This is a genomic window from Methylobacterium sp. WL64, assembly GCF_008039945.1.
GTDB lineage: Bacteria > Pseudomonadota > Alphaproteobacteria > Rhizobiales > Beijerinckiaceae > Methylobacterium.
The window spans coordinates 1-51,093 of record NZ_VRVA01000031.1 but is presented as its reverse complement, the minus strand read 5'-3'; the positions used below and the strand labels follow the sequence as shown (position 1 = coordinate 51,093).

Annotated in this window: 50 protein-coding genes and 2 pseudogenes; 24 read left to right on the top strand and 28 right to left on the bottom strand. The window is 70.2% G+C overall.

The genetic code is table 11. The features are described from left to right. Both FV242_RS15365 and FV242_RS15360 read left to right on the top strand, forming a co-directional pair. The coding region (locus tag FV242_RS15365; protein WP_147909676.1) for a helix-turn-helix domain-containing protein at positions 1-287 on the top strand (287 nt) is incomplete at its 5' end. A gap of 340 nt (positions 288-627) precedes the next feature. Next, positions 628-1,587, top strand: a complete 960-nt coding sequence (locus FV242_RS15360; RefSeq protein WP_147939519.1) for a helix-turn-helix domain-containing protein — start codon at positions 628-630, stop codon at positions 1,585-1,587. A 16-nt stretch (positions 1,588-1,603) separates the two neighbouring features. Here the strand turns inward: FV242_RS15360 and FV242_RS15355 are convergent, their stop codons facing one another. The 5 genes from FV242_RS15355 to FV242_RS15335 all read right to left on the bottom strand — a co-directional run bounded on the left by FV242_RS15355 (position 1,604) and on the right by FV242_RS15335 (position 6,579). Further along, the gene (locus FV242_RS15355; RefSeq protein WP_147909674.1) at positions 1,604-2,926 is read right to left on the bottom strand and encodes an MFS transporter; all 1,323 of its coding nucleotides are present in this window, start codon (positions 2,924-2,926) and stop codon (positions 1,604-1,606) included. Positions 2,927-3,026: 100 nt separating this feature from the next. Then, the gene (locus FV242_RS15350) at positions 3,027-3,950 is read right to left on the bottom strand and encodes a hydroxymethylglutaryl-CoA lyase (RefSeq protein ID WP_147939518.1); all 924 of its coding nucleotides are present in this window, start codon (positions 3,948-3,950) and stop codon (positions 3,027-3,029) included. Then, positions 3,947-5,140: a CaiB/BaiF CoA-transferase family protein gene (locus tag FV242_RS15345; RefSeq protein WP_147939517.1), complete on the bottom strand. Its 1,194-nt coding sequence runs from the start codon at positions 5,138-5,140 to the stop codon at positions 3,947-3,949. Before FV242_RS15345 ends, FV242_RS15350 begins: the two co-directional genes overlap by 4 nt. A gap of 105 nt (positions 5,141-5,245) precedes the next feature. Further along, positions 5,246-6,136 carry a LysR family transcriptional regulator gene (locus FV242_RS15340; protein WP_246692154.1) on the bottom strand — a complete coding sequence of 297 codons (891 nt, stop codon included), beginning with the start codon at positions 6,134-6,136 and terminating at the stop codon, positions 5,246-5,248. Positions 6,137-6,168: 32 nt separating this feature from the next. After that, on the bottom strand, positions 6,169-6,579 hold the full coding sequence (locus FV242_RS15335) for a hypothetical protein (protein ID WP_147939523.1): 411 nt from the start codon (positions 6,577-6,579) through the stop codon (positions 6,169-6,171). 195 nt (positions 6,580-6,774) lie between these two features. Between FV242_RS15335 and FV242_RS15330 the strand changes: the two genes are divergently transcribed. The 3 genes from FV242_RS15330 to FV242_RS15320 are packed head-to-tail and all read left to right on the top strand — an operon-like array spanning position 6,775 to position 8,855. Next, positions 6,775-7,410: a LemA family protein gene (locus FV242_RS15330; RefSeq protein WP_147853989.1), complete on the top strand. Its 636-nt coding sequence runs from the start codon at positions 6,775-6,777 to the stop codon at positions 7,408-7,410. 19 nt (positions 7,411-7,429) lie between these two features. Beyond that, positions 7,430-8,233, top strand: a complete 804-nt coding sequence (locus FV242_RS15325; protein ID WP_147853988.1) for a YgcG family protein — start codon at positions 7,430-7,432, stop codon at positions 8,231-8,233. Further along, the gene (locus FV242_RS15320; protein ID WP_147909669.1) at positions 8,223-8,855 is read left to right on the top strand and encodes a TPM domain-containing protein; all 633 of its coding nucleotides are present in this window, start codon (positions 8,223-8,225) and stop codon (positions 8,853-8,855) included. Before FV242_RS15325 ends, FV242_RS15320 begins: the two co-directional genes overlap by 11 nt. Positions 8,856-9,085: 230 nt before the next feature. On the opposite strand, the gene FV242_RS15315 is transcribed toward FV242_RS15320, so the two are convergent. The 3 genes from FV242_RS15315 to FV242_RS15305 are packed head-to-tail and all read right to left on the bottom strand — an operon-like array spanning position 9,086 to position 11,014. Continuing rightward, complete coding sequence (locus tag FV242_RS15315) at positions 9,086-9,580, bottom strand: hypothetical protein (RefSeq protein ID WP_147939516.1); 495 nt, start codon at positions 9,578-9,580, stop codon at positions 9,086-9,088. Then, entirely contained in the window at positions 9,577-10,467 is an 891-nt protein-coding gene (locus tag FV242_RS15310) for a hypothetical protein (RefSeq protein ID WP_147939515.1), read from the bottom strand. The genes FV242_RS15315 and FV242_RS15310 overlap by 4 nt, the downstream gene beginning before the upstream one ends. A gap of 10 nt (positions 10,468-10,477) precedes the next feature. Further along, the gene (locus tag FV242_RS15305; protein WP_147939514.1) at positions 10,478-11,014 is read right to left on the bottom strand and encodes a hypothetical protein; all 537 of its coding nucleotides are present in this window, start codon (positions 11,012-11,014) and stop codon (positions 10,478-10,480) included. Positions 11,015-11,533: 519 nt separating this feature from the next. On the opposite strand from FV242_RS15305, the gene FV242_RS15300 reads away from it, so the two are divergent. The 4 genes from FV242_RS15300 to FV242_RS15285 are packed head-to-tail and all read left to right on the top strand — an operon-like array spanning position 11,534 to position 15,642. Next, complete coding sequence (locus tag FV242_RS15300) at positions 11,534-12,856, top strand: nucleotide disphospho-sugar-binding domain-containing protein (RefSeq protein WP_147939513.1); 1,323 nt, start codon at positions 11,534-11,536, stop codon at positions 12,854-12,856. Between the two features lie 23 nt (positions 12,857-12,879). Beyond that, positions 12,880-13,092 (top strand): ferredoxin, encoded by a 213-nt coding sequence (locus tag FV242_RS15295; RefSeq protein ID WP_147857393.1) that lies wholly within the window; start codon positions 12,880-12,882, stop codon positions 13,090-13,092. Further along, positions 13,089-14,396, top strand: coding sequence for an NAD(P)/FAD-dependent oxidoreductase (locus tag FV242_RS15290; RefSeq protein WP_147939512.1), 1,308 nt, complete (start codon positions 13,089-13,091; stop codon positions 14,394-14,396). The genes FV242_RS15295 and FV242_RS15290 overlap by 4 nt, the downstream gene beginning before the upstream one ends. Positions 14,397-14,400: 4 nt before the next feature. Next, positions 14,401-15,642, top strand: coding sequence for a cytochrome P450 (locus FV242_RS15285; protein ID WP_147939522.1), 1,242 nt, complete (start codon positions 14,401-14,403; stop codon positions 15,640-15,642). 128 nt (positions 15,643-15,770) lie between these two features. On the opposite strand, the gene FV242_RS15280 is transcribed toward FV242_RS15285, so the two are convergent. After that, positions 15,771-16,883, bottom strand: coding sequence for an alkene reductase (locus FV242_RS15280; protein WP_147939511.1), 1,113 nt, complete (start codon positions 16,881-16,883; stop codon positions 15,771-15,773). Between the two features lie 311 nt (positions 16,884-17,194). Here FV242_RS15280 and FV242_RS15275 point away from each other — a divergent pair, with 311 nt between their 5' ends. The 4 genes and pseudogenes from FV242_RS15275 (at position 17,195) to FV242_RS15260 (ending at position 21,848) form a co-directional block, all read left to right on the top strand. Then, complete coding sequence (locus FV242_RS15275) at positions 17,195-18,370, top strand: zinc-dependent alcohol dehydrogenase (RefSeq protein ID WP_147939510.1); 1,176 nt, start codon at positions 17,195-17,197, stop codon at positions 18,368-18,370. Between the two features lie 92 nt (positions 18,371-18,462). Beyond that, a complete protein-coding gene (locus FV242_RS15270; RefSeq protein ID WP_147939509.1) occupies positions 18,463-19,644 on the top strand; it encodes an SMP-30/gluconolactonase/LRE family protein in 1,182 nt (393 codons plus the stop codon). 443 nt (positions 19,645-20,087) lie between these two features. After that, positions 20,088-20,441: pseudogene (locus FV242_RS35495) on the top strand (PAS domain-containing protein); the annotation flags it as partial. Between the two features lie 732 nt (positions 20,442-21,173). After that, the gene (locus tag FV242_RS15260) at positions 21,174-21,848 is read left to right on the top strand and encodes an SOS response-associated peptidase (RefSeq protein ID WP_147909660.1); all 675 of its coding nucleotides are present in this window, start codon (positions 21,174-21,176) and stop codon (positions 21,846-21,848) included. Positions 21,849-21,869: 21 nt separating this feature from the next. Here the strand turns inward: FV242_RS15260 and FV242_RS15255 are convergent, their stop codons facing one another. From FV242_RS15255 to FV242_RS15240, 4 genes are all read right to left on the bottom strand, one after another. Next, a complete protein-coding gene (locus tag FV242_RS15255) occupies positions 21,870-22,130 on the bottom strand; it encodes a hypothetical protein (protein WP_147939507.1) in 261 nt (86 codons plus the stop codon). Between the two features lie 106 nt (positions 22,131-22,236). Continuing rightward, positions 22,237-22,422 carry a hypothetical protein gene (locus FV242_RS35490; RefSeq protein WP_147909658.1) on the bottom strand — a complete coding sequence of 62 codons (186 nt, stop codon included), beginning with the start codon at positions 22,420-22,422 and terminating at the stop codon, positions 22,237-22,239. Positions 22,423-22,675: 253 nt separating this feature from the next. Then, entirely contained in the window at positions 22,676-23,308 is a 633-nt protein-coding gene (locus FV242_RS15245; RefSeq protein WP_147939505.1) for a pyridoxamine 5'-phosphate oxidase family protein, read from the bottom strand. A gap of 108 nt (positions 23,309-23,416) precedes the next feature. Next, on the bottom strand, positions 23,417-24,571 hold the full coding sequence (locus FV242_RS15240) for a hypothetical protein (protein ID WP_147939504.1): 1,155 nt from the start codon (positions 24,569-24,571) through the stop codon (positions 23,417-23,419). A gap of 214 nt (positions 24,572-24,785) precedes the next feature. Between FV242_RS15240 and FV242_RS15235 the strand changes: the two genes are divergently transcribed. From FV242_RS15235 to der, 3 genes are all read left to right on the top strand, one after another. Next, entirely contained in the window at positions 24,786-25,394 is a 609-nt protein-coding gene (locus FV242_RS15235) for an NnrU family protein (RefSeq protein WP_147939503.1), read from the top strand. 107 nt (positions 25,395-25,501) lie between these two features. Next, positions 25,502-26,212 carry a tetratricopeptide repeat protein gene (locus FV242_RS15230; RefSeq protein ID WP_147909595.1) on the top strand — a complete coding sequence of 237 codons (711 nt, stop codon included), beginning with the start codon at positions 25,502-25,504 and terminating at the stop codon, positions 26,210-26,212. A 31-nt stretch (positions 26,213-26,243) separates the two neighbouring features. Further along, positions 26,244-27,590, top strand: a complete 1,347-nt coding sequence (gene der, locus FV242_RS15225; protein ID WP_147939502.1) for a ribosome biogenesis GTPase Der — start codon at positions 26,244-26,246, stop codon at positions 27,588-27,590. Positions 27,591-27,599: 9 nt separating this feature from the next. Here the strand turns inward: der and FV242_RS15220 are convergent, their stop codons facing one another. The 7 genes from FV242_RS15220 to FV242_RS15190 form a co-directional block, all read right to left on the bottom strand. Next, positions 27,600-28,718, bottom strand: a complete 1,119-nt coding sequence (locus FV242_RS15220; RefSeq protein WP_147939501.1) for a carboxylate-amine ligase — start codon at positions 28,716-28,718, stop codon at positions 27,600-27,602. A gap of 69 nt (positions 28,719-28,787) precedes the next feature. Next, positions 28,788-29,210: a type II toxin-antitoxin system VapC family toxin gene (locus FV242_RS15215; RefSeq protein WP_147939500.1), complete on the bottom strand. Its 423-nt coding sequence runs from the start codon at positions 29,208-29,210 to the stop codon at positions 28,788-28,790. Continuing rightward, positions 29,207-29,455: a type II toxin-antitoxin system Phd/YefM family antitoxin gene (locus tag FV242_RS15210; RefSeq protein WP_147939499.1), complete on the bottom strand. Its 249-nt coding sequence runs from the start codon at positions 29,453-29,455 to the stop codon at positions 29,207-29,209. The genes FV242_RS15215 and FV242_RS15210 overlap by 4 nt, the downstream gene beginning before the upstream one ends. Positions 29,456-29,495: 40 nt before the next feature. Then, positions 29,496-29,906: a dihydrofolate reductase gene (locus FV242_RS15205; protein ID WP_147939498.1), complete on the bottom strand. Its 411-nt coding sequence runs from the start codon at positions 29,904-29,906 to the stop codon at positions 29,496-29,498. A 65-nt stretch (positions 29,907-29,971) separates the two neighbouring features. After that, positions 29,972-30,721, bottom strand: a complete 750-nt coding sequence (locus tag FV242_RS15200) for an SDR family NAD(P)-dependent oxidoreductase (RefSeq protein ID WP_147909599.1) — start codon at positions 30,719-30,721, stop codon at positions 29,972-29,974. Between the two features lie 157 nt (positions 30,722-30,878). Further along, positions 30,879-32,348 (bottom strand): amidophosphoribosyltransferase, encoded by a 1,470-nt coding sequence (gene purF, locus FV242_RS15195; RefSeq protein ID WP_147909600.1) that lies wholly within the window; start codon positions 32,346-32,348, stop codon positions 30,879-30,881. Between the two features lie 132 nt (positions 32,349-32,480). After that, positions 32,481-33,089, bottom strand: a complete 609-nt coding sequence (locus FV242_RS15190) for a CvpA family protein (RefSeq protein WP_147909601.1) — start codon at positions 33,087-33,089, stop codon at positions 32,481-32,483. Between the two features lie 1,300 nt (positions 33,090-34,389). Between FV242_RS15190 and alr the strand changes: the two genes are divergently transcribed. Then, the gene (alr, locus tag FV242_RS15185) at positions 34,390-35,472 is read left to right on the top strand and encodes an alanine racemase (protein WP_147939497.1); all 1,083 of its coding nucleotides are present in this window, start codon (positions 34,390-34,392) and stop codon (positions 35,470-35,472) included. A gap of 46 nt (positions 35,473-35,518) precedes the next feature. Beyond that, entirely contained in the window at positions 35,519-36,955 is a 1,437-nt protein-coding gene (gene radA, locus FV242_RS15180; protein WP_147909603.1) for a DNA repair protein RadA, read from the top strand. A 6-nt stretch (positions 36,956-36,961) separates the two neighbouring features. On the opposite strand, the gene moaA is transcribed toward radA, so the two are convergent. Beyond that, positions 36,962-38,020, bottom strand: coding sequence for a GTP 3',8-cyclase MoaA (moaA, locus tag FV242_RS15175; RefSeq protein ID WP_246692718.1), 1,059 nt, complete (start codon positions 38,018-38,020; stop codon positions 36,962-36,964). Between the two features lie 81 nt (positions 38,021-38,101). On the opposite strand from moaA, the gene FV242_RS15170 reads away from it, so the two are divergent. From FV242_RS15170 to FV242_RS15155, 4 genes are all read left to right on the top strand, one after another. Beyond that, positions 38,102-38,524 (top strand): gamma-butyrobetaine hydroxylase-like domain-containing protein, encoded by a 423-nt coding sequence (locus FV242_RS15170; protein WP_147909604.1) that lies wholly within the window; start codon positions 38,102-38,104, stop codon positions 38,522-38,524. Positions 38,525-38,602: 78 nt separating this feature from the next. Continuing rightward, positions 38,603-38,830, top strand: a complete 228-nt coding sequence (locus FV242_RS15165) for a hypothetical protein (RefSeq protein ID WP_147939496.1) — start codon at positions 38,603-38,605, stop codon at positions 38,828-38,830. Next, positions 38,827-39,120: a type II toxin-antitoxin system RelE/ParE family toxin gene (locus FV242_RS15160; protein WP_281407068.1), complete on the top strand. Its 294-nt coding sequence runs from the start codon at positions 38,827-38,829 to the stop codon at positions 39,118-39,120. The genes FV242_RS15165 and FV242_RS15160 overlap by 4 nt, the downstream gene beginning before the upstream one ends. A gap of 114 nt (positions 39,121-39,234) precedes the next feature. Then, the gene (locus FV242_RS15155; RefSeq protein ID WP_147939495.1) at positions 39,235-39,561 is read left to right on the top strand and encodes a cupin domain-containing protein; all 327 of its coding nucleotides are present in this window, start codon (positions 39,235-39,237) and stop codon (positions 39,559-39,561) included. A gap of 51 nt (positions 39,562-39,612) precedes the next feature. On the opposite strand, the gene FV242_RS15150 is transcribed toward FV242_RS15155, so the two are convergent. Both FV242_RS15150 and mdoH read right to left on the bottom strand, forming a co-directional pair. Next, positions 39,613-40,272, bottom strand: coding sequence for a L,D-transpeptidase (locus FV242_RS15150; RefSeq protein WP_147939494.1), 660 nt, complete (start codon positions 40,270-40,272; stop codon positions 39,613-39,615). 237 nt (positions 40,273-40,509) lie between these two features. Further along, positions 40,510-42,480, bottom strand: a complete 1,971-nt coding sequence (gene mdoH / locus FV242_RS15145; RefSeq protein WP_147939493.1) for a glucans biosynthesis glucosyltransferase MdoH — start codon at positions 42,478-42,480, stop codon at positions 40,510-40,512. A gap of 295 nt (positions 42,481-42,775) precedes the next feature. On the opposite strand from mdoH, the gene FV242_RS15140 reads away from it, so the two are divergent. Continuing rightward, positions 42,776-44,284 carry a glucan biosynthesis protein gene (locus FV242_RS15140; RefSeq protein WP_147939492.1) on the top strand — a complete coding sequence of 503 codons (1,509 nt, stop codon included), beginning with the start codon at positions 42,776-42,778 and terminating at the stop codon, positions 44,282-44,284. A 10-nt stretch (positions 44,285-44,294) separates the two neighbouring features. Here FV242_RS15140 and FV242_RS15135 read toward each other — a convergent pair whose 3' ends face one another. The 5 genes from FV242_RS15135 to dnaK all read right to left on the bottom strand — a co-directional run bounded on the left by FV242_RS15135 (position 44,295) and on the right by dnaK (position 50,520). Beyond that, on the bottom strand, positions 44,295-44,495 hold the full coding sequence (locus tag FV242_RS15135) for a hypothetical protein (RefSeq protein ID WP_147939491.1): 201 nt from the start codon (positions 44,493-44,495) through the stop codon (positions 44,295-44,297). Between the two features lie 121 nt (positions 44,496-44,616). Next, on the bottom strand, positions 44,617-46,089 hold the full coding sequence (gene zwf, locus FV242_RS15130) for a glucose-6-phosphate dehydrogenase (protein WP_147909611.1): 1,473 nt from the start codon (positions 46,087-46,089) through the stop codon (positions 44,617-44,619). A 251-nt stretch (positions 46,090-46,340) separates the two neighbouring features. Beyond that, a complete protein-coding gene (locus FV242_RS15125) occupies positions 46,341-46,979 on the bottom strand; it encodes a class I SAM-dependent methyltransferase (RefSeq protein ID WP_147909612.1) in 639 nt (212 codons plus the stop codon). A 201-nt stretch (positions 46,980-47,180) separates the two neighbouring features. Further along, a complete protein-coding gene (dnaJ, locus tag FV242_RS15120; protein ID WP_147939490.1) occupies positions 47,181-48,323 on the bottom strand; it encodes a molecular chaperone DnaJ in 1,143 nt (380 codons plus the stop codon). Positions 48,324-48,600: 277 nt separating this feature from the next. Next, entirely contained in the window at positions 48,601-50,520 is a 1,920-nt protein-coding gene (gene dnaK, locus FV242_RS15115; protein WP_147909614.1) for a molecular chaperone DnaK, read from the bottom strand. Positions 50,521-50,909: 389 nt separating this feature from the next. Here dnaK and FV242_RS15110 point away from each other — a divergent pair. After that, positions 50,910-51,093, top strand: a pseudogene (locus FV242_RS15110) (hypothetical protein); the annotation flags it as partial.

The following is a 51,093-nucleotide window of genomic DNA, read 5'->3' as shown; positions in this document are numbered from 1 at the left end:
CGACCCTCGACCCGCCCCAGCTCGCGGCGGCGGTGGGCGTGTCGCTGCGCCGGCTGCAGGAGCTGTTCCACGAGCGCGGCCAGCAGATCTCCGACTGGATCTGGCAGCGTCGTCTCGCGGCGGCCGCCAAGCGCCTGGCCGACCCGAGCTGCGCCCACCTGCAGATCGGCGCCGTGGCCTTCGGCTGCGGCTTCGCCAACCAGGCCCATTTCGCCCGCCGGTTCAAGGAATGCCACGGCCTGTCGCCGCGGGAATACCGGATCGCGGCCCTTATCGGCACCCTGTAGCGGCCCACCGGTCCATCGCAACGAAGGCAAGGCTCGCGCGCGATCGCATCGCCGTCGCGACACGCCGTCCTGCTTCTGTTCCAAGCAGCGTGAGACGGATCAGGGATTGTCCCGCCCGCGCGACGTGAATCCGCATCGGCCATGCTGCGCCGTGCTTGCATACGCAATGAAATTTTTTGTATACATTGCCGCAACACATTCCTCGTAGCCTCATAAGTCTGACAAGTATTAAATCTAGCAGGATAAATTTCGGTCATAGATCAAGGCTCGGCTCAAATACTTCGGAGATCCGTGGCGCCGTTGTTCAGCGTGTGTCATCGTCGAGAACGGAATTTTACCTATGAAATTATTGTTTTCGACCGATAATATTCCTATCGATGCGCGTTTCAAACGCTGGCTGGAGACCCTGGAAGAGCAGCGCCTACCCCTTGAACAGCAGCAGCTCGACGCCGCGCCCTTCGAGGCCCGGCTGGAGATCGCCACGCTGGGCCCGCTCACCATGACCCGGGTCTCGGAGGGTCCACTGCGCAGCGAGGCGACACCCGGCAAGATCCGCCGCCTGGGTGACGCGGGCTGCATCAGCGTGGGCCTCACGCTCGCCGGCACCACGACGGTCGAGCAGCGGGATCGGGTCTCGACGCAGCGGCCGGGCGACCTGGTGGTGATCGAGCATCAGCCGACGGTGATGACGACGAGCCCGGGCAATCAATCCTTGTACCTGAAGATGCCGCGCGAAAGGCTGGAGGACGTGCTCGGGCCGGCACACCGCTACGCGGCCCGGACCGTGGGCGCGGACCTGGCCACCGCGAACCTGGCGACGGGCTACTTCGTGGAGTTGAGCCGCATGCATCACCAGCTCGACCCGGTCGCGGCCGCCCGCATGGGGTCGATCGGCGTGGACCTGATCGTCGCGAGCATCGCCGAGCGGATGGCGCTGGACCTGCCGCAGCCGCTGAGCGGCAACGTGCTGGTCCAGCGGGCCAAGGCGCATGTCGAGGCGAACCTCGGCGATCCGACCCTCGACCCGCCGCAGCTGGCGGCCGCGGTCGGCGTGTCGCTGCGCCGGCTCGAGGAACTGTTCCACGAGCGCGGCCAACACGTTTCCGACTGGATCTGGCAACGCCGGCTCGAGGTCGCGGCCGACCGCCTGACCGACCCGGCCTTCACCAACCTGACGATCGCGACCCTGGCCGCCGGTTGCGGCTTCACCAGCCGGGTCTACTTCACGCGCCGCTTCAAGAACCGCTTCGGCCTGACGCCCAGCGATTTCCGCTACGCCGTCGGGCTGAGCCCGGAGTAGCGGCTCGGCAAGCCGTTCAGGGGCCGCGGTCGCTCCGGCGCAGGCTCGCCGGCATGGCGAACAGCAGGAGGCCGGCCGCCACCAGGCAGAGCGACCCGATGACGTAGAGGGCCGGCGTGGTCGATCCGGTCAGGTCCTTGACCCAGCCGACCATCACCGGGCTGACGATGCCGCCGAACTGGCCGAGCGTGTTGATCAGCGCGATGCCGCCGGCCGCGCCGACGCCGGTGACGAGCTTGGCCGGTAGGGTCCAGAAGGTCGGGATCGAGGCGACGATGCCGGATCCGAGCAGCGCCAGCGCGATCATCAGCGGCACGATCTGCCGGTCGAACAGGCCGGCGGTGAAGAACCCGATGGCCGCGGCGATCGCCAGCGCGGCGACGAATTTCGGCCGCTCGCCCGAGGCGTCTGACAGGCGCCCGACCACCACCATGCTGATCGCGCCGCAGATGTACGGGACCGCCGTGAGGAGGCCGACATAGGCGGCGCTGCTGCCGCTGGCGGTCTTGATCAGGTCCGGCCCCCAGAAATTCAGTCCGTATGAGCCGATCTGGAGGAGGAAGTAGACCAGCCCGATCATCAGGAAGCCCGGCTGGCGCAGCGCCCCGAGGAGCGAATGGTCGCCGATCTCGCGGTTGTGGTGGGCGATCCGGGCGGACAGCAGGTCCTTCTCCGGCTGCGACAGCCAGCGCGCATCGGAGATCCGGTCGTCGAGGCGCATCAGCACCAGGGCGCCGAGCACGAGGCAGGGCAGGCCGCCGGCCAGGAACAGCCATTGCCAGCCGGCGAGCCCGGCGACGCCGTTGAGGCCCCCGAGGATCAGGCCGGCCACCGGGGCCCCGAGGATGCCCGAGAACGCCGAGGCCACGAACAGGAACGAGGTGATCCGCCCGCGATGCGAGGCCGGGAACCACAGGGTCAGATAGTACAGGATGCCGGGCGCGAAGCCGGCCTCCATGGCGCCGATGATGAAGCGCAGTGTGTAGAAGTGCCATTCCGTGCGGATGAAGATCATCAGCGCGGTGGCGATCCCCCACGAGATCATGATCCGGGCGATCCAGCGGCGCGCGCCGACTCGGTACAGGAACAGGTTCGACGGCACCTCGAAGATGACGTAGCCGACGACGAACATGCTGGCGCCGAGCCCGTAGGCGACGTTGCTGAAGCCGAGGTCGCTCTGCAGCTGGAACTTGGCGAAGCTGATGTTGATCCGGTCGAAGAACGCGAACAGGTAGCAGACCATGATCAGCGGCATCAGCCGCCACGCCACCTTCCGGACGATGCCGGCCTCGGTCACATCCTCTGGGCGCGCGGGGGCGCCGGTCACCGCGATGGCCATCGTGTTCCTCCCTGGAGAAGTCCGGCCGCCCCGTCGCGGACGAGCCGGATGCGCGGGGCCGCCTTCGGTGAGCGGCTTTTTCGCGCTGTGATCGTCGGTGTCAGGCGGCCCGGGGGACCGGGTGCAGGTCGCAGGGCCGGCCCGCCTGGGCGACCTGGCCGGGCACCGGGTGGCCGACCAGCCGGGGCAGGTCCCGGGACAGGGCGATCAGGGCAGGCAGGTCGAGGCCGGTCGGGATCCCCATCTCGTGGGCCATGCTGACCAGATCCTCGGTGCAGATGTTGCCGGTGGCGCCCGGGGCGAACGGGCAGCCGCCCAGGCCGCCGAGCGCCGCATCGAAGCGGCGCGCGCCCGCCTGCCAGGCCGCCAGCACGTTGGCGAGGCCGACCCCGCGGGTGTTGTGGAAATGCAGCGTCAGATGCTCGGCCGGGACGATCTGCAGGACGCGGGCGACGAGGCGCTCGACCTGGCGCGGGTTGGCCATGCCGGTGGTGTCGGCGAGCGTCACGCCGGTGATGCCGAGCGCACGATAGCGCTCCACCTGCGCGACGACCGCGTCGGCCGGCTGGTCGCCCTCGAACGGGCAGCCGAAGGCCGTGGCGACCGTCGCATTGGTCAGGACGGCCGAGCCCGTCACGGTCGCCATGATGCGGGAGAAGCCCGCGATCGAGTCGTCCGGGCTCATGCCCATGTTGGCGCGGTTGTGGGTCTCGCTCACCGAGGCGACGAGATTGATCTCGCCGACCCCGGCGGCCAGCGCCCGCTCGGCGCCCTTCGGGTTCGGGACGAGCGCCACGTAGACCGTGCCGGGCCGGCGGCGGATCTCGGCGAAGACCTCGGCGGCGTCGCGCAGGGCCGGTACCGCCCTGGGAGAAACGAAGGACGAGACCTCGATGCGGGAGAAGCCCGCATCCGAGAGCGCGTCCACCAGGGCGATCTTGTCGGCGGTCTCGACCCAGGCCGCCTCGATCTGCAGGCCGTCGCGGGGCGCGACCTCCTGGACCAGCATCGTGGCCTCGCTCATTTCACGGCTCCCGCATCGCGCAGCGTCTGGATCGCGACCGCGTCCAGGCCGAGATCGGCCAGGACCGCGTCGGTGTGGGCGCCGAGCGCCGGCCCCGGCCAGCGCACCGCCCCGGGGGTGCCGGACAGCTTCGGCACGATGCCGGGCATCTTCACCTGGGTGCCGCCGGGCAGCTCGGCCTGAAGGATCATGTCGCGGGCCTGGTAGTGCGGGTCGGCGACGATGTCGGCCACCGAGTAGATCCGGCCCGCCGGCACGTCCGCGGCGTCCAGGGCGGCCAGCGCGTCCGCGACGCTCCTTGCCTTCGACCAGTCTCCGATCACGCCGTCGAGCATCGCGGCGTGCTGCGAGCGGCCCTCGTTGGAGCGCATCCGCGGGTCCTCGGCGAGGTCGGGGCGGCCGATGGCCTGCATCAGTCGGCGGAAGATCGGGTCGCTGTTGCCGGCGATCACGACGTAGCCGCCATCCTGGGTCGGGTAGGTGTTGGACGGGGTGATGCCGGGCAGCGCGCCGCCGGTGCGGGTGCGGATCTCGCCGAGCAGGTCGTATTCGGGGACCAAGCTCTCCATGACGTTGAACACGCTCTCGACCAGCGAGACGTCCACCACCTGCCCGGCGCCACCGTTGACCTTGACGTTCAGGATCGACATCAGCGCGCCGATCACGCCGTGGAGCGAGGCCAGGGTGTCGCCGATGCTGACGCCGACCCGGGCCGGCGGGCTGTCCGGGGAACCGGTGGTGTAGCGCAGCCCGCCCATGGCCTCGCCGATTGCGCCGAAGCCCGGCCGGTCACGGTACGGCCCGGTCTGGCCATAGCCGGAGATGCGCACCATCGTGAGCGACGGGTTGAGGGCCGAGAGCACGTCCCAGCCCAGCCCCAGCTTCTCCAGGCCGCCGGGCCGGAAGTTCTCGACCACCACGTCGGCGCTGGTGGCGAGGCGCTTGACGATGTCGAGCCCCTCCGGGGTCTTCAGGTTGACCGCGATCGACTTCTTGTTGCGCGACTGGAGATACCACCACAGCGAGGTGTCGCCGTGCATCTTGCGCCAGGTGCGCAGGGGGTCACCGCCGTCGGGCGCCTCCACCTTGATCACCTCGGCACCGAACTCGGCGAGGAGCTTGGTGGCGAAGGGCGCGGCGATGAGCTGGCCGAGTTCCAGCACACGGATCCCGCTGAGCGGACCTGACACCGTCGTTCTCTCCCTGTCTTTGCCAGGAGGATACGACCGGCTTCCGGGCGATATCCAAACGCCATGCGCGAGGCTGCGTTCTCCGCACGCGAACGGAAGCCCCTCCTATCCCCCGGCCGTGCGCAGGTGATCCAGCAACAGGGCGGCGGCGGGCGGCAGGGCGCCGGGGCGGACCACCAGGGTGAGCGTCCGCGTCGCCCAGGGGTCGGTCAGCGGCACCGCCGCGAGGTTCAGCTGCGGCCCGAGCAGGGCGAAGACCCCCTCGGGGATCGTGCCGAGGCCCATCCCGGCCTGCGCCATCCGGCAGATCCCGTCGAAGCTCGGAACGTGGATCCGCAGGCGCAGGGGCCGCCCGAGGCGCCGGGCCTCGTCCCGCAGGGCGGCGTAGATCGAGCTCTCCACGTGCAGGCCGACATGGTCGTAGTCGAGGGTGTCGGCGAGGGCGACGGCGGCGTGCCCGCTCAGCGGATGGTCGGCCGGCATCACCAGGACCAGGCGGTCGCCGCGATACGGGTAGGCGGTGAGCGAGCGGGTGTCGGTGCCGCCGGCGCAGATCCCGAGATCGGCCGCGCCCTCCTCGACGCCCAGCACCACGCCGCCGCTCGGCCGCTCCGCCAGATCGACGCGGATCTGCTCCTGCGCAGCCAGGAAGGCCTGGAGGTCCTCGGGCAGGAACTGCACGATCGCCGACAGGTTGGCGAGCATCCGGACGAAGCCGCGCACGCCGTGCGCGTGCTCGGCCAGTTCGAGCGCCATCTGCTCGGCGCTCGCCAGCATCCGGCGGGTGTGGTGCAGCAGCGTCTCGCCGGCCGGCGTCGGGCGCATCCCCCGGGGCTCGCGGGTGAGGAGGGCGCAGCCCAGCGCGCGCTCCAGCTCGGCCAGGCGCTTGCTCACCGCCGAGGGGGCGATCGCCGCCCGCCTTGCCGCGCCGTTGAGCGTCCCGGCCTCGCAGATCGCCGCGAACAGGCGCAGCGTCTTGAGGTCGAGGCGGCTCACGGTCGCCGCGGTCGGACGCGTCTCGCGAATGCCTACGGCCTCGTCTTGGCGGCCCCCGGGGGGCCGCGCCAGTCCCGCGCGCCGACCGGCTGGCCGTACACGCCGTGACCGAGCTTCGCGCCCTGCCGGTTGACCACGCCGAAGCGCAGAACCGCCTGCTCCAGGTAGTCGATGGCGTCCACGAGATCGGCGCGGGCGGCCGCGACCGCGTCCTCCCCCTCCTCGCCCGGGGTCTCGGCGAGGTTCACGGCGGCAATCAACACCCGGTCGCGCTCCTCCTCGATCCGCCGGTCGCGCTCGACATGGCCGCGGACCCGGGCGTCGAAGGCCTCGATCACCGACCAGGGCAGCGCGTCCTTGTCCACAGGCGCCCGGAAGGCCAGCGCGTGGCGCCTTGCCGCCGCCGCCGCGGCCCTGACGTGGTCGGCGAGTTCTGCATCCATCCCGGGTCCCCGTGCGGTCTCGCCCATGCTGTCTCGAACGCGTGCCGGTCCCGGCCGTTGCCGAGGCCCTTACCGGGTCGCACCGCCTGTCCTCAAGCGCGAATCCGGCGCGGCCCTTACCTTGACAAGGCGCGGCCTTATCTCTCGGAACTGTGATCGGTGTACCGGGCCTCGCCCGGAAGGGAGTTCCCCGGAATGGTTTCGATGCTGAATGCCGGCGCCCTGCGCCCCTCCTCCGCAGCGGCGCGCCTGCTGAGCGCGCTCACGGTCCTGCTGGTTGCCACCGGCCTCTCGGGCTGCGGCGCGATCAACCGCGTGCCGACCCTGGAGGAGCAGGCGAAGTCGTCCTGGAGCGAGGTGCAGAATCAGTACCAGCGCCGGGCCGACCTGATCCCCAACCTCGTCGAGACCGTAAAGGGCTACGCCCAGCAGGAGAAGGACGTGCTGATCGGCGTGACCGAGGCCCGCGCCAAGGCGTCGAGCGTGAAGGTCGACGCCTCGACGGTGAGCGACCCGCAGAAGTTCAAGGAATTCCAGGACGCGCAGAACCAGCTGTCCGGGGCCCTCGGTCGCCTGCTGGTTACGGTGGAAAAGTACCCCGACCTGAAGTCGAACCAGAACTTCCTGGCTCTGCAATCACAGCTCGAAGGCACCGAGAACCGCATCGCCGTGGCGCGGCGCGACTATATTGGGGCGGTCCAGGCCTACAACACCGAGCTGCGCACCATCCCGGGCCGCTGGATCGCCGCGATCATGTATCCGGAGTCCAAGCCGATGGAGACGTTCTCGGCCACGCCCAACTCCGACCGTCCGCCGAACGTGAAGTTCTAGAGACAGCGCGGATAGATCGATGCGGCTCATGGGCTTGAGCCTCACCACGGTGGTGCGGCTCCTCCTCGCGCTGGTCGTGCTGTTCGGGTGCCTGGCCGTCTACGCGGTCGGCGCGCTGGCAGCCGACCTGACCTTCCCGCCGCTGACCGGCCGCGTGGTCGACGCGGCCGGCATCCTCACGCCGGACCAGCGCGGGACGCTCGAGGCCAAGCTGAAGGCGCACGAGGACAAGACCTCGGACCAGGTCGTGGTGGCGACCGTGCCCAACCTGCAGGGCACGACCGTCGAGGATTACGCCAACCGCCTGTTCCGGGACTGGAAGCTCGGGCAGGCCAAGACCAACAACGGCGCCCTGCTGCTGGTGGCGCCGAGCGAGCGCAAGGTTCGGATCGAGGTCGGGTACGGGCTCGAGGGCGCGCTGACGGACGCGCTGTCCCGGGTGATCATCGCCAGCGCGATCACGCCGCGCTTCAAGACCGGCGACTATTACGGCGGGATCGATGCCGGCGTCGACGGGATCCTGGGGATCCTGTCGGGGGATGCGCAGGAGTGGCAACGCAAGCCGCAGGTCCGCAGCGACGAGGTCGATCCCGGGCAGGTCGCGATCTTCATCGCCCTGTTCCTGATCGTCCTGTTCGTGGCCTGGCGCATGAACCGGGGCGGACGGGCCGGGCGGGGCGGCGGCATCGTGTTCCTGCCCGGCCCGGGCTCGGGCGGATGGAGCGGCGGCTACTCGGACGGCGGTTCGTCCGGCGGCTTCGGCGGCGGATTTTCCGGCGGGGGCGGCTCCTCCGGCGGCGGGGGAGCCTCGGGTGACTGGTAGGATCGCGGACGTTCTCCCCCCGGGGGCGCGCGCACGCCTCGCCCAGGCGGTGTCCCGGGCCGAAGCCGGCACGTCCGGCGAGATCGTCGTGATGGTCGGCCGGCGCGCTGGCGCCTACCGCTCCGTGGTGCTGCTCGCCGCCCTGATCGCCGGGCTGATCCTGCCCTGGCCGCTGATCGCGCTGACCGGCTGGAGTGCGGTCACGATCCTGCTCGCGCAGGCGGCCCTGGTCGCCGCGATCCTGGGCCTGAGCCAGATCGAGCGGCTGCGCCTCGCCCTGGTGCCGCGCCGCCTGCGCAGCGCCCGGGCCCGCGAGGCCGGGCAGCGGGCGTTCTGGTCCCGGGGCCTGAGCCGGACCCGGTCCCGCACCGGCGTGCTGCTCTACCTGTCCCTGGCCGAGCGCCACGCCGAGATCGTCACGGATCTCGGCGTGCTCGGGCGCATCCCGGCGCAAGCCTGGGACGGCATCCTGGCCGAACTCGGCGGGGCGCTGGCGCGCGGCGAGATCGAGGGCGGCTTGACCGTGGCGGTGGAGCGCATCGGCGCCTGCCTGGCGGAGCACCTCCCGGCCGGCCCCCACGATCCGGACGAATTGCCGAACCGAGTAATCGTCGCGGATTAGGGCGTTCCCCTCGCGGATGATGCGCGACCCTTTCCCGGACACCCGGACCGTCAGGGAAGGCGATCCCGGAACAGGCCCGCGCGAGCGGACATGCCGGGCGGCGCATGTCTCCGCCGAAGCCCGGGTCGAGGGCATCGTCCGGAAGGGTTGCGGCCGGCTTTCCAGAAAAAAAGATGATGCGAACCAAGGAGTTCGTGCATCGCACCGGTCCCGACATCCAGTACGATGCGCTAGTCCCGCACCCGCCGCAATGCGGCCATGGCCTCGTCCGGCGCGGTGTCGCATCCCGCCGGCACGACCAGCTTCACGGCCAGCGCGGTCCGCGCCGAGGCCGAACGCATCCGCAGGACGGCGCCGGCCCGGTGCACGACATGCAGGACGCCCAGCGCCATCGCGGCCCGGGGGCCGTCGAGAGCCCAGCCCCGGTAGACGTAGACGACGCGGTCGTTCGGATCGCGCGGCGCGGCGAGGGACGTGTCCGTGCCATGGGGCGAGGGCTCGACGAAGTCGGCCACCACCGGGCGCGGGCACGCGGCGGTCCAGATCACCCGGCGCACGGCCTCGGCCCGGGTCAGGACCACGCCCGCGCCGAGATCGACCGCCGCGACGGCGGCGGCCGGTTCCGGGGTGGGCGCGCCGGTCCCGTAGGCCTGGACCCGCATCGAGACCGACAGGGCGAGCAGCAGGCACAGGGCGCCCAGGCCCGCGCGGTCGGCTCTGGTCAAACGGGACGCGCGACCGGGCACGGCGACCTCTCGACATGGATGATGATCGGCAGCAGCGAGGCCGCCACCGAGACCAGCGCCACGGTCACCGAGCCGGCCCCGTCGTGCCAGTGATGATAGGCCTCGGCCGACGGCAGCATCGCCAGGATCCGGGCGATGTTGATCGCGACGACCAGGATTGCGCTCGACGCCAGGGCTCCCAGCGCCCCGCGGCCGATCGGTCGCCCGGCGATCTTGAGCACGCACAGCCAGATCAGGGACGCCAGCGACAGGTTGTGGAACGCCGAGCAGCCCTCCAGCATCACGATCGACCAGTCCGGGCGGGTGGTGAGATAGACGCCGGTGGCGTGCAGGCCGGGAAACGCGAGGCGCCCGACCCAGGCCATCACGGCCACCTCGAACGGCTCGATGGCGTGGTAGAACAGCTTGAAGACGAGCTTGCTCCACAATTCGCACACCGACAGCGCCAGCCAGATCTGACCGATATCGGCGAGCAGACGGTCTTCCGAGCGCCGGACGAGGAACCACGCCGCGACGAGCGTCATGCCGGCATAGACCGCGTGGGGCTCGGGCAGGAACCACGTGAGCGCACCGGCGACCAGGATGGCGAGGTCGGACCGCGTCAGCGCCGGGCGGACCTCACGGGCGGTGAACAGGAGGACCGCCGTCGCCAGCGCGGCGAACACCTCGCCGAACTTGAGTTCGACGAGGCGCTGAAGGCCCGGATCGGGCTCGAGCAGCAGGCGCTGCAGGGCGGCCGACAGGGAGGTGCCGCAGCCGAAGACCAGCAGGCTCCAGCGCGCGGCGTGGACCGGCGGGCTCGACGGGCGCGCGTGGGCCGTGCCGCCCACGATCGCCGTCCCCCGTCCGGCCAGGATCTCGGCCACGCCGGCGCTCTCAGGCGGCGGCCGGCCCGGACTGCTCGCGGCGTCTGCGACGCAGGAAGGTCACGGTGCCGCCGGCGAGCGCGAGACCCAGGATCGCGTTGATCTCGGGCGAGGGCGCGCCACCGGAAGCGCCACCGGCACCGGCAGCGGCGCTCGATTCGAACAGGCCGGCAAACGCCCCGCCGGCTCCGTAGGGGCTCGCCTGGGCAAACCCACCCGCCGTGTAGGTGCCGGCGCTCAGGTGGATCTGCGCCGAGCTGAAGGCGGGATTCTGCAACGCGTCTAAAGCCGAGCCCGCGTAACTCCCGAGCGCGGGCGTGGATGTGAGCCCTGAGAAGATCGTCACGCCCGTTGATGCTGTCACGTTGATCCGGAACTGATCACCGCTGAGATAGGAATCCACGATCGAGAACGTTCCCGGCCCGGCCAGGCTGAAGGAGAACGTCGGCAGCCCCGAGCCCTGACCGCCGAAATCGAAAGATTGGTACCCCGCACCGAGGGCGAGATCGATCGTTTGCGCCCGCGCCGGCAAGGCCTGCGCCGCCATGGCCATGGCCACCACAGCGACGACACGTGAAAGGCTCTTCCTCATCTGCCGCTCCCCTCAGCTCGCATCAGCCCCGTCGCCTCGCCATCGAAATGAATAACGAACCTTAGGGTATTAACCAATATTTTGTTATATCAGTATTTGAGGATATGACTGGCGCAAACGAGCGCGGTCAAGGGTGGCTATCTACTTATTAAGCCCGCAATAGCCACTACTACTTTCGAGGGCGTGCCTGCGAGCAGTGTCGGCGGATGCGCGGCTTGAACCGGCGCAGGCAATCGCGTGAATAAGACCTTCGCAAGCTCCGCTCGGAGGCAGTGACAGTCTTCGCGAAATTTCACGGTGGCAGGATTTGTGCGTTGCCGCACGAACCCGGATCTGTACCGGTAACTCGGCCCGTCCGTCGACGATTCTCCCTGACAGAGGGAGCGGGCCGAGCCGCGCCTTCGGCGTCCGCATGCGGGACGCCGAGATCGACAGGGCGCGCGGGCATGGCCGGCGTCGCCCGAGGAGGCCGTGATGAAGATCCTGATTGCCGCCACGCCGCTCACCGGCCACGTGAACCCGCTGCTCGCCATCGGCCGCGCCGCCGCCGCCCGGGGCGACACCGTGCGGGTGCTGACCGACCCGGCCTTCCGGGCGAAGGTCGAGGCGGCGGGCCTGGGCTTCGCGCCCTACGCGGACAACGATTCCGCCGGCTTCCTGGAGACGACGCTGCCCCCTGGCCCGGAGCGGTTCCGGAGCGAGTTCCAGCGGCGCTTCATCGATCCCATGCCGGTCCAGACGGCCGCCCTGCGGGCCCAGATCGCCGAGGATGCGCCGGACGTGATCGTGGCCGGCAGCATGTTCCTCGGCGTGCTGCCGCTGCTCCTCGACAGGGCGCCGCGCCCGCCGATCGTCACCGCCAACATCAGTTTCCTGTTCCTCGAGCGGCCCGACCACGCTCCGATCGGCCTGGGCCTGCCGCCCGCCCGCGACCCGTCCGAACTCGCCCGCTACGCCGCCCTGAAGGCGGGCATGGATGCCGCCTTCGCCAACCCGGTCCGGGCCTACGCGGACGCGCAGCTCGCGCGGCTGGGCGCGGCGCCGCTGCCGGCGTCCCTGCCGCACGCGGTGGTGGTCCTGCCCGACCTGTTCCTCCAGCCGACCGTGCCGGGCTTCGAGTACGATTACGGCACGCTGCCGCCGGGCGTCCGCTTCATCGGCCTGCTCCAGCCCCCGGCCCCGCCGGCGCCCCTGCCGGATTGGTGGCCGGAGCTGGAACGGGCCAACGCCGACGGCAAGCCCGTGGTGCTGGTCACCCAGGGCACCCTCGCCAACGCCGATTTCGGCGCGCTGGTCGAGCCGACCCTGGCCGCCCTCGCCGACCGGGACGACCTTCTGGTCCTCGCCACCACGGGCGGGCGCCCGGTCGAGGCGCTGCGCGGGCCGATCCCGGCCAACACGCGGGTCGCGCGGTTCCTGCCGTTCCGGGAGTTGCTGCCGCGGGTGAGCGTGCTCGTCACGAATGGCGGCTACGGCAGCGTCTCGCAGGCGCTGTCGAACGGCGTGCCGATCGTCTCGGCCGGCCTGACCGAGGACAAGGCGGAGGTGAACGCCCGGATCGGCTGGTCCGGGGTCGGCCTCAACCTCGGCACCAACGCGCCGGGGGTCGACGCCCTGAGGGAAGCCGTGGCGCGGGTGCTCGGCGAGCCCGGCTTCCGGCAGCGGGCCATGGCCCTGCAGGAGGCCTTCGCGGCACGGGACGCCATGGCCGGCATCCTGGGGGCCATCGACGCGCTGGTCCGCTCCGGCCCGGCACACAACAGCGGCACGGCCGTCCCGATGGCGAGGTCGGCGTGAAGCCGGCGACCGATCATGCGGCGCTGCGGGTCGTGGTCGACCTCAACCGTTGCCAGGGCTACGCCCAATGCTGCTACGCGGCCCCGGACGCCTTCGCGATCCGGGGCCACGAGATCCTGTTCTACGATCCGGCCCCGCCGGCCGAGCGGCGTGGCGCGATCGAGCGCGCCGTCCAGGCCTGCCCGGTTCGCGCCATCAGCCTGCAAGCCGGGCCGGATGACGGAGATCTGCCGTGACCGCCGAGCCCGCCGGTATCGTGGTGATCGGCGCCTCGCTGGCGGGCCTGCGCGCCGCCGAGGCCCTGCGGCACGGCTCCTATGACGGGCCGCTGACCCTGGTGGGAGCCGAGCCGTATCGGCCCTACGATCGTCCGCCCCTGTCGAAGCACGTGCTCGCCGGAGAGCTGAGGCCGGAGGCGACCCGGCTGCCGGAGCGCACGCGCCTGCGCGCCCGCTGGCGGCTGGGGAACGCGGCCGTGTCCCTCGATCGGAAGGCCCGCACGCTCCGCCTCGCGGACGGTACGGAGCTGGCTTATCAAAAATTGCTGATCGCCACCGGGGCCGATTCCCGTCCCTGGCCGGTCGAGACCGGCGGCGGGCTCGCCGGCATCCACACCCTGCGCGGCCGTGACGACGCCGCGTCCCTCCGGGCGGACCTCCTGGCCGGGCCCCGCCGAGTCCTCATCGTCGGGGGCGGGCTGATCGGCTGCGAGGCGGCCTCCTGCCTGCGCGACCTCGGCCTGCCGGTGACCCTGGTCGATCCCAACCCCGCCCCGTTGGCCCGGTCTCTCGGAACCTGGGTCGGCGGCGTGATCGCCGCGCGCCTGCGCGAGTCCGGTGCGGTGTTCCGCCCCGGCGCCCAGGTACTGCGATTCGAGGGCGACGCGGCCGGCCGGGTCGCCCGGGCCCGCCTCGCGGACGGCGGCACCGTGGAGGCCGACCTCGTGATCGCCGCTCTGGGCGCGACCCGCGCCACCGGCTGGCTCCGGGGCGCCGGCCTGACGGCGGATCCCGGCGGCGTCACCTGCGACGCGGCCTGCCGGGTCCTGGACACGGACGGAGTGCCCTGCCCCGACATCTACGCGGCCGGTGACGTAGCCCGTTGGCCGATCCGGCTCTACGGCGACCGGCTGGTCTCGGTGGAGCATTGGGGCAACGCCGTCGAGCAGGCGGCCCACGCCGCCCGCAACATGCTGGCCGCCCCGGACGATCAGCGCGCCTACGTGCATCTTCCGGCCTATTGGTCCAGCCAGTTCGGGATCAACATCAAGGCCGTGGGTCTCACCGAGGGCGCCGACGCCGTCGCGGTGGTGCAGGGAACGCGCGCGTCCCGGCGCTTCCTCGCGGTCTACGGCCGGGCCGGGCGCAGCATCGCGGCGGTCTCGTTCGACCAGGCCCGGTGGCTGCCCGCCTATGCCGAGGCGATCGAGGCGGGCGCCGCCTTCCCCCCGATCCTCGACGCCACGGACCAGCCCCGGATCGAGACCGCAGCGCCGGGCTTCCCGCCGGCGCGCCCTTCCTCGGAGGCCGCCCATGGCTGACCCGATGTCCGACGAGGCCCTGTTCGCGGCCGTGACGGACCCGGCCAACCGGGCCGATCCCTACCCGCTCTATGCGCGGCTGCGGCAGCGCCCGGTCTGGCGCCAGCCGGACGGCAGCTACGTGGTGAGCGGCCACGCGGCGATCCGCGGGCTGATCTTCGATCCGCGCCTCAGCTCGGAGGACCTGCCGCCACCCCGCCGGCCGCGCACCGGCAACCCGCTCAAGGACCTCATCCTCAACCCGATCAAGAACCGCATCACCGCCACCCACCGGCCGCTGATCTTCCGCGACCCGCCGGACCACGACCGCCTGCGCAGTCTGGTCATGCGCGAGTTCTCCATCACCCGGGTGCTCGGCCTGCGCGACCGGATCGCCCGCGAGGTCGATCAGCTCATCGACGCCTGCCGGGGGCGCTCCGAGATCTGCCTGGTAAGCGACCTGTCGTACCCGTTGCCCGTCACGGTGATCTGCGAACTGCTCGGCGTCCCCGAGGCGGACGAGCCGCGCTTCCAGGTCTGGGCGACGCAGCTCGCCACCGCGGTGGAACCGGATGCCCACCACGACGCCGAAACCCGCCGTCAGATCGTCGGGGCCTTCGACGCGATCGCCGCCTACATGCGCGCCCTCATCCGCGAGAAGCGCCGGCGCCCGGCCGACGACATGCTCAGCGGGCTGGCCGCGCCCGGTCCGGATGGCCGGAAGCAGCTCAGCGACTTCGACCTGATCGCCACCGCGGTCCTGCTCCTGGTCGCGGGCCACGAGACCACCGTGAACCTCATCACCAACGCGATGCTCACCCTGCTGCGCCACCCGGGGGAACTCGAGCGCCTGCGCGCCGACCCGGAGCGGGCGCCGCAGGTGATCGAGGAGGTGCTGCGCTACGAACCGCCGGTGCATTTTCGGACCCGCAAGGCGTTGGGTTCGATCACGATCGCCGGCGAGACGATCCCGAAGGGGGCCCCGGTGATCCTGCTGTTCGCCGCGGGGAACCGCGACCCGGAACGGTTCTCCGACCCCGACCGGTTCGATCCGGACCGAGCGGACATTCAACATTTCGGCTTCGGCGGCGGCCTGCACTACTGCATCGGCGCGCCGCTCGCCCGGATCGAGGCCGAGATCGCCCTGGTGGCGTTGAGCCGCCGCCTCGTGGCGCCCCGCCTGCTGCGCGACCCGCCGCCCTACCGGCCTGGCGCGTCGCTGCGCGGGCCGGAGCAGCTCGGGATCGGGATCGACGGGATCGTCTGAGAGCCCGTCGCCCCGGCCGGATTCCGGATGGGTTACGAAACGTGAAACGCCGGAATGTTTCCCGTGAAACATTCACAGGTTCCGGCCCCCGTCCCTGCTGGGACGGAGGAGCCGTCGATCCCGTGCGATCAGCGCCGCACCGGGACCGGACCGTTCATGCCGGGCCAGTCGGAGTAGCCGTTGGCGCCACCGCCGTACCAGTAGGGCTTCGGCGCCTCCGCCAGCGGTGCGCCGCTGGCGAGCCGTTCGACGAGGTCCGGGTTCGCGATGTAGGGCCGGCCGAAGCTGAAAAGGTCGGCCCGGCCTTCCGCCAGCTCGGTCTCCGCGAGATCGAGGGTCAGCTGGTTGTTGCCGATATAGGCGCCCTTGAACCGGCGGCGGAGGTCGAGGAAGTCGATCCCGTCCGGAACATCGCGGGTCTGCTGGGTCACGCCCTCGATCGTGTGGACGTAGAGCAGCCCGAAGCCGTTCAGCGCGTCGACATAGGCGCCGTAGGTGGCGTGCGGGTCGGAATCGAGCGGTGTCTCGCCGGGCTGCGTGGTGGCGGGCGAGAGCCGGATGCCGACGCGGGCGCCGCCGCCCCCGACCTCGGTGACCGCCCGGACCACCTCCAGGGGAAAGCGCAGGCGGTTCTCGATCGACCCGCCGTACCGGTCGGTGCGCTTGTTGGTGGAATCGCGGACGAACTGCTCCAGCAGGTAATTGTTGGCCGAGTGGATCTCGACGCCGTCGAAGCCGGCCCGCTTGGCGTTCTCCGCGGCCCGTCGGTAATCGGCGACGATCCCGGGGATCTCGTCGGTCTCCAGCGCCCGCGGCGTCTCGTGGGGCTTCATGCCGTCCTGGGTGAACGCGGTCCCCTCGGGCTTGATCGCGGAGGCCGAGACCGGCAATGCGCCGCCCGGCTGCAGGTCGGGATGGGAGATCCGGCCGGTGTGCCAAAGCTGCAGGAAGATCCGCCCGTCATTGGCGTGGATCGTCCTCACGATCCGCGACCAGCTCTCGACCTGCGCGTCGGACCAGATCCCCGGCGTGTAGGCGTAGCCGACGCCCTGCGGTGAGATGTTGGTCGCCTCGGAGATGATCAGCCCGGCATTCGCGCGCTGCCCGTAATAATCGGCGGCAAAATCCGGCGGCACGCCCTCGTTGTTGGAGCGGCTGCGGGTCAGCGGTGCCATCACCACCCGGTTCTTGAGCGTCAGGTCGCCGATGGTGACGGGTTGAAGGATCGGGCTGTTCGGCATGGGGCCTCGCACACGGCATCGCGCAAGGACGATGGCCGGAACGGCTCGCCCAGGCTCGGAAGGGATGGCCGATAACCCGTCGAGGCCCGTCCGGGGTTCCACGGTCGCACCAGGATCGGCCGAAACGGCCGCGGTCGCGCTTCGAAGGCATGGGATGCCGCGGGAACCGAATTCCGGGGGGCTGCCTCGGTCGCTCGCTAGCGGCACGGCCCTGCGCGTCACCGCAGCGGAACTTGACCGTACGGCCGGGCGCTTGCCCTGGCGAGGCCGCACAGCGCGGCCGTACTTCCCCGATCTGGAGAACCGTCCCGATGAAGGCACTCTGCTGGCACGGCAAGAACGATATCCGCTGCGACACGGTGCCGGACCCGGTGATCGAGGATGCCCGCGACGTCATCATCAAGGTGACGAGCTGCGCGATCTGCGGCTCGGATCTCCACCTGATGGACGGCCAGATGCCGACCATGAAGTCCGGCGACGTGCTGGGCCACGAGTTCATGGGCGAGGTCGTCGAGGTCGGTCAGGGCTTCACCAAGTTTAGGAAGGGCGACCGCATCGTCGTGCCGTTCAACATCAATTGCGGCGCCTGCCGCCAGTGCAAGCTCGGCAACTGGTCGGTCTGCGAACGCTCGAACCGCAACGGCGAGATGGCGGCCGCGCAGTTCGGCTACCCGACCGCGGGCCTGTTCGGATACTCGCACCTCACCGGCGGTTATGCCGGCGGGCAGGCCGAGTACGTGCGCGTGCCCATGGCGGACGTGGCGCCCATGAAGGTGCCGGACGGCATGGACGACGAGTCGGTCCTGTTCCTCACCGACATCCTGCCCACCGGCTGGCAGGGCGCCGAGCATTGCGAGATCCAGGGCGGCGAGACCATCGCGATCTGGGGCGCGGGGCCGGTCGGCCTATTCGCGATCCAGTCGGCCAAGATCATGGGGGCCGGGCGCATCATCGCCATCGACACGGTGCCCGAGCGCCTCGCCCTCGCGAAGAAATCCGGCGCCACCGACATCATCGACTTCATGAACGAGGACGTGTTCGAGCGGATCCAGGAGATCAGCAAGGGTCAGGGCGCGGACGGCGTCATCGACTGCGTCGGCATGGAGTCGAGCGCGGGCCATGGCGGCCTCACCGGCGTGCTCTCGACCCTCCAGGAAAAGCTGACCTCCACGGAGCGGCCCTACGCGCTGGCCGAGGCAATCAAGGCGGTGCGCCCCTGCGGCATCGTCTCGGTACCGGGCGTCTATGGCGGGCCGGTGCCGGTCAATATGGGCTCGATCGTGCAGAAGGGCCTGACCCTCAAGAGCGGCCAGACCCACGTGAAGCGCTACCTGGAGACGCTGACCAAGCTGATCCAAGAGGGCAAGTTCGACATGACGTCGATGATCACCCACCGGTCCACGAACCTCGCCGACGGCCCGGACCTGTACAAGACCTTCCGCGACAAGAAGGACGGCTGCGTGAAGGTGGTGTTCCACCCGAACTGACCCTACGCCCGGCGCGTTCCCCGCCATCGAGACGGCCCCGGTCTTCAGGGACCGGGGCTTCGACCGCCGATGCTTCTCAGGACCGATCCCGTATGACGATGCCGGCCGCCCACACCCTTCTGCCCCTCCTTCTCTGCACCCTCGCCGGGCCGGCCCTGGCGCAGGAGCCCGTGGCCGCCACCTCGCCGCCGCCGGCCGGCTCGACCGCGCTGACGCAGGTCGCGCACTTCCAGCATCAGGTCACCGGCGTGACGGTGGCGCAGGACGGCCGGATCTTCGTGAACTTCCCGCGCTGGACCGAGGATTCGCCGGTCTCGGTGGCGGAGATCAAGGACGGCAAGCCCGTCCCGTATCCCGATGAGGCGTGGAATTCATGGCGCAACGCCCGCAAGGGCGAGATCGACCCGAAAACCCACTTCGTATGCGTGCAGAGCGTGGTCGCCGACCGGCAGGGCCGGCTCTGGGTCGTCGATGCCGCCGCCCCCGCGATGGCGGCCGTGGTCAAGGATGGCCCGAAGCTCGTGGCGATCGACCTGAAGACCAACACGGTCGCCAAGACGATCGCGTTCGACGAGACGGCGGCCCCGCAGGACTCCTACCTGAACGACGTGCGGATCTCGCCCGACGGCAAGACCGCCTACCTCACCGATTCCGGTGCCGAGGGCGCCCTGGTGGTGGTCGACATCGACTCCGGGAAGGCCAAGCGGCTGCTCGCGGGCGTGTCCGCGACCATGCCCGATCCGGCCGTGACCGTGACGTATGACGGCAAGCCCCTGCGGCGGCCGGACGGGCGCGGCGTCGAGTTCTCGGCCGACGGCATCGCCCTCTCACCGGACGGCAAGACGCTGTACTGGCAGGCGATCAAGGGCAAGACCCTGTACAGCCTGCCGACCGACGCGCTGACCGGCTGGGTCACGGCATCGCTGGTGCCGGAGATGCTGGCCGACAAGACCCTCGCCGGCAAGGTCGTCACCGCGGGGGAGAACGGGCCGGCCGACGGTCTGCTGATCGATCGCGACGGCAGCCGCATGTACGTGACGTCGCCGCAGGACGATTCCATCAAGGTCCGCGACCTCGCGTCCAAGGCGTCCGGGGTGACCACGCTGATCCAGGATCCGCGCCTGCGCTGGCCGGACACGTTCAGTCAGGGACCGGACGGGACGGTCTACGTCACGACCTCGCACATCCAGGATTCCGCCTTCTACAAGGAGGGCGCCCCGATCGCGCTACCGACGGAGTTGTGGAGCTTCAAGCCGACGGCGACCCCGCGCTGAGCCGGCAACGCGTCTGACACCTCCGGCTGACGCAACCGGCCGGAGGTCCCGACGCCTTTCGGCGCCGGCCAGCAAGCGCATCACCCAAAGCAAGAAAGGACCGATCGCGCTGAATTGCCGGTCCGTCCGGGGCATGATCCACACACCAGAAACAGACCCGTCAGCATAAACCTGCGCGCCTCGGCATGCCGCGCGGGGCCGTCGCTTATAAAATCATCGATGGTCTAAGCCCGGCTGCTGATCTATTCAAAACTGAAATTGTTTTCATCTTGTGAAACAAGACTGATTTTATCAGCCCTAAGCGCGCAGGAAATCAATTGTCTCAGGATTAAACTCTGATATTAACGCTCCGTCCATGAACTATTACATACCTGATCGACCTATTTCCTTGTTCGGAATTTTCCGAATCGTATCACAGCCGTCGAGATCTCGTAACAGGGACGATGCGTGCAAGGGCCGTACTGTTCGATAAGGATCTTCGCTCGAAAGTAGAGGCCTTGGACCGGTCTCAGGCCGTCATCGAGTTCGCGCTCGACGGCACGATCCTGGCGGCCAACACGAACTTCCTCGACGCGGTCGGCTACCGGCTCGACGAAGTTCGCGGCCAGTCCCACGCGATGCTGGTCGCCCCGGCCTTCCGGGAGACCGAGGCCTACCGCGCGTTCTGGGCGGCGCTCAGGCGCGGCGAGTTCCAGGCTGGCGAGTTCAAGCGCATCGGCAAGGACGGTCGCGAGATCTGGCTGCAGGCGACCTACAATCCGATCCTCGACCGACGCGGCAAGCCGCTCAAGGTCGTCCTGCCCCGCAAGCCGGCAGCCGCCGTTCGGGACGGCAGTCTAGGCGGTCGTGCGGCCCGACAGCTTGGTCGCGACCTCCCGCCCCGCGCCATCAGGCGTGAATCCAAGGCCAGAATCAGCGTCGTCGATAGCGGAGGCGCCGTCTCCAGGGCCCGACGGGCGGCCATCGTCGCTCGAACCGCCCTTGCACCAGGACGATCCGGCACGCACCGCCGACCGGCGCCGTCCGGAACATCGTGTGCACGGGGCCGTCCGCCCGGTGAAGCCCCTGGATCGGCTCGATGAAGGCCGTGCGATCCTCCGGATGCCCGAACGCGGCGGCCTGCGCGAGCGGCAGACCTGCGGCACGCCCCACGGCGGGAAGGCCCAGGATGCGGGCGGCCCGACGGGAATACCGCCGGCGATAGCCCGCGTAGCGCCAGAGACCCGCCTGTGCCGCCTACAGGGGTGTCCGTCCGACCACGCGCCTGGTCTGCGTGGGCGCATCTGGCGGCAGATCCGGCAGCTGCGGCATGGTACGTCCTGCGGAATGGGCCCGCGGTTCCGGCTGCGCAATGTGCCGCCGAACAATCGCTCAGCGAACGATCCTGATCCATATCAGTTTTCGCTCACGTGGTCCGGTTCCAGTATTTGCTCACACCCAGCTGGCGACAGGGTCCGTCACGAAGCTGCGCCGATCATTTCACCGCCGTCCGAACCGGCCGAGATCTCCCAGAGCCCCAGCCAGCCCTCATGTGCAACCTCTACAGCCTGCGCACCGGCCCCGCCGGGTTGCGCCGCGCCTTCGAAACCACCAGCGACCGCACCGGCAACCTGCCGCCGCTGCCCGCGATCTTCCCCGACCAGATGGCCCCGGTGGTCTGGAACGGCGCGGAGGGCCGGGAACTCGCCCTGATGCGCTGGGGCATTCCCGGCCCCAAGGCCTTCGGCGAGCACCCCGTCACCAACGTCCGCAACGCCGCGAGCCCGCACTGGCGGCCCTGGCTGGGCCCGGCCCATCGCTGCCTGGTGCCGGCCAACGCCTTCAGCGAGTACGCCGACACGAAGCCGCGCAAGATCCCGGTCTGGTTCGCCCGCGACGAGGACCGTCCGCTGTTCGCCTTCGCGGGGATCTGGCGGTCCTGGACCGGCGTCCGCGGGACCAAGCGGGAGAACCCGGACCGCGTCCCCGAGGAGCACCGCCTGTTCTCCTTCCTGACCACGGAGGCGAACGGGGTCGTCGGCCCGGTCCACCCGAAAGCGATGCCGGTCGTCCTCACCGAGCCGGAGGAATGGGCGGCCTGGCTGGAGGCTCCCACCGCCGAGGCGCTCAAGCTGCAGCGCCCATTGCCGGATTCGGCCCTGCGCGAGGTGGCCCGGGGCGAGCGCTCGGACGGCGCCGCGCCGGATGCCGAGCCCGAGGCGTGACCGCGGGCGGCGGCGTTCCAATCACTGGATCGAGCCGCCGTCCGGAGTCTGCAGCAGCCGCAGGGCCTCGCCCAGCACCGCGTGCAGGTCGGCCGCGCCCTGCAGGCTGAGGGGAAGCCCGACCCGCTGACCGAGGATCGTATCGAGGACGACCATGGCGAGGTCCTCGCCCACGAGCAGGCTGGGCTTCGGCAGGCAGAGCGGCAGGACGAAATCGCCCTCCATCTCGCCGAGGACGTCGATGGCGTCGCCAGGTCGGAAGGGCTTGGTCCTGTCGTTCATCGCGGCCTGACCTCGCGGGCATGTCCGATATGACGGATTAAACGCTACGCGATCGGGAGCCCGCGGGCCAGCCTCGGGCGCGGGCGATCACCCGGAGGATGATGCGTCAGCGCTCCGCGTCGGGGAGGCGCAGCGTCCGAACCGTCAGCGTATCGATCTCCAGGGATCGCACCGTCAACGATTCCACTTTCAAGGATCCCACCTCCAGGGCCCCGACCCGGGCACGGCCGACCGACAGGCGGCCGATCGCGAACGCGCCGAGCGCCACAGCCCCGAACGCCAAAGCCCCCACCGCGAAGGCTCCAACGGCCCAGGCTCCAACTGCCCCGGCTCCAACGGCTCCCGCTCCAACGGCTCCCGCTCCAACGGCCCCTGCCCCGGGCGCGGCCGGGTCGCGGGACCGGGCAGCTCCGGCTCCGGCCGGGCGGTGCGTCATCTCCTCGGGCATCCGGGATCCTCTGGCGGCAGGCACTGAGGTATCGCCCTCCCTCCGGAGCACGGCAAGGCCGGAGCGCGTGCGGCGCCCCCGAGACGAGGCGCCCCCGTCAGTAGAGCCGCGTGCGGTAGGAGTCCGCGATCTGCCCCTCGGCGTCCGCGACCCCCGAGGCCGCGGTCTGCTCGGCCAGGATACGCCCGAGGCTTGGAAAGGTATCGCGGGCGACGTGGCGCACCGGATCCCAGAGCTGCGCGCGCATCAGCGCCTTGCCGCAATGGAAGAACGCCTCGCGCACCCGCACGATCAGCCCGATTGTCGGCACCGTGCCTTGGGCGGCCAGCGGCTCGAGCAGGGCGTGGTCCTGCGTCACCGCGGCGGTGCCGTTCACCCGAAGGGTCTCGTCGATGCCCGGCACGAAGAAGATCACCCCGACGCCGGGGTTCTCGATGACGTTGCGGAAGCTGTCGATCCGGTTGTTGCCGCGTCGATCCGGGATCACCAGGGTTCGGGCATCGGGAACGGCCACGAAACCCGGCGCGTCGCCCCGGGGGCTCGCGTCGGCCTGGCCGGCCGCGTCCGCGCTCGCCAGCACCAGGAACGGCGCGAGGGCGATGAACCGGCGTGCGTGATCGTCGAGGTGGTCGAGCACCTTGCCGGCGGCCAGCGGTCCGACCGCGCCGAACTGCGCGCGCAGCGCCGGAGCCTCCAGGATCGTCGACGGCTCCCGGGTTTCGGCGTCCATGAGATCCTCGTGGTAGCGGGCCGGGCCCGGCGCGATTCGCGCTTGGCCTTCAGGTGGCAGCATCGTCTCGCACGATCGCCCGGGGCTTTCCCGACGAGGCCGCGCCCCTCACGGCCAGACCCGGATCGCCACCGGGCGGCGCAGCAGGTCCCGGTCGGAGGTGATCGTACAGCCCGCGACGCGCAGGGTCGCGTAGGTCAGCAGCGCCCCGTCGCCGACATCGTCGAAGTTGCGCCCCCGCGACCCCGGATCGAGGAGCGACGGGTAGGCGATCAGCGGCGCGGTCGCCGTGCAGGGATCGTCGTACAGGGTCGCGCCTTCGAGGAGTAGGCGCGGCGCGTCCCAGGCGAGCAGGTCGCGCGAGGTCGTCCAGTAGAAGCCGGAACGTGCGAAGGTGCCGCCGGCCTTGGCCATGAACACCGCGATCCAGGCCCCCGTGGCCCGGTGCCGGACCACCGCGCCGACCGGCCCCGGGAACGGCCCAACGGGCCGGCAGGTGGCCGGCGGCGTGACGGAGGCGCGGTACGGGTCCGGGAAGGCGGCGGTGAAGCCGGCGCCGGTCCAGGCGCGCCACCGGGTCGGATCGGCCGGATCGTCGCTGCGGAACAGGCAGACGCCGGCCGCCTGGTCGCTGCCGGGCCGGTCCCAGCCCGTGGTCGAGGCCAGGAAGTAGCGCCAGCGCCCGTCCGCCACGATGTTCGACGGGTTGAAGAAGCCCCGGTGCCGGCCCTGGTCGACCTCCTGCCGGAACGGCGCGCCAGCGACCACGGCGGGCGGGTTCCGCCGCAGGACGCTGCGCCCGCCATCCGTCGAGGCGCCGGCCGTGATCGTGTTGTACCAGCACGCCATGTAGGACCCCGCCGGGCAGCGGCCGGGATGCTCGTTGGCCTGGTACTCGTGGTGCAGCAGCGCGGCGACGCGGCTGCCGTCCTCGGTCCAGGTGGCGGTGATCCAGGACCTGTCGTCATAGGCCGCCGGGTCGGCCTTCTCGCCCGAATCGAGCACGACGGTGCAGTCGAGTTTGAGGTGGTCGAGGTCCGGCCCGCGCAGGGCGCGGTTGCGGTAATGCATCCCGAACACCGCCACCGCCCCGGCGGCGTCGCGGAACGCCCGGGCCGGCGCGTCCGGGACGTCGGCGCCGTCGCAGGCATCGCGGCCGGCCTTGAACACCACGGCGGGCGGCCCGACCAGGGTCAGGGCGGACAGGGGTGGCTCGGCGGCGGCCAGGGCCGGCCGGGGGGTGAGGAGGGTGAGCGCCAGCATCACGGCCGCACGTCCGACGCGCGACCCCTTCCCTCCCGCCTCTGCGGGGAGTGGAAGACGCGGCGCCGCACCGCCCCCCGCTCCAGCCATCCTGTACGCCGAGCCCATGGACGAAATCCGGGTGCGTCCCGGCCACGCCTGGACAAAGCACGCCAGATTCGCTTGAGAACGGTTACAGAGTACTTGCCGACCGGCTGTCGCCCGAAAGTCCTTCATGCTTCTCCTGATCCTCGGGCTCGTGCTGTTCCTCGGCACGCATGCCTTCTCCATGGTGCGCTCCCAGCGGGCCGCGATCGTCGGACGGGTCGGCGAGGGCCGGTACAAGCTCGGCTACACCGCCCTGTCGCTGCTCGGGCTGGTGCTGATCGGGGTCGGCTTTCACGATTACCGACTCAGTGGCTACATCGCGGTCTGGGATCCGCCGGTCTGGACGCGCCACCTCGCCCTGACGCTCGTCTGGCTCGCCTTCGTGTGCCTCGCCGCCGCCTACCTGCCCGGCCACATCCGGGCGAAGGCCAAGCACCCGATGCTGCTCGCGGTGAAGATCTGGGCGACCGCCCACCTGCTCGCCAACGGCGATCTCGGCTCGATCCTGCTGTTCGGCGGCTTCCTGGCCTGGGCGGTGGCGGCGCGGATCAGCGCCAAGCGTCGGGCGCTCGCCCCGGGGGCGGTCGTCGCCCAGCACGGCGGCGCCGTCGCGGCCCCGCATGGCTGGCGCAACGACATCCTGGCCGTGGTGATCGGGACGGCGGCGTGGTTCGTGTTCTCCCGCTACCTGCACTACCCGCTGATCGGCGTCTCGGTCTGGCCCGGCACGGCCTGAGGGCATCGCCGACCACACCCGCTGTCGCCAACCCGGCGCCCGTGTGTTAGGTGCGGGGTTCGAGTGTTGTGCAAGGTGGCCGGCGGACAAGCGCGGGCCGGGAAATGATGGCCGAGAACAACGAGTTCATCCGCGAGGTCGACGAGGATTATCGCCGCGACCGGATCCTCCAGATCTGGAAGCGCTACAGCGGCGTGATCATCGCGCTCGCCGTGCTCCTGGTGGTGGGCGTGGCCGGCTGGCGCTACTGGCAGAATCAGCAGCGCGTGGCCGCCGAGACCGCCTCGGTGCAGTTCGACGAGGCCAACCGCCTCGCCCGGGACGGCAAGGTCGCGGAAGCCGACACGGTCTTCGACGCGCTGGAGCAGCAGGGCCCGGCCGGCTACCGCCTGCTCGCCCGGTTCCGCTCGGCCGCGGAAACCGCCAAGCGCGACCCGGAGGCGGGCGCGAAGGACTTCGATACGCTGGCCGGTGACAGCGGCCTCGGCGACGGCCTGCGCGACCTCGCGCGGCTGCGCGCGGCGCTGCTGCGCCTCGACAGCCCGAACCCGGACCCGGCCCTGGCCAACCTCCAGGGGCTCGCGGCCGGCACGCCGTTCCGCCACACCGCCCGTGAGATGCTCGGTCTCGCAGCCCTGAAGAAGGGCGATTTCGAGGAAGCCGGCCGCTGGTTCGACCAGCTCTCGGCCGATCCCGAGACACCCCGGAATCTGCGTGAGCGGATCGAGGTCTACGCGGCGCTCGTAGCGGGCGGCCCGGTCACCGTGACCGAGGCCAAGCCCGAGGTCGCCGCCCCGCCCCCGCCGATCACGCGCTGATTTTTTTTCGTCGACCATTTCGAGACAGACCATGGATATGCCGACCGTCGCGATCGTCGGGAGGCCGAACGTCGGCAAGTCGACCCTGTTCAACCGCCTCGTGGGCAAGAAGCTCGCGCTCGTGGACGACCGGCCGGGCGTGACCCGCGACCGGCGCGAGGGCGATGTCGCGTTCGGCGGACTCCACTTCCGGGTGATCGACACCGCCGGGCTTGAGGAATCGGACGCCGCCACCCTGACCGGCCGGATGCGGATGCAGACCGAGGCGGCGATCCTCGCCGCCGACGTGGTGCTGTTCGTGATCGACGCTCGCGCCGGCGTGCTGCCGGCCGACCAGCCCTTCGCCGAGCTGGTGCGTCGGGCCGGCTGCCCGGTCATCCTGATCGCCAACAAGGCCGAGGGCGGCACCGGGCTGGCCGGGGCCTACGAGGCCTTCACCCTCGGTCTCGGCGACCCGATTCCGTTCTCGGCCGAGCATGGCGAGGGCCTGGGCGAGCTGCACGAGACGCTCAAGGGAGTCCTGCCCAAACACGACGAGGACGACGAGGATGAGGACGCCCCCGGCGGCCGCTCCCTGAAGGTCGCCATCGTGGGCCGCCCGAATGCCGGCAAGTCCACGCTGATCAACCGCATGCTCGGCGAGGACCGGCTGCTGGTCGGCCCCGAAGCCGGCATCACCCGCGATTCGATTTCCTTGGACTGGGAATGGCGCGGGCGGAAAATCAAGCTGCACGACACGGCCGGGATGCGCCGCCGCGCCCGGATCGACGACAAATTGGAAAAGCTCGCGGTCTCGGACGGGTTGCGCGCCGTGCGCTTCGCCGAGGTGGTGGTCGTGCTGCTCGACGCCACGATCCCGTTCGAGAAGCAGGACTTGACCATCATCGACCTGGTCGAGAGCGAGGGCCGGGCCGTGGTGATCGGCCTGAACAAGTGGGACCTCGTGGCCGACCAGCCGGGCCTGCTCAAGCAGCTGCGCGAGGATTGCACCCGCCTGCTGCCGCAGGTGCGCGGCGTCGCGGTGGTGCCGCTCTCGGGGCTTGCCGGCGACGGCCTCGACAAGCTGATGCAGGCGGTGGTGCAGGCCTCGGAGGTCTGGGACAAGCGGATCTCGACCTCGCGCATCAACGACTGGCTGAACGAGGCGACCTCGCGCAACCCGCCCCCGGCGGTGTCGGGCCGGCGGATCAAGATCCGCTACGCCACCCAGGTGAAGAGCCGGCCGCCGCATTTCGCGCTGTTCGGCAACCAGCTCAACGCCCTGCCGAAATCCTACACTCGCTACCTCGTGAACGGCCTGCGCGAGGCATTCGAGCTGCCGGGCACGCCGATCCGGCTGAGCTTGCGGACCTCGCAGAACCCGTTCGACAAGGGCTGAGGCGACCCGTCAGCGCGACGCCTCGGCGATCCAGTCCACGGCGGCCGACAGCGCGGCGCGCTCGTCCTTGTCCGCAGCTAAAGCCGCCTCGAAGGCCCGAACCTGCCCGTCGGCGCTGGTGCCGTCCGCGACGATCGCCCGGGCGCGGGCGACGTCCGCCGTGCAGCCGAGCGCGTCCGCATCCTCCGCCACCAGGACGAGGACCGCCTCCAGCGCCTCGGCGAACGGCACCGCCTCACCCTGCGCCTCGTCGATCAGCGTCGCGCGCACGCCGCTGTGCTGGGTGCGCCACAGGTTCTCGGAGGCCAGGGCCCGCGAGACGCCGTCGAGGCCGGCATTCAGCTCCGGCCGGCGCACGCACAGGCGTACCAGGCAGCGATACAGGGCGGCGATGCAGAACGAATCATCGAGCCGGGTGCAGGCGTCGGCGATGCGCAGCTCCAGGGTCGGGAACTTGATGGAGGGCCGCAGCGACCACCACAGGAAGCTCGCATCCGCGATGGCGCCGGAGCGGGTCATGATCTCCACGAACCGGGCATGCGCGGCCGAATCCGAGAAGATCTCGGGCAGGCCGGTGCGGGGCAGCTCGCCGAACACGCTGAGCCGGTAGGCCATCAGCCCAGTCGCTTCGCCCTGCCAGAACGGCGAGGAGGCCGAGAGCGCCAGCAGCAGCGGCTGGAACGGCAGCAGCCGGTTCATCAGATCGACGCGGGCGTCCGGGTCCGGCACTTCGACATGGACGTGCATGCCGCAGATCAGCGCCCGCCGCGCCGCGATGCCGACATCCGAGAGGATGCCCTTGTAGCGCGCGCCGTCCGTGGCGGTCTGCCGGGACCAGCGCGCGAGCGGATGGGTGCCGCAGGCGAGCAGGCTCAAGCCGTTCTCGGCCGCGATGCCGGCGAGCTGCGCCCGCTGGCCGCCGAGGTTTTCTCGCGCCGCCTGCGCGTCGTCCAGCGGCGGCGTGCAGACCTCGACCTGCGCGGCGACGAGTTCCCGCCCCGTCTCGGGCAGCTCCGCCTGCACCCGGGCATGGAAGCCGGCCAGGTCGCCCCGGGGCGTGCCGCGGGTCTCGGCATCGGCGAGGAAATACTCTTCCTCGATGCCAAAGCGGTAGCTGTGGGCGCTCATCTGCGTCTCCGGCGGGCCATCGTCACCACATAGCAGCGGCGGGAATGGTTTCGACGGTGGCGCGACGACCTATCCGAATAGGACCGGAACACCGAGGGTACGCGCGACGGCCGCCATCTTATCGTCGAACGTGGCCAATGTTGCGGCTACGCGACGGCATAGGGCGATGTTGAGGGCATCGGGCGTTCGAAGCGTGATGTCGAGCCGACGCAGGAAGCCTGCGGCGGTGGTGACATCCGACGAGACGAGATCGACACGCTCTGCGACCGCCTCGCTCCAACGATCGAGATCGGCGAAGGCCTGCTTCGCACGCTCGGCATCGATCTCCTTGGTTCGCACCCTGCGACCGAGGGCCGAGGCGAATTCCGCCGCTGCGAAGCCACTGACGACGGGAATCGGCGCCAAGGCCCGGAAAAGCGTGTCGGCGCGCGCCGTGAGCGGGTCGTCCGTCAAGAGAGCGACCAAGACGCTGGCGTCGAGGTAGGCCCTCACCACTCGTCATCGCGGAGGGCGCGGACCAGTTGCCCGGCATGCTGCGCCGGCGCCAGAACCGGCACGCGCCGCTGGGCGAGCCAGTCCAGATCCGTGGCCGTGACCGGACGTCCGGCCCGGCGGATCGGGTTCAGCGTCGCCACGGGTTGCCCGCCGCGCGTGATCACGACACCCTCACCCGCGAGTGCGCGGTCGATCAAGGCGGTGAGGTTCCGCTCCGCATCCTGGACGCTATGCTCGCTCATACCCGATGATACGAAGCGCGTTGGCGCCCTGTCCAGCGCTTCACGCCGTCCGCAGCGCCCCGCCGACCAGCCAGGCCGGGTCGAACCAGCGGTCGGCCTCGCCGTCGTAGGGCAGGCGCGTGATGTCCCAGTTCTGGATGTACTTGGCGTAGACGTTCCACACCGCGATGCCGCCGCCGACGAAGATCCGCCGGCCGGGGTAGCGCTTGAGCACCTGCTCCGGATCCTCGTGGCTGCGGATCACGTCGATGGTGCGGTCCTTGAAGGCGAAATCCGGCACCGAGGCCACGGTCTTCGGGCCGGCGATCAGCACGTGGCCCATGGTGAGCGCGAAGAAGCGCGTCACGTCCTCCACGAACAGCGGATCGGTGTTGCCCTCCCAGGGGAGGTGGCCGTTGAGGCCGAGCTGGCCGCGTTGGCCGATCGCACAGATGCAGCGGACGTCGATCATCGTAAATCCCAAACCCTGCGGGCTCCGCCCGCAACCCGCCGGGGCCGCAGGCCCCGGACCCCCCTCTACTCGGGCGCGCGGAACTGCATCACCCGGTCGGTGGGAAAATCGTAGAGCTTGCCGGTCTCGGTCCAGTCCGGTGCGGCGAGCCGCACGAAATGAGGGGCGAGATCCTCGGGGGTCTTGAGGGTCTCGGGATCCTCGCCCGGCATGGCCGAGCGGCGCATGCCGGTGCGCAGCGGGCCGGGGTTGAGCAGCATCGCCCGGATGGCGGTGGTCTCGTTCTCGGCCGCGTAGGTCCGCACCAGCGCTTCGAGGGCCGCCTTCGAGACCGAATACGGCCCCCAATAGGCCCGGCATTTCGAGGCCGCGCCCGACGAGACGAAGATCGCCCGGCCGGCATCGGACATGCGCAGCAGCGGGTCCAGCGAGCGGATCAGGCGCCAGTTGGCGGTGACGTTGACCTGCATCACCTGGTCCCAGACCTTCGGGGTGATGTGGCCGATCGGCATGAGGGCGCCGAGGATGCCGGCATTGCCGACCAGGATGTCGAGGCGCTTCCAGCGATCGTTGATCGCCGCGCCCAGCCGGTCGATCGCGTCGTAATCGGCGAGGTCGAAGGGCACCAGCGTGGCGCTGGACCCGGCCGCCCGGATGGCGTCGTCCAGCTCCTCGAGGGCGCCGACCGTGCGGGCCACCGCGACCACGTGGGCTCCGGCCCCGGCCAGCGCGAGGGCGGCGGCGCGCCCGATGCCGCGGGACGCCCCGGTGACGACCGCCACGCGGCCTTCGAGCTTTCGTTGAGGATCAGCCATAGCCAGCAGCTAACGCATTTCCGCGCCAGGTGGATCGAAAAAAGACCGGATTCAAAAGGTCCGTGACCTTTTGCGGGTGCAGGGCGGAGCCCTGCAAGGACCCAGGGGCGCCGCCCCTGGACCCCGCCAAAGGGCTCGCCCTTTGGGAACCCCGGTGTCAGTCCGCTTCGGCGAGCATCGCGAAGCGCTTCGGGCCGGCGATGGAGAGGTCGGTCAGGCCGGTCGGGTATTCGCCCGTGAAGCAATGGTCGGTGTATTGCGGGCAGGCGGCGTTCCGCTCCTCCTCGCCCATCGCCCGGTACAGGCCGGGGATCGACAGGAAGGCGAGCGAATCCGCGCCGATATACTTGCGCATGGCCTCGAGATCGTGGGTCGCGGCGAGCAGCTTCTCCCGCTCCGGCGTGTCGATCCCGTAGAAGTCCGGGTAGGTGATCGGCGGCGAGGCGATCCGGAAATGCACCTCGGCGGCGCCAGCCTCGCGCATCATCCGGACGATCTTCACCGAGGTCGTGCCCCGCACCAGGCTGTCATCGACGAGAACGATGCTCTTGCCCTCGATCGCGGCGCGGTTGGCCGAGTGCTTCATCCGCACGCCGAGTTCACGCACCGACTGCGTCGGCTGGATGAAGGTCCGCCCGACATAGTGGTTGCGGATGATGCCCATCTCGAACGGGATGCCCGTCTCCTGCGCGAAGCCCAGCGCCGCAGGGACGCCGGAATCCGGAACCGGCACCACGATGTCGGCGGGCGCGGCGGCCTCGCGGGCGAGCTCGCGGCCGATGGCCTTGCGCACCGCGTAGACGCTCTTGCCGTTCACGACCGAGTCCGGCCGCGCGAAGTAGATGTACTCGAAGATGCACGGGCGCATCGGCACGGCGTCGGCGAAGCGGATCGACTCGACGCCCTCCTCGGAGATCACCACCACCTCGCCGTTTTCGATGTCGCGGACGTAGCGGGCGCCGATGATGTCGAGGGCGCAGGTCTCGGAGGCCAGCATGTAGCGGCCGTCGAGTTCGCCGAGCACCAGCGGGCGGATGCCCAGCGGGTCGCGGGCGCCGATCAGCTTCTTGTTGGTGAGCGCCACGATCGCGTAGGCGCCCTGGATCGCCTGCAGGGCGTCGATGAAGCGTTCGACGATCCGGGGCTTCCGCGAGCGGGCCGCGAGGTGGAGGATCACCTCGGTGTCGGAGGTCGACTGGGTGATCGCGCCGTCGCGCACGAGGTCGCGGCGGATCGACAGGGCGTTGGTGAGGTTGCCGTTGTGGGCGACCGCGAGGCCGCCGCTGGCCAGCTCGGCGAAGAGCGGCTGCACGTTGCGCAGGATCGTCCCGCCGGTGGTCGAGTAGCGCACGTGCCCGATGGCGGCGCGACCTTTCAGCCGGGCGATGGTGTCGCCGTCCGAGAACGAATCGCCCACGAGGCCGGGGCGGCGCTCGGAATGGAACACCGACCCGTCGAACGAGACGATGCCGGCCGCCTCCTGGCCGCGGTGCTGCAGGGCGTGCAGGCCCAGCGCGACGATGGCCGAGGCCTCCGGGTGCCCGAAGATGCCGAAGACGCCGCACTCCTCGCGCAGCGTATCGCCGTCGAGGTCGAAATCGGCGGCATAAGCGTCGGATTGGGACATGGTGCGATCGATCACTTCACGGGTCCCGGCGGCGACGGGCCGGCGCGCCGGTCGTCGCGGATATCATCCGATCGTCTCCGGAACCGCTATCTAGGCGCTCCACGCAGACCGACCAACGGCGAATGCCGCAGGTCAGCGTCGCGTCGGGCTCGGCGCGGTCTCGGTGCGGCGCTGGGGCGCCGGGTCGGTCTCGGCGGGGGCGTCAGCCGCCTCGTTGGGCGGCGTGACGACCTTCGGCTTCTTGAACTGCTTCAGGAAGCCCTCCGGATTCTCGGGGAGCTGGGCCACCAGGGCGTCGCCGGACTTCTCCAGCATCGAACGCGTGCGCGCCTGAGCCGCCCAGTCCGGCACCTTGCCCTGCACCAGCCAGGACAGAAACACCCAGCCGATCACGCAGATCAGGAAGCCGCGGCCTGCCCCGAACAGGAAGCCCAGGGAGCGGTCGACCGCGCCGATGCGCGAATCGAGCACCACGTCGGAGATCTTCACGGTGATGATCGAGACGACGATCAGCGTGCCCAGGAAGATCGTCGCGATCGAGGCGACCAGCGCCACGGTATCGCTGTTGACGTGCTGCTTCACGAGCGGAAGCAGCATCGGATAGAACGACCACGCGACGGCGGCGGCGGCCACCCAGGCGATGATGGCCAGCACCTCGCGGGTGACGCCACGCACGGCCGCGAGCAGCGCGGAGACCGCGACGATGCCGAGCACGACGAGATCCAGGACGGTAAACGGCATCTGTGAACTTTAGGCACCAGTGGGGATGCCGCGGCGGCCCTGCGGCTCCCCAGGACCGCGGGGGAGGTATACCAAGCCGAACCTCGGCCGTCACCCTCGGCCACCGACCTCCCGGCGGCCTGTGCCGTCCGTGCATCAGACCGGGTCGGGGCAACAGGGTGGCCGAATGCCAGACTGGGGCACCGCGGCGTTTTGCAGGTCACGCCGTTGGGCGCGACCGTTCGACGCCCACGCAACGCAGAGAATCACACACCCATCGTCAGCCCGCGAACGACTTATCTGCACCGACGAGCATATCGCGCCCATTCTTGGGCACCGGGAAGCCATACCCGTCCCCGGTTTTTTCCCACCTTAAGTCGCCGGACAGGTGATAGGGACTGACATACAATTCCATACCTATCTTCTGTAAGGCTAGATGAAGGGCCTGAATCGAGTCGGCTCCCGCAGCAAAACTCGCCCTGTTTTGATTTGGCCACCCAATTTGATATCGACACATCCAAACTCCATCTTGCAATTCTGGAGCATGAATAGATATCTCCACTCGGTTATCATCGGACGGCGAACGCACCGCTAGATTTCTTTTTGCGATGATCATGGCAGCGCCCTTAGAGGTTTAGGGGCGGAATCGAATGCCCGCGCTCGCATGCAACAAGTCTAACCATAGCTTGGGCACAACATGCGCGTAGATCAGTAAATTTGCAACAATCAAGTCGCGGCGATACTGCTCGTCTCAGTCTTGTTGAGATGTAACAAGAGAGTACAGGGGTACCTTGCGAGCATTTACGATCTTTGGGCGCGGGGGTAAGTTGGTAGTTCCGCCGTCTGTCTATCGCCCACCGCCTGTATGCCTTGCAGGGATGCGAGGATGATTTGGATCGTATTCCTTAGATGTAATTTCTTTTTCGATGAGCACCCTCCTTATTTCAAGACGGCATAACTCTATCTGTCTGCTAGCGACCGCACAGGCGACTTTCGAGTCGTTTCGCATGTACAGGCTCCTTAATCAGGGCATCCTTATCTGAATAATTTCCTATTTTCAAGCAGCCTATCAGTAGAGCATCCGTTTGCCGGCCCAGTGGCACCGGCGCTGTCAACAGATTGCACGCCGAATGACGCCCTGTGCCAACCGTCGACATGCAACGAGCGTGACTCCGGCGGACTCCCGCCGTTCAAACGTCGGACAATTTCTTTTCTGCAGACGACTGTTTTGCTATGAACCGCGGACAGACATCCGTCTCGGAAATCCATTATGCATCTTGCATGTCCGCTCGGGACCGATTGGACCGTAGGCGTCCGGTAGATGACCAAATCCCAAACGATTGACGGCGCCCACGGCGCCCGGCTGACCATCGATCTCGGGGCGATCGCCGCGAATTGGCGATCGCTGGCCGCCCGGGGCGCGGATTGCGCCGCCGTGGTGAAAGCAGACTCCTATGGCTGCGGCGTCGCCCGGGTCGGGCCGGCCCTGTGGGCGGCCGGGTGCCGGACCTTCTTCGTCGCCCACCTGTCCGAGGCCATCGCGGGCCGGGCCGCCCTGCCGGAGGCCGCGCTCTACGTCCTGAACGGGCTGCCGCCCGGTGCCGGCGCGACCTTCGCGGCCCACGGCCTGCGCCCGGTGCTCGGCAGCCGCGAGGAGATGACGGAGTGGGCGGCGGTCTCGGGCGGGCGCCTGCCGGCGGCGCTCCACGTCGATACCGGGATGAACCGCCTGGGGCTGCCGGTGCCGGAGGCGCTGGCGCTCGCGGGCGACCCGTGCATCGCGGCCTGCGGGATCGACCTGCTGATGAGCCACTTCGTCAGCGCCGAGAAACCGGCCGACCCGGTCAACGCCCGGCAGATCGCCGACTTCGCCCGGGTCCGGGCCGCCTACCCGGGCCTGCTTGCGTCGCTCGCCAATTCATCCGGCGTCTTCCTCGACGGCGCCCGGTACGACCTGCTGCGCCCGGGCTATGCCCTGTTCGGCGGCAACCCGACGCCCGGATCCGCCAACCCGATGCGCCCGGTGGTGCGGCTGGAGGCCCTGATCGCGCAGGTGCGGGATGTCGAGGCCGGAACCAGCGTCGGCTATAACGGCCGCTGGACGGCCCCGGCCCCGAGCCGGCTCGCCACCCTGTCGCTCGGCTACGCGGACGGCTTCCCCCGGGCGATCAGCGGGCGCGGCCAGGCGTTGGTCGGGCGCGTGCCCTGCCCGATCCTGGGCCTCGTCTCCATGGACCTGATCATTCTCGACGTCACCGCGGCCCCCGCCGCCCGGCGCGGCGCCACCGCGGTGCTGATCGGCGACAGCCTCGACATCGACACCGTCGGCCGCGCCGCCGGCACGATCGGCTACGAGATCCTGACGGGGCTGGGTTCGCGTTATGTTCGAACTTATGTAGGGTGATCCGAACCCACCTTACGAATGCCGGACCGGCGGCGCGCGGACCCGAATGGCCAAGATCCACCAGACCTTCGTCTGCCAATCCTGCGGGGCGGTCTACAACCGCTGGCGCGGGCGCTGCGAGGCCTGCAACGGCTGGAACACGATCGTCGAGGAGGCCGCCGCGGCGCCCGGCCAGTCCGGGCCGGTCGCGACGCGGCCGTCCCGCGCCCGCGGCCGGGTGTTTCCGCTCGAGGGCCTGACCGGCGAGACCAAGGAGGCGCCGCGCATCCCCTCGGGGATCGGCGAACTCGACCGGGTCACCGGCGGCGGCTTCGTGCGCGGCTCGGTGATCCTGCTCGGCGGCGATCCCGGCATCGGCAAGTCCACCCTGCTGATGCAGGCCTCCGCCGCCATGGCGGGGACCGGCGAGCGGGTCGCCTACATCTCCGGCGAGGAGGCGGTGGGGCAGGTGCGCCTGCGGGCCGAGCGGCTGGGCTTGAGTTCCCGTCCGGTGGATCTGGCCGCCGAGACCAATGTCGAGGACATCATCGAGACCCTCAGCCAGGGCCGCCCGCCGGCGCTCGCGATCATCGATTCGATCCAGACCATGTGGACCGAGACCGTCGAATCGGCCCCCGGCACGGTCACGCAGGTGCGCTCCTCGGCCCAGGCGCTGATCCGCTTCGCCAAGACCACCGGCACCGCGGTGATCCTGGTCGGCCACGTCACCAAGGACGGGCAGATCGCCGGCCCCCGGGTGGTGGAGCACATGGTCGACGCGGTGGCCTCGTTCGAGGGCGACCAGGGCCACCATTTCCGCATCCTGCGCGCCGTGAAGAACCGCTTCGGCCCCACCGACGAGATCGGGGTGTTCGAGATGACCGATGCGGGGCTCGCCGAGGTGCCCAACCCCTCGGCCCTGTTCCTGGCCGGGCGCGACCACCAGGCCGCCGGCACCGCGGTCTTCGCCGGGATGGAGGGCACGCGGCCCCTGCTGGTGGAGATCCAGGCGCTGGTGGCGCCGTCCTCGCTCGGCATGCCCCGCCGGGCCGTGGTCGGCTGGGACCCGAACCGGCTGTCCATGGTGCTGGCCGTGCTGGAGGCCCATGGCGGCATCCGGCTCGGCACCCACGACGTTTACCTGAATGTCGCCGGCGGCCTGCGCATCACCGAACCGGCCGCCGACCTCGCGGTGGCGGCCGCTCTGGTCTCGTCCCTGTCGGGGGCGGTGCTGCCGCCGGAGACCGTCTATTTCGGCGAGATCGGCCTGTCCGGGGCGATCCGCCCGGTGGCGCAGGCGGGCGCCCGGCTGAAGGAGGCCCAGAAGCTCGGATTCGCCAAGGCGCTGATCCCGCAGGGCCGGGGCGAGGGCGACAAGGCTCTGGCGGTGGAGACGCTGCGCCACATCGCCGACCTGGTGGCGGGAATCAGCGCCGGGGCGCCGCGCAGGGGATCCGGACAGCGCGGACGAGCGCAGTCGCGCTACGCCGACGAGGAGATGTGACGCGCGCTACCCGCCCGTCACGCTCATGTGGCGCGGCACCGCGGCCGGGCGCTGGCGCTCGATGACGAAGTCGTGGCCCTTCGGCTTGCGCGTGATCGCCTCGACCACCGCCGCCGCCAGCACGGCATCATCCGGGGAGGCGCGCAGCACGGCACGCAGATCCGCGGAATCCTCCTGGCCGAGGCACAGGTAAAGCTGGCCGGTGCAGGTCAGGCGCACCCGGTTGCAGCTCTCGCAGAAATTGTGGGTCAGCGGCGTGATGAAGCCGAGCTTGCCGCCGGTCTCCTCGACCCGGACGTAGCGCGCCGGGCCGCCGGTGCGGTCGGAGAGCGGCGTCAGGGTGTAGCGGCTCTCCAGGCGCTGCCGCGCCACCGAGAGCGGCAGGAACTGGTCCGTGCGGTCGGCCTCGATCTCGCCCAGCGGCATGACTTCGATCAGCGTCATGTCCATGCCCAGACCGTGGGCCCAGGTGATCATGTCGGGGATTTCATCGGCGTTGACGTCGCGCAGGGCCACCGCGTTGATCTTGACCTTCATGCCGGCCGCCCGCGCGGCCGCGATGCCGTCGAGCACCACCGGCAGGTCGCCCCGCCGGGTGATCGCCCGGAACTTTTGGGGGTCCAGCGTATCCAGGGACACGTTGATCCGGCGCACCCCGAGGCTCGCCAGCTCGGCGGCGTAGCGCGTGAGCTGGGTACCGTTGGTGGTCAGCGTCAGCTCCTCGAGCGCGCCGGAATCGAGGTGGCGCGACAGGCGGCGGAACAGGTGCATGATGTCGCGGCGGACCAGCGGCTCGCCGCCGGTGATCCGCAACTTGCGCACGCCCCGGGCGATGAACACGCCGCAGAGCCGGTCCAGCTCCTCCAGGGTCAGCAGGTCGCGCTTGGGCAGGAACTGCATGGTCTCCGACATGCAGTAGGCGCAGCGCAAATCGCAGCGATCCGTCACGGAGATGCGCAGGTACGAGATCGCCCGCTGGAACGGGTCGATCAGCGGTGCGGGGTTCGGCGCGCGGGGCGCCGCGGCCGAAAACCCCTGCGGCGTGCTGGAGATGTCATCGAGCATGATTGAGCATATGATGCCCGATACGGTCGTGGGCAAGCCGACCCCGGGCCGCGGCCCCGGAATGCTTGAGGAGTGTGACCCGTGAACGAGGATCTGTGGCCGACCGAGATCCGCCTGTCGGCCGACCGGCGGGTGCTGAACGTCGCCTTCGAGGACGGAGCGCGCTTCGCCCTGCCGGCCGAGTACCTGCGGGTGTCGAGCCCGTCGGCCGAGGTGCAGGGACATTCGCCCCTGGAGCGCAAGGTGATCGGCGGCAAGCGCGCCGTGGCGATCCTGGCCGTGGACCCGATCGGCAACTACGCGGTCAAGCTCGGCTTCGACGACATGCACGACACCGGGATCTACGGCTGGGAATACCTCCACATCCTCGGCCGCGAATACGAATCCCGGTGGCAGACCTACCTCACCGAACTGGCCGAGCGCGGGCTCGACCGCGAGACCGCGCGCACCGCCCCGGTGAAGCAGACCGGGGGCTGCGGCTCGGGCTCGTGCGGCTGCCATTGAGGTCGACTGGTCAGAACGCCGGCAGCTTCCGCGCCAAGACGACTTCTCTCGGCAATGATTCTGACGCACGATGACGGCATGACGGAGCTTCTCGACCGAGCCATCGCGCGCGTGCGCATGCTGCCCTCCGAAACTCAGGACGAGCTGGCCGGCGTCCTCCTGCGCCTCGCCGGCGAGGACGAGGCTGTCTACCGGATCAGCCCGGAGGAAGAAGCGTCTTTCGTGAACTCGCGCGCCCAGGCGGCGCGGCGTGATTTCGCTTCGGATGAGCAGATCCGGGCGATCTGGGCGAAGCACGGGCTTTGAGACTGCGCTTTACCGCGGATGCGGCGGCGGAACTTGAGCGTGTGCTCTCGGAGATCGCGCAGGCATCGCCTCAAGGGGCACGACGCGTTCAGGGCCGGATCCAGATTGTCCTCGATTTCCTTCTGGATCAGCCGAGAAGCGGCCGGTTGACGAGCCTAAAAAATCTCCGGCGCATCGCAGTGCGACCCCACCCGTATTTAATTTTCTACGAGGCTTCCGAAGACGAAGTCGTCATCATCGGAATCCGCCATGGTGCCCGTGCCCCCTCCTCGATGCCGGGAGCGCCGTGACGCGCGGTCGGGCCGATCGGGCGTTCAGATCTGACCGGCTCACCGGCCGGCGATCGCATCCTCATCTTTGGACGTTCGGTGCGAGCCGGACGTCTCGCCAGCCCCGGAGCCACCATGGCCTTCACCTGCACGATCCCCGCAGTGCCCACGATCCAGCAGGACGATGCCACGGTCCGCATCACCCGCTGGGATTTCTCGCCCGGGGCGGTGACCGGCTGGCACGAGCACGGCTGGCCGTATTTCGTGGTGATGCTGGTCGAGGGCGTGCTGCGCGTCCATGACGGGGCGGCGGTCAGCGAGACCCTGCTGGCGGCCGGGCAATCCTACATGCGCCCGGCCGGAATCCGGCACGACGTGATGAACGGGTCGGAGCACCCGATCGCGTTCATCGAGATCGAGGTGAAGCGCCCCGCCGCGCTGGTGACATTGCCCGAGGCCTGAACGCAAAAGGGCCGGCCTCGCGGCCGGCCCCATCCAAAAAGTCCCAAAAAATCAGCGCTGGACGATGACCTTCGTGCCGACCTTGGCGCGGGTGTAGAGGTCGGTGACGTCGTCGTTCGTCATGCGGATGCAGCCCGAGGAGACGGCGGTGCCGATGGTCTCCGGCTCGTTCGAGCCGTGGATCCGGTAGATCGAGCCGCCGAGATACATGGCGCGGGCGCCGAGGGGGTTCTCGATCCCGCCCTTCATGTAGCGCGGCAGGTCGGGCCGGCGGCGCAGCATGGTCGACGGCGGACGCCAATCCGGCCACTCGCGCTTCATCGTGATGGTCTGCACGCCGCCCCAGGTGAAGCCCGGACGGCCGACGCCGACGCCGTAGCGCAGGGCCTGGCCGCCGCCCATCACGTAGTAGAGCCGCCGCTCGGCCGTGGAGACCACGATCGTGCCGGCGCCGTAGGGGCCGCTATACGCCACGGTCTCGCGCGGGATCGCCGACATCTGCGGCACCGCCGCGTCCATGGGGTCGGCCGGGTTGAGGGAGGCGTTGGCCACCGGCACCGCCACGGTCTCGACGGCCTGCGGACGCACCCGCACGGACAGTGCATCGTTCAGAGGCTGACGGGTCAGCGGGTCGATCTCGTAGGCGAACGCCGGCGCGGTGCAGGCGACCGCGCCGAAGAGCCCTACGAGGGCGGGAAGGAAACGACGCATCAAAGCCTCTCGGGGCAGGCGCGAAATGGAGTGGGAACGCAGCGAATTACTGGGGCACGATGCCGTGCCGATCCTCGCCAAGGGGTAAACGCTCGCGTCCCAAAACCAAGTCTCAAACCGCCCCGCTCGGCCGGTTCCGCCCCTCCGTGACTCGATGGCAACACTGTGGCAGCTTGGCCATAAGCGGGGGATGGACCGGGGCGTTTACGCGTATCCGCCCCGGTCCGCCGCCGACGCTCACGCCTCGTCGGCGGCGAGCCAGATCGTGGGCTCCAGGGCCGCCGCGCGGACGAGGGCCGGCGCGGCGGCCGGGAGGCCGCGGATCTGGCTCAGCTCGGCCAGCTCGGGCGCCTGCGCGGTGTCGTCGGCGGTGAGGAACAGGCCCCGGGCCCGGGCGGCGCGGCCGAGATCGGCCCGGCTGGTCCAGACGCTCTGCGCCGGGCTCGTGAGCAGCGCGAGCGCCAGGGGCGCCAGCCACAGGCCGAGCCAGGCATCGCCGGCCCAGACCAGGGCGAAGACGATCAGCGCCCCGACCACCACGGCGTCGGCCTGCAGCCGGAACGCCTCCGACCAGGAGACCTGCCGGTCGTCGCGGTCCTGGGTCTCCCAGCGCACCACCCGGCCCAGGAAGGTCGAGACCACGGCGCCGGCGGTGAACAGGGTCAGCACCGGCCACAGGATCACCCACACGGCCTGCTCCAGGGTGGCGCTCGCCAGCAGCGCCCGGGTGCCGCCGAACGCCGCCCGGCGCCCGGGCGAGGCGAGGACGTGGCCGAGGCTCAGCACCTTGGGCAGCGCCAGCACGGCGAGGCTGAGGGCGGCGAGGCCGTGGGCGGCGGCGCCGTGGCCGGTCAGCCCGTAGGCGAGCAGGCCGAGGTCGCCGGTGCGGGCCGCCTGCCAGGAGGCCAGGCCCAGGAAGGCGATCCAGAGCGGCAGCATGCCGTAGGCCAGGATGCCGACCGCGAGGTGCCAGCGGCTAGCCGCGTGCAGCCCGGCCCAGGGCAGGACGCGCAGGTGCTGCAGGTTGCCCTGGCACCAGCGGCGCTCGCGGCCGAGCAGGTCGACGAGGTTCGTGGGCATCTCCTCCCAGGTCCCGCCCATCTCGGGCAGCAGGCGAACCTCCCAGCCGGCCCGGACCATCAGGGCGCCCTCGACGATGTCGTGGCACAGGATCTCGCCGCCGAGCGGCGCCCGGCCGGGCAGGACAGGCAGCTGCGCGTTCTGCGCGAAGGCCTCGATCCGCAGGATCGCGTTGTGGCCCCAGTAGCTGCCCTCCGGGCCCTGCCAGGTCTCCAGGCAGCGCAGGGCCAGCGGCGCGTAAAGGCGCACGGCGAATTGCTGGATCCGGGCGAACAGCGTGTCCCGGCCCGCCGCGTACGAGACGGTCTGGATCAGGCCGGTGCGGGGGCTCTCGTCCATCAGGCCCACGAGCCGGGTCATGGCGGCGCCGGTCATCAGGCTGTCGGCGTCGAGGACGATCATGTAGGCGTAGTCCGCGCCGTGGCTGCGGCAGAACGCGCCGATGTTGCCGGCCTTGCGGCCGGTGTTCTCGGTCCGGCGGCGGTAGCGGATCCGCGGCAGGGCCGGGTCGGCCTCCACCCAGGCCAGGATGCGGGCGTATTCGTGTTCCTCGACGGCCGCGATCGCGCCGTCCCGGGTGTCCGACAGGACGAAGATGTCGATGGCTTTCCCCGAGCCCTGCGCCTGCTCGCGCGCCAGCGAGCGGGCCATCACCCGGAGCCTGGCGAACACCGCCACCGCGTCCTCGGCGTGGATCGCCACCACGGCGGCGGTCCGGCCGGAGCCCGCGGCGGGCGCTTCGGCGGCCTCCGCCCGGCGCTCCAGCACCGACTTCGCCCGGTCGCCCAGGAGCGTGGCCACGAGCCCGTAGACGTATTGGCAGGCGACAAACGCCTGCCAGCCCATCAGCAGGCCGAACAGGACCAGGAGGGTCCAGGCCAGCGGGCTGCCGCCGGCCGGGTAGGCGGTGGCCGCCAGCCATGCGAGACCGCCCGCGGTAGCGAGGCTCGGGACCGCCAGGGCGAGGCGCCGGGCCAGCAGGGCCCGGCGGCGGCCGGCCCAGGCCTCGGGTTCGGGGGGAACCGCGCCGGTCCGTACAGGCTGGGGATCGGGAATGCCCGGACAGGCGTTCCGGTGCGGCCGCTCGGCGGAGGCGGTGACGCGTGAGGAGGGGACGCGTGAGGACATGGCGCGAGAAACTCGACCGTGGAAGCCTGCCGGCCGCCGCGCCGCGTACGGGCGGAAACCGATGAGCGTGGACACCGATATGCGGGGCGAGGACACGCAGCCGACCCGGCCGCACAGGCAGCCGGAGGCCGAACGGATCGATCCCCCCTCCCGACGCAGCGTTCTCAGGACGGCCCTGACCGCGGCTGCCGGCAGTATTCTACCTAGCGCTATAGATCTGAATGGCGCCCGAACATGGGCCGGACCGGCGCTTCAGCCGCAGGGACCGGTCTCCGGGGCTTCTCAGGACGCCGCGATGACCTTCGAGACCCTGTCGGCCCAGGCCGAGCGGCTGGCCGCCGCCCCCTACGCGGCCCCGCCCAGCGAGTTGCCGCCGTCGCTGACCGGGCTCGATTACGACGGCTACCGGAGCATCGTCTTCCGGCCGTCCGAAAGCGTGCCGCTGGGCCGCCATTTCAGCGCGCAGCTGTTCCACCGCGGCTTCCTGCAGCGCAAGCGCGTGGCGCTCTACCTCCAGCCGCGCACCGGCCCGGCCCGGCCGATCCCGTACGAGAGCCGGATGTTCGACCTCGGCGGGCGGCTCGCCGGCCAGGGTTTTCCGGCCGATCTCGGCTTCGCGGGCTTCCGCCTGCACTACGCCTTCCCGGAGATGCCGGCCTGGCGGTCCGAGGGCTTCCAGGAGGAGTTCCTGGTCTTCCTCGGCGCGTCCTATTTCCGGCTGCGCGCGGCCGGCCAGGAATACGGGCTCTCGGCCCGGGGGCTCGCCATCGGCACCGGCGCCCCGGAGGGCGAGGAGTTTCCCGACTTCATCGCCCACTGGCTGTGCGAGCCGGAGCCGGAGGCGCGCACCCTCACGGTGCTGTCGCTCCTCGACAGCCCAAGCGTGTCCGGCGCCTATCGGTTCGTGATCACCCCCGGGGCCCCGGCGCGGATCGCCGTCACCGCGTCGCTCCACCCGCGCACCGCGATCCCGCGGCTCGGGCTGGCGCCGCTCACCAGCATGTTCCTGTACGGCCAGAACGGGCCCGGCGCCCGGGGCGCCAAGCCGTTCGACGACTTCCGCCCGCAGGTGCACGATTCCGATGGGCTGTGCGTCGCCACCCCGGGCGACCGGCTGTGGCGGCCGCTGGTCAACGGACGCCGGCAGCCGCAGATCTCGGCCTTCGGGGCGAAGCCGCTCACCGGGTTCGGGCTGCTGCAGCGGGAGCGGAGCTTTGCCGCCTATCTGGACGTGGAGGCGCGCCAGGAGGCCCGGCCCGGCCTGTGGGTGTCGCCCGACCAAGGGCGTGCCTTCGCGGAGGGCGCCGTGCAGCTCTACGAGATCCCCTCGGACGAAGAGTACATGGATAACATCGTGGCGGCCTTCGCGCCGGCCGATCCGGTGCAGCCGGGCACGGCCCTGCGTCTCGCCTACGGCCTGACCACCGTGGGGGCGGAGCCCGCGGACGCGATCCCGCAACCCGCGCTCGCCCGGGTCACCGAGACCCGGTTCGGTTCGGCCGAGCGCCTGCGCCCGACCGTCCCGCCGAGGCCGGAGCGGCGCCTCTGCATGATCGATTTCGAGGGTCCGTCACTGCCGAAGGGTCCGGACGAGGCGGTCGCCGCGGAGGTCTCGGCCAGCGCCGGCACGCTGCACGAGCCGGTGGCCAACTTCGTGCCGCAGACCGGCGGCTGGCGCGTCTACGTGGAGTGGCGGCCGCCCCAGCCGATGCCGGCGGGGGACATCGTGCTGCGGGTGCGGCTGATCCGCAAAACCACGCCGCTCAGCGAGCCGCTCAGCGAGACTTGGGACGCGGTGGTCTGATGATCCCCGCTCAGGCGCTGCGCTGCTCGCGCTCCAGGCGTTTTGCGAGGCGGGTGGCGCCGTAGACCTCGCTCAGGCGGCGGCGGGCGGCGGAGATCGGCGGCGCCTGCCGCTCGACATGGGCGGCCGCGATGACCCGCAGGGCGGCGTCGACCGAGCGCTCCAGCCGGCGTTCGGCCGAGCCGGCCATGCCTGGATCCGTGTTCAGCATGCGATGATCCCTCGTGCGAGGCCGGGCCCGCCCTCTCGCGGGGCGGTGACCGGCGGCGGGGACCAATCTCGTCATCCGGCTTGACCGCATCAAGGCAGCTTGGCCGTAAGCCGCCGCGCCGTTACCGCAGCTCCTCGTGCCAGGTCCGCCCGTCGCGCTCGATCAGCGCGATGGCGGCGGTGGGCCCCCAGCTCCCGGCCGGGTAGGGCCGCGGCGCCTCCGGACGGTCGGCCCAGGCCTTGAGCACGCCGTCGGCCCAGGCCCAGGCAGCCTCGACCTCATCGCGGCGCATGAACAAGGTGGCGTTGCCCCGGACCACGTCCATCAGCAGGCGCTCGTAGGCGTCCGGGTAGCGCTGCTTGAAGGTCTCCTCGAAGGAGATGTCGAGGTCGGTCGGGCGCAGCCGCAGGCCACCGGGGCCCGGATCCTTGGTCATCACCTCGAGCTTCATGCCCTCCTGCGGCTGCAGGCGGATCACGAGGCGGTTGGGCTCGCGCCCGAACGCCTCCTCGGGGAAGATCGAGAACGGCGAGGCCCGGAACTGGACCACGATCTCCGACAGCTTCTGCGGCAGGCGCTTGCCGGTGCGCAGGTAGAACGGCACCCCGGCCCAGCGCCCGGACTGGATCTCGACCTTCATGGCCACGAAGGTCTCGGTCCGGCTCTCGTGGCCGAGCTCGGCGAGGTAGCCCTCCACCGGCTTGCCGTCGACGGCGCCCGCCACATACTGGCCGCGGACCGTGGCGAACTGGATGTCGTGGGCGGTGATCGGCTTGAGGGCGCGCAGCACCTTCAGCTTCTCGTCGCGCACCGAGTTGGCCTCGAGGTTGAGCGGGCTCTCCATGGCGGTGAGGCACAGGAGCTGCAGGATGTGGTTCTGCAGCATGTCGCGCATCGCGCCCGAGGTGTCGTAGTAGCCGGCCCGGCCCTCGACCCCGACCGTCTCGGCCACGGTGATCTGGACGTGGTCGATCACGTCCGAGGTCCAGAGCCGCTCGAAGATCGTGTTGGCGAACCGCAGGGACAGCAGGTTCTGCACCGTCTCCTTGCCGAGGTAGTGGTCGATCCGGAAGATCTGCGATTCGGGGAAGACCTCGCCGACCGCGTCGTTGATCGCACGGGCCGATTTCAGATCCTTGCCGATCGGCTTCTCCAGCACGACTCGCGACTTCTCGCCCACGAGCCCGTGCGCGGCGAGGTTGCGGCAGATCGAGCCGTAGAGGTCGGGCGAGGTGGCGAGATAATAGGGCCGGACCTGGTCGGGCCGCTCGTCGAGCTTGGCCACGAGGTCGGCCCAGCCGCTCTCGCCGGCCCCGTCCACCGCGACGTAATCCACGTGGTCGAGGAAGGCGTGGAGCGCATCCTCGGCGAGGTCCGAGGCGGGCACGAAGCGCTTGAGCGCGTCCCTCGCATGCTCCCGGAACGCGTCGGTGGACAGCTCCGAGCGCGAGGCGCCGATGATTCGGCTGGTCTGCGGGATCTGCCCGTCCCGGAACCGGTAGAACAGCGCCGGCAGCAGCTTGCGCGCCGTGAGATCGCCGGTGGCGCCGAACACGACGCAGTCGAACGAGGCAACGGGGATGATCGTGGCCAAAAGAGCGGCTCCCTGGTGTCGTGCGCGGGTGCAGCGCGGCGGGCGCGCCGCACTGACCTAACCTGGGTGCAAACGCTTCGCCAGACGAGGGGGGACCGTCAGCAAGGTCCGCGGCGCATGCCTCCGGATGAAGAGCTGAACGCCGGCTCGGTCCGATGCAGGCCTGTCAGCGCAGCTCAGCGAAGCAACCCAGGGCTCCGCGCGGCGCGGCGTTCCGCTCGATGGGACAGTTGGTGGCAACAAGAGGTGTCCTACGGCCGGCGATACACCCAGACCCGCGCGGGCGGCAGGTTCAGCCAGACCCGGTTCGAGCGGTCCGCCGTGTAACTGCCGGCCTCGCAGCGGGCCGGGATCGGCGGAACCACCGCGTAGGTGAACTGCACGAACGGCGCGCCCGGCTGCATCAGGTCGTGGGCGGCGTTGAGCAGGTCGAGGCGCTGCTCCAGCGGCTTGGTGAACAGCGGCAGGCTCGAGATGGTCGCGGCGGCGGGCTGGGCCAGCGCCGTCTTGAGGGTCGCGCGCATGTCGTAGGCATCGCCGCGGATCACGGTCACACCCGGGAAGCGCCGGGTCAGCAGGCGGCAGAAATCCGGGTTGAACTCCACCAGGATCAGCCGCGAGGGCGCGATGCCCCGGCGGATCAGCGCCTCCGTGACCGGGCCGGTGCCGGGGCCGAGCTCGACCACCGGGCCTTCGCGGCGCGGATCGACGTAGGACGCCATGGTCCGGGCCAGCATCTTGCCGGACGGGGTTACGGCGCCGGTCACGAGCGGCCGCTCGAACCAGGAACGGAGGAAGCGGGCTTCGTCCTCCAGGGGGTCGCGCCGCGGCCCAAGATTGTCCCCCCTGGCGGCAGGGGCCTTCGCACTGGGACGGCGGAGCGGCGGCAAGTCCTGGATTCCTCGAAGCCGATGGGAATGGAAGGCTAAGGCAACGCGCCGTCTTACAGTCAAGCCGGGCCGGCGCCTAGGGTAAGCATGCCACGCTCGCCGGATGCATAACGAGCGTGCACCGGTTCGGATCCGGCCCAACGCGCCCGCCGCCGACCGGGATGCCGATTCGACCCCGGCGAGCGCGTCGGATCGGCGTTCCTAGGGTCGAACGGCGCTGCCGAAGAAATCCCGCACCTTGGCGAAGAAGCCCGCTGATTCCGGGTGATTCTCCGGCAAGGCCGATTGGTCGAACTCCTGCAGCAGTTCGCGCTGGCGCTTGGTCAGGTTCTGCGGGGTCTCGACGAAGACCTGGATGTAGAGGTCGCCGACCTCCCGGGCGCGGAGCACCGGCATGCCCTTGCCCTTGATCCGGAACTGCTTGGCGGTCTGCGTCCCGGCCGGGATCCGCACCTGGGTCTGCGAGCCGTCGATCACCGGCACGGTGATCTCGCCCGCGAGCGCCGCAGTGACCATCGAGATCGGCACCCGGCAGAACAGGTCGGCGCCGTCGCGCTGGAAGAACTCGTGCTGCTTGATCGACAGGAACACGTAGAGGTCCCCGGGCGGGCCGCCGCGCAGCCCGCTCTCGCCCTCGCCGGCCAGCCGGATGCGCAGGCCGTCATCGACGCCCGCCGGCACGTTGATCGAGAGCGTGCGCTCGCGGTTGACCCGGCCGGCGCCCTGGCAGGTGGCGCAGGGGTCGTCGACGATCTCGCCGCGGCCGTGGCAGTTCGGGCAGGTCCGCTCGATGGCGAAGAAACCCTGCGCGGCCCGCACCCGGCCGTAGCCCGCGCAGGTCGGGCAGGCGCGCGGCTTCGAGCCCGGCTTGGCGCCCGAGCCGTCGCAGGCCTCGCAGGTCACCGAGGTCGGGATCCGGATCGTCTCGGCCTTGCCGATGAAGGCCTCTTCGAGGGTGATCTCGAGGTTGTAGCGCAGGTCTGAGCCGCGCTCGCGGCCCGGCGTTCCGCCGCCACGGCCGCGTTGGGCGCCGCCCCGGCCGTCGCCGAAGAAGTTGTCGAAGATGTCCGACATGAAGTCGCCGAACTCGTTTCCGAATCCGGGGCCGCCCGCACCCTGGCTGAAGGCGGCGTGGCCGAACTTGTCGTAGGCCGCGCGCTTCTGCCCGTCCGAGAGGCACTGATAGGCCTCGTTCAATTCCTTGAACTTGATCTCGGCTTCCTTGTCGCCGGGATTGCGGTCGGGATGAAAGGTCATCGCGAGCTTGCGGAAGGCGACCTTCAGCTCACCTTCCGTCGCGGTCTTGGCGCATCCCAGGATCTCGTAATAGTCCCGCTTCGACATCCCACCCAGTCTCCGGACACTCAGAAGGCGCTGTGTTCCCTGGACCTGTCCCCAGGACCCGCCGGGGCGGGCCGTTCAGGGGGCGGTCTCGAGCAGGGTGAGCGGGCCGAGGCATCGCCGCGATCGTGGCGACCCCGGCGCTCTAGCATGAGCCGGCCGGTCCGAGGTTGAATTCGGACGATATCCGGGTCCTGCGGCGCCCGCGCAACAGCGCGTCTCACAAGCAGAGGCGGGGCCGGATCGCTCCGGCCCCGCACGGTCCTGTCGAAACGACGCCTCAGGCGCGCTTCTTCTGGTCCTTCTCGTCGACTTCCTGGAAGTCGGCGTCGATGACGTCGTCCTTCTTCTCGGAGGCGCCCGCCTCGGCACCGGCCTCGGGGCCGGCACCCTGCTGGTTGGCGCTGTACATCGCCTCGCCGAGCTTCATCGAGGCCTGCATCAGGTCCGTGGTCCGGGCCTTGATGGTCTCGACGTCCTCGCCCTCGAGCGCGGTCTTGAGCGCGGTCATCGCGGTCTCGATCGCGCCCTTGTCGGCGGCCGGGACCTTGTCGCCGTACTCCGCGACCGACTTCTCGGTGGCGTGGACCAGGCTCTCGCCCTGGTTCTTCACCTCGACCAGCTCGCGGCGCTTCTTGTCCGCCTCGGCGTTGGCTTCGGCGTCCTTCACCATCCGGTCGATGTCTGCGTCCGAGAGGCCGCCCGAGGCCTGGATGCGGATCTGGTGCTCCTTGTTCGTCGCCTTGTCCTTGGCCGTCACGTTGACGATGCCGTTGGCGTCGATGTCGAAGGTCACCTCGATCTGCGGCATGCCGCGGGGTGCCGGCGGGATGCCGACGAGGTCGAACTGGCCGAGCAGCTTGTTGTCGGCCGCCATCTCGCGCTCGCCCTGGAAGACCCGGATCGTGACGGCGTTCTGGTTGTCCTCCGCCGTCGAGAAGGTCTGGGACTTCTTGGTCGGGATCGTGGTGTTGCGGTCGATGAGCCGGGTGAACACGCCGCCCAGCGTCTCGATGCCCAGCGACAGCGGGGTCACGTCGAGCAGCAGCACGTCCTTGACGTCGCCCTGGAGCACGCCCGCCTGCACGGCGGCGCCGATCGCCACGACCTCATCGGGGTTGACGCCCTTGTGCGGCTCCTTGCCGAAGAAGGACTTCACCACCTCCTGGATCTTGGGCATCCGGATCATGCCGCCGACCAGCACCACCTCGTCGATCTCGGAGGCCGACACGCCGGCATCCTTGAGCGCCTTGCGGCAGGGCTCGATCGTGCGCTGCACCAGGTCGTCCACCAGCGACTCGAACTTCGCCCGGCTGAGCTTCAGCGCGAGGTGCTTCGGGCCGGTCTGGTCGGCGGTGATGTAGGGCAGGTTGATCTCGGTCTGGGTGGCCGAGGACAGCTCGATCTTCGCCTTCTCGGCGGCCTCCTTGAGGCGCTGGAGGGCGAGCTTGTCCTTGGTCAGGTCGATGCCCTGCTCCTTCTTGAACTCGGCGGTCAGGTACTCGACCACGCGGTTGTCGAAGTCCTCGCCGCCCAGGAAGGTGTCGCCGTTGGTGGACTTCACCTCGAACACGCCGTCGCCGATCTCGAGGATCGACACGTCGAAGGTGCCGCCGCCGAGGTCGTAGACCGCGATGGTGCCGGCCTTCTTCTTGTCGAGACCGTACGCGAGGGCGGCCGCGGTCGGCTCGTTGATGATGCGCAGCACCTCGAGGCCCGCGATCTTTCCGGCGTCCTTGGTCGCCTGGCGCTGGGCGTCGTTGAAGTAGGCCGGGACCGTGATGACCGCCTGCGTGACCGGCTGACCGAGATGCGACTCCGCGGTCTCCTTCATCTTCTGGAGCGTGAAGGCGGAGATCTGCGAGGGCGAATACTTCTTGCCGTCGGCCTCGACCCAGGCGTCGCCGTTGTCGCCGCGGACGATCGTGTAGGGGACGAGGCCCTTGTCCTTCTGGGTCATCGGGTCGTCGAAGGTGCGCCCGACGAGCCGCTTGATGGCGAAGAACGTGCGCTCGGGGTTCGTGACCGCCTGGCGCTTGGCCGGCTGGCCGACGAGCCGCTCGCCGTCGTCCGTGAAGGCGACGATCGACGGCGTGGTGCGGGCGCCTTCAGAATTCTCGATGACCCGGGGCTGCGTGCCTTCCATGACGGCCACGCACGAATTGGTGGTGCCCAGATCGATACCGATAACTTTACCCATGGTGGGATCCCTCTTCTGTCGCGTTCAAGCAGACCGCCGAGCCCCGAAGCAGCTCGGCCCATGGCGGATGTGCATGTGATGTGAGTATGGGACCCGGGCCGGATCAAGGGCCGTGAACGGCTGAAATCCAGCGCGTAATCCCGCGTCGAGGGCGATATAAGAACCCCCGGACGGGCTCGCAAGGCAAAGCCGGCCCGTTGGCCCCGGCGATCGGATTTTCTGCCAACGCGTTGGCGCTCCTGAAAAATCCTGCCGTGACGCCGGCCCTGCCCGAATGGCGTCGATGCATTTTGTTGCTCTGCTGCCACGTCAAGGCCATCGATGGCGTGTTAACGGTTCGACAAGGGGTTGAGCGTGGCCCCGCCACCTCGTCCTCTCGTCAGAGCCAGATGCCTCGGACCCGCAGCCTCCTGCTCCCCCGCCTGCTCCCCGTCCTGGCGGCCGCGATCGCGGTTCCCGCGCTGCTCGGCGCCCCGCCGGCGCAGGCCCAGAACTTCTTCGAGCGCCTGTTCGGGATCAAGCCCGAACGGCCGCCGGTGCCGCCCCGCGGCGTGCCCGAGGGTCCGCCCGCGG

Bases quoted from the DNA above. Each gene is read 5' to 3' on its own strand.
- FV242_RS15355 (WP_147909674.1), bottom strand. From the start codon at position 2,926: ATGGCCATCGCGGTGACCGGCGCCCCCGCGCGCCCAGAGGATGTGACC.
- moaA (WP_246692718.1), bottom strand. From the start codon at position 38,020: ATGCTCGATGACATCTCCAGCACGCCGCAGGGGTTTTCGGCCGCGGCG.
- FV242_RS15230 (WP_147909595.1), top strand. From the start codon at position 25,502: ATGGCCGAGAACAACGAGTTCATCCGCGAGGTCGACGAGGATTATCGC.
- FV242_RS15135 (WP_147939491.1), bottom strand. From the start codon at position 44,495: ATGCTGAACACGGATCCAGGCATGGCCGGCTCGGCCGAACGCCGGCTG.
- FV242_RS15235 (WP_147939503.1), top strand. From the start codon at position 24,786: ATGCTTCTCCTGATCCTCGGGCTCGTGCTGTTCCTCGGCACGCATGCC.
- FV242_RS15280 (WP_147939511.1), bottom strand. From the start codon at position 16,883: ATGCCGAACAGCCCGATCCTTCAACCCGTCACCATCGGCGACCTGACG.
- FV242_RS15325 (WP_147853988.1), top strand. From the start codon at position 7,430: ATGCGGCTCATGGGCTTGAGCCTCACCACGGTGGTGCGGCTCCTCCTC.
- der (WP_147939502.1), top strand. From the start codon at position 26,244: ATGGATATGCCGACCGTCGCGATCGTCGGGAGGCCGAACGTCGGCAAG.
- alr (WP_147939497.1), top strand. From the start codon at position 34,390: ATGACCAAATCCCAAACGATTGACGGCGCCCACGGCGCCCGGCTGACC.
- FV242_RS15220 (WP_147939501.1), bottom strand. From the start codon at position 28,718: ATGAGCGCCCACAGCTACCGCTTTGGCATCGAGGAAGAGTATTTCCTC.
- purF (WP_147909600.1), bottom strand. From the start codon at position 32,348: ATGTCCCAATCCGACGCTTATGCCGCCGATTTCGACCTCGACGGCGAT.
- FV242_RS15275 (WP_147939510.1), top strand. From the start codon at position 17,195: ATGAAGGCACTCTGCTGGCACGGCAAGAACGATATCCGCTGCGACACG.
- FV242_RS15360 (WP_147939519.1), top strand. From the start codon at position 628: ATGAAATTATTGTTTTCGACCGATAATATTCCTATCGATGCGCGTTTC.
- FV242_RS15205 (WP_147939498.1), bottom strand. From the start codon at position 29,906: ATGATCGACGTCCGCTGCATCTGTGCGATCGGCCAACGCGGCCAGCTC.
- FV242_RS15190 (WP_147909601.1), bottom strand. From the start codon at position 33,089: ATGCCGTTTACCGTCCTGGATCTCGTCGTGCTCGGCATCGTCGCGGTC.
- FV242_RS15200 (WP_147909599.1), bottom strand. From the start codon at position 30,721: ATGGCTGATCCTCAACGAAAGCTCGAAGGCCGCGTGGCGGTCGTCACC.
- FV242_RS15350 (WP_147939518.1), bottom strand. From the start codon at position 3,950: ATGAGCGAGGCCACGATGCTGGTCCAGGAGGTCGCGCCCCGCGACGGC.
- FV242_RS15300 (WP_147939513.1), top strand. From the start codon at position 11,534: ATGAAGATCCTGATTGCCGCCACGCCGCTCACCGGCCACGTGAACCCG.
- FV242_RS15150 (WP_147939494.1), bottom strand. From the start codon at position 40,272: ATGCGTCGTTTCCTTCCCGCCCTCGTAGGGCTCTTCGGCGCGGTCGCC.
- FV242_RS15240 (WP_147939504.1), bottom strand. From the start codon at position 24,571: ATGCTGGCGCTCACCCTCCTCACCCCCCGGCCGGCCCTGGCCGCCGCC.
- FV242_RS15165 (WP_147939496.1), top strand. From the start codon at position 38,603: ATGACGGAGCTTCTCGACCGAGCCATCGCGCGCGTGCGCATGCTGCCC.
- mdoH (WP_147939493.1), bottom strand. From the start codon at position 42,480: ATGTCCTCACGCGTCCCCTCCTCACGCGTCACCGCCTCCGCCGAGCGG.
- FV242_RS15335 (WP_147939523.1), bottom strand. From the start codon at position 6,579: ATGGATGCAGAACTCGCCGACCACGTCAGGGCCGCGGCGGCGGCGGCA.
- dnaJ (WP_147939490.1), bottom strand. From the start codon at position 48,323: ATGTCGAAGCGGGACTATTACGAGATCCTGGGATGCGCCAAGACCGCG.
- FV242_RS15210 (WP_147939499.1), bottom strand. From the start codon at position 29,455: ATGAGCGAGCATAGCGTCCAGGATGCGGAGCGGAACCTCACCGCCTTG.
- FV242_RS15255 (WP_147939507.1), bottom strand. From the start codon at position 22,130: ATGAACGACAGGACCAAGCCCTTCCGACCTGGCGACGCCATCGACGTC.
- FV242_RS15305 (WP_147939514.1), bottom strand. From the start codon at position 11,014: ATGGCGGCGCAGGCCTTGCCGGCGCGGGCGCAAACGATCGATCTCGCC.
- FV242_RS15155 (WP_147939495.1), top strand. From the start codon at position 39,235: ATGGCCTTCACCTGCACGATCCCCGCAGTGCCCACGATCCAGCAGGAC.
- FV242_RS15270 (WP_147939509.1), top strand. From the start codon at position 18,463: ATGACGATGCCGGCCGCCCACACCCTTCTGCCCCTCCTTCTCTGCACC.
- FV242_RS15285 (WP_147939522.1), top strand. From the start codon at position 14,401: ATGTCCGACGAGGCCCTGTTCGCGGCCGTGACGGACCCGGCCAACCGG.
- dnaK (WP_147909614.1), bottom strand. From the start codon at position 50,520: ATGGGTAAAGTTATCGGTATCGATCTGGGCACCACCAATTCGTGCGTG.
- FV242_RS15260 (WP_147909660.1), top strand. From the start codon at position 21,174: ATGTGCAACCTCTACAGCCTGCGCACCGGCCCCGCCGGGTTGCGCCGC.
- radA (WP_147909603.1), top strand. From the start codon at position 35,519: ATGGCCAAGATCCACCAGACCTTCGTCTGCCAATCCTGCGGGGCGGTC.
- FV242_RS15140 (WP_147939492.1), top strand. From the start codon at position 42,776: ATGACCTTCGAGACCCTGTCGGCCCAGGCCGAGCGGCTGGCCGCCGCC.
- FV242_RS15245 (WP_147939505.1), bottom strand. From the start codon at position 23,308: ATGGACGCCGAAACCCGGGAGCCGTCGACGATCCTGGAGGCTCCGGCG.
- FV242_RS15330 (WP_147853989.1), top strand. From the start codon at position 6,775: ATGGTTTCGATGCTGAATGCCGGCGCCCTGCGCCCCTCCTCCGCAGCG.